Genomic DNA, 56,881 nt, shown 5'->3' with positions numbered 1-56,881 from the left:
GAGTTCATACGCCATGCGATCCGCGCCTTGATTTCTGTGATCTGTCCCTGTAAGAGCGCCGCTTCCCGTCACAGGTTCATTCCTTTGACGGTCCTGTCCGAGAACTTCGGGGCGTGGGGGTCACCCAGGCCATAACTGTCAGAGAGCCCTCTGACGCCGTGGGGAGATGGGGACGCGACCCTGCGCTGTCAGCCCGCATTCCGGGACGGACGCCGTCAGACGCATCCTTCGGACAATACGACCGGCTTGAACGCTTTGCAGCGATGCACGGCGCTTTGGCCAATCCGTCGTCGGGAATAAGCCCGGCGGCGAATACCAAGACTGGAGTCCGCAATGGACCGCGCTCAAAAAGCCGAGTCGATCGAAACGCTCAAGGGCGTATTCGCCGACGCCGGCTCCGTGGTCGTGACCCAAAACCTGGGTCTGACCGTTGCGGAAATGGAAGATCTGCGTGGTCGTCTTCGTAAAGAAGGCGGCGCGTTCAAGGTGGTCAAGAACCGCCTGGCGCTGAAGGCGCTCGAAGCCGAAGAAGGCAGCGAATTCCACGGCCTGTTCAAGGGTCCCGTGGGCATCGCCTATTCCGAGAACCCCGGTACGGCCGCCAAGGTCGCCACCGAGTTCGCCAAGGCCAATGATCGCTTCAAGATCATCGGCGGCTTCATGGGCGACACCGTCGTCGACCAAAAGGGCGTGGAAGTTCTTTCCAAGCTCCCGACGCTCGACGAAGTGCGCAGCCAACTCATCGGCCTGCTCAACGCGCCTGCGACCAAGATCGCCGGCGTGCTGCAAGCACCCGCCGGTCAGCTGGCTCGCGTGTTCAACGCCTACGCCACCAAGGAAGCCGCGTAAGCGGCCCAGCCTTTCATCTCTGCATCACTCTCTAAAACCAATCCTCCGAAGGAACACTGACAATGGCTGACCTCGCCAAGATCGTCGAAGACCTGTCCGCTCTGACCGTTCTCGAAGCCGCTGAACTGTCGAAGCTGCTTGAAGAAAAGTGGGGCGTCAGCGCCGCTGCTCCCGTCGCCATGGCTGCTCCGGCTGCCGGTGGCGGTGCTCCGGCTGAAGCTGCCGAAGAGCAAACCGAATTCACCGTCGTCCTGCTGGACGGTGGCGACAAGAAGATCAACGTGATCAAGGAAGTCCGTGGCGTGCGTTCGGACCTGGGTCTGAAGGAAGCCAAGGACCTGGTCGAAGGCGCTCCGCAGAACGTCGTCGAGAACGTCTCCAAGCAAAACGCCGACGAAGTCGCCAAGAAGCTGACGGAAGCCGGCGCCAAGGTCCAGATCAAGTAAGATCTGACTTTCGGCATTTGCTGAATATCGGAAAGGCCCGGCGGGAAACCGCCGGGTCTTTTTGTTTGCTGGGCCTACCGCGCGTGGCGCGACTTGAGGCCGATTGGGGCCTCGCGATTTGGCGGGCGTAAGGTCTGCGGCTGTGACTGTCTCAGCGCTGCGGTCGGGTGCGCGGGGCGAAGAAGGCCCAGAGGGCGTCGTTGTCGGCGACCCAGCTGTGGCCGCCGCCGGCGGTGATGCGCCCCACAACGTCCGCGCCGTCGCGGCAGGCCGCGTAACCTTCTTCATAGACCGTGTCGGAGACCCAGCGGGTGTCGCGGATTTGTGTGCAGCCGTTGATCTGGGCCCAGCGCTGTTCGGCGGCGTGCATGGTGTAATGCCAATAGCCCGCGCCCCCGCCCTGAATCGGATTGGTCGTGTCCGCGTCGCCGGCGAAGGCGATGACCGGCATGGGGCGCGAGGGACGGCAGGTGGCGGGGTCGGGCTCTTCCGGTCGGTCCTTGCGCGGATTTCCGGCGCGCAGGCCCACGACAGGCGCAATAGCGGCGAACCGGTCGGCGGCGACGCATGCCAGCCAGGACGTCATCCGTCCGCCGCCCGACAGACCCGTGGCATAGACGCGGCTGTCATCGACGCAGCCCTGATCCGCGAGCACCCGGATTGCGGTCGTCAGATAGGCGACATCGTCGGCGTCGTTGGGGCCGGGAACCGCGCCGGTGATGGTCGGGACGCCGGGAATGTTCCACACGAATCCCCGTTCGACCGGGATGCCGGCGTCGGGCGCGGCGACGATGAAGCCGTGCCGGTCCGCCGCTTCCGCCAGGCGAGACGAGGCCAGCATCTTCTCGCCCGTGCCGCCGCTGCCGTGCAGCAGGAAGACCAGAGGCGCGGGCGTGTTCGGATCGAAGCCGGTGGGCAGGTGGAGCAGCATCGTGCGGCCGGTTCTGCCGATGGCGACGGCCTGGGTCGCGCCCGCCTGGCCGATGCCGCAGGGCGCTGCCGCGTGGGCGGTCTGACTGAAGGTCATCAGGCCCAGCAGGGCGGCGAACAGACCGATCCAACGCTTCATGCGACTTCGCCTCTCGTGAGTGGAACCGGCAGGGTGGTGTGTTTCCCGCTCGGAGGCCAGTCTTGAGGGATGGCGCTCGCCTTCCCATCTGTGGACACCCCAAGAGACGGAGCCTTCCTTATGAACATCCTGCTGGTGCTGACGTCGCACGATCAACTCGGCGACACGGGCAAGAAGACCGGTTTCTGGCTGGAAGAGCTGGCGGCCCCCTATTACGCGCTGAAGGATGCAGGCGCGCAGGTCGTGCTGGCCTCGCCCAAGGGCGGACAGCCGCCGCTGGACCCCAAGAGCGACGACGCCGACGCCCAGACCGACGACACGCGCCGCTTCAAGGCCGATGCCGAAGCGCAAGCCGCCCTGGCCTCGACTGTCGTCCTGTCCTCGGTGAAGGCCGATGATTTCGACGCCGTCTTCTATCCCGGCGGTCACGGGCCGCTGTGGGACCTTGCCAATGACGCGGACTCCATCGCCTTGATCGAAGCCTTCGCCAAGGCGGACAAGCCGACTGGCTTCGTCTGTCATGCGCCGGGCGTGCTGAAATCCGTGACCGGCGCGGACGGCAAGCCGCTGGTCAACGGCCGCAAGGTGACGGGCTTCACCAACTCCGAAGAGGATGCGGTGGGCCTCACGGACGTGGTGCCGTTCCTGGTCGAGAACGTGCTGATCGCCAATGGCGCAGACTATTCCAAGGGGCCGGACTGGGGGTCGTATGTGCAGACCGACGGCAAACTGGTGACCGGCCAGAACCCGGGCTCGTCGCGTGAAGCGGCCGAGGCCCTGCTGGGGCTGTTGAAGGCGTAAAACTCACCTCTCCGCGCGCGAAGGCGCGTGGGGAGGACAGATCGCGCTAGCGATCAGGAGGGGCGACTCCGACGGTGGGGATGACCCCAAGAGCTTCAGCCACCGTGTCGCCCCCTCCTGGCGCTCGCTGACGCTCCCGCCTGTCCTCCCCGTCGGCCTTCGCCGACGGGGAGGTGGCCACTCTAGCGCCGCCTCGGCGCGAGGATGTCCGACAGGCGGTCCGGCGTTCCCTCGATCCGTTCCAGGCGCGGGTAACGCAGACCGTCGTGGTAGGCGAAGGCCACCGTGCGGAAGCGGTCGCCGGATTTCAGCAGCAGTTCGATAGGGGCGTCGGTCCCTTTCGCGGCGGTCACGGCGTCGCGCAAAGCCTCGGCCGAACCGGCCTTGCCGTTGACGGCGACCAGGCTCCAGCCCGCGCCGATGCCCTGTTCGAAGGCAGGGCCGCCCCAGCGGATGTTGGTCAGCTTGTCGCCGCTGAGGGTGAAGCCCAGCGAATACTGGAAATCGTTGGCCCAGCCGGTCTGGACCGACTTCTCCGCCGCCGACGGCGTGTCGGTGTAGGTCAGCCTCCAGCCGCCGCGTTCGATCCCGGCCAGGGGCGCCTTGGCGTCCGGACCGACGGCATCGAGGCGGCTGCGCAGGAACTCGGCCCAGTCGTGCGGGTAGACGGCGTTCAGGGCGGCGACAACGTCTTCGAACCTGTATCCCTGGGGCGCCCATTCGCCGTCGTCGTGGCCGAAGAAGCCCTTGGCGAAGTCGTCCAGGGACTTGCGCCCATTCGTGCCCTCGCGGATCAGGGTGTCGGCGTCCAGCCAGACCAGCAGGCTTTCACGGTAATAGTCGCCGGTGCCGCGCATCCACGAGGGGAACTGGCCCGGCACGCGATAGCCCAGCAGATTGTGGTTGTTGGTGTCCTGCAGCGCGCGCCACTGGCGGCCCGGCTGCTCGTCATAGAAGGCGGCGACATTGGCCAGGGTGGCCAGCGCCACTTCCCTGGAATGCAGGCCTGAACGGGCGGCCAGCACATCGCCCCAGTATTCGGTCTGGCCCTCATAGACCCACAGCAGGGTGTTCTGGGTCGGAACGTTGTGGTTGGCGGTCAGCTCGTCCGCCGGGCGCATGAACTTGCCGTTCCAGGAGTGGGCATACTCGTGGGGCAAGAGGCCCCGGTCGCCGGCGCTCTTGGTCCAGTCGGTGAAGAAGCCGGGGGCCCCGGTGTTCTCCGAACTGCGGTGATGCTCCAGGCCGATGCCGCCCATCTGGTCGGTCAGGGCGAACAGGAACTCGTAGTTGTCGAAGTGGCGGGCGCCGAACAGATGGTCGGCCTGCTGGACCATGTTTTCGTACAGCTTCAGCTGCTCGTCCGTGGCGGCCAGACCCTTGGCCTCGTCGGCCAGCAGGTTCAGGTGGACGCGGTCGCCCGTCGGGTCGATGTCCACGCGGCGATAGTGGGCGCCGGCGAAGATGGGGCTGTCGATCAGGGTATAGAGGTCGGTCGGGGCGAAGGTCGCCACGTCGCCGTCTTGCGAGGCCGTGCTCAGGGCGGTGCCGTATTTCCAGCCGGTGGGCAGGACCACGCTGGGGGCGACCTGAATCTGGCGGCTGAAATAGCCGGCCGGATAGAGGATGGCCTTCTCCCACTGAAGATTGACCATGGCCGGCGTCATCAGCACGCGCCAGTTGGAACTGTCGGGCTGGGTCAGCTGCTGGAAGGCGACGTCGATACTGGTGACGCCCGCCGGGATGTCGAGGTGGAAGGCGTAGGGGTCCAGCGTGTCGCGCAGCCACTCGATTCGCTGACCATCGGCGGTCACGGTCAGGCCGGAGATCAGCTGGATCGGGCCGGTGGCGGCGTGGTTGCCGGGCAGGAACTTCGGGTAGAGCAGGGTCAGTGGGCCGGGGCCGGCGACGGGAATGGTCTGGCTGACGCTGATGATGCGGCGGTCCAGATCGGTGATGTCGGCGCGGTACTGGATGACGCCGGGATAGGGCTTGTCCTGCGGCGCCGGGATGGCCGGCTGGGCGCGGGGCAGGGCCAACGGGGCCTGGCTAGCGTCCGTGACGACGGGCGTGGACTGGAAGGTCTGGGCCAGGGCCGGAGCGGCGGCGGCTGTCATCAGAACGGCGAGGCAGGCGGCGGTCAGGCGGGTACGCGGCATCAGGTCATCCGAACTGGAGGGCAGGCGCGCACCGTCGGGGGCGCGGCGCGATGCGTCAAGGGACACAACGTCACCTCTCCGCGCGCGAAGGCGCGTGGGGAGGACAGGTTGCGGAGCGACCAGGCGGGGGCGACTCAGGCCGTAGTGATGACCACAACAGCGTCTGACACCGACACGCCCCCTCCTGGCGCTCGCTGACGCGATCGCCTGTCCTCCCCATCAGCCTTCGCCGATGGGGAGGTGAAGTGGGTCAGCGCCGGCGCGGCGTCAGGATGTCGCCTAGGCGGTCAGGCGTGCCCGCGATCCGTTCCAGGCGCGGGTAGCGCAGGCCGTCGTGGTAGTCGAAGACGACCGTGCGATACTGGTCGTCGTCCTTGACGATCAGGGTGATGGAAGTTGCGGGGTCCTTGGCGGCGGTGACGGCTTCGTTCAGGCGGTCGGCGGTGGCGGCCTGACCGTTGACGGCGACGATCTCCATGCCCGCAGCCAGGCCCGACTTGAAGGCCAGGCTGTTCCACTGGACGCTGCGGATCTTGTTGGTCTCGCCGGTCTGGAAGCCCAGGGAATAGGTGAAGTCGTTGCGCTTCAGCTCGGCATACAGGGTCTTCATATAGTCGGTGGGCGTGTCCGTGTAGGCCAGTCGCCAGCCGCCGCGCGCCAGGCCGTCCAGCGGGGCGCGGGCGTCGGGACCGTCGGCGTCCAGGCGGGTGCGCAGGAAGGTCGCCCAGTCGTTGGCGACGACGCCGTTCAGGGCCGCGACCACATCCTCGAACGTATAGGGAGCCGGCGCATAGTCGCCGTCCCGGACGCCGTAGAAGGCGCGGGCGAAATCGTCGAGCGACTTGCGGCCGCCGGTCTTCTCCCGGATCGTGGTGTCCACGTCGAGCCAGATCAGCTGCCCTTCCGAATAGTAGTCCTCGTCGCGCTGCCACGACAGCCAGCCCTTAGGCTGGCGCTGGCTGATGATGGGGTCGTTGGTAGTGTCCTGCATTGCGCGCCATTCGCGACCGACGCGGGTGTCGAAGGTGGCGGCGGTCATGGCCAGGGAGTCCATCGCCTGCTGTTTGGTCAAAAGGCCCGAGCGGGCGGCGACGACCTGACCGTAATACTGTGTCTGGCCCTCATAGACCCACAGCAGGCTGTTCTGCAGCGGGCTGTTGAAGTTGGGCACATACTGGTCGGCGGGACGACGCCATTTGCCGTCCCAGGAGTGGTTCATCTCGTGGCTGAGCAGGTCGCGATCCGCCAGATGCGTGTCCCAGCCGGTGAAGAAGGCGGGATCGACGGAGTTCTCGGAGCTGCGGTGATGCTCCAGCCCGATGCCGCCCAACTTGTCGGTCATGGCGATCAGGAAGTCGTAGTGGTCGAAGTGGCGCGCGCCATACAGGCGGTCCATCTGATCGACCAGATTGCGCAGAATCTGGATCTGGTCGTCGGTGGCCTCAAGGCTCTTGGCGTCGTCGGCGACGAAGTTGGCGCGGACCGGCGAACGGCCGCCGGGGTCCAGGTCGATCTGGCGATAGTGGAGGCCGGCGAAGACGGGGCTGTCGATCAGGACTTCCAGATTGACGGGCTTGAAGGTCTGAAGGTCGCCGGCCCTGGTTTCGGGCTCCAGCGCCGTGCCGAACTGCCAGCCCGTCGGGAACTTGACCGTGGGCTGGACCGTGATGTTCCGCGACCAGTGGCCGGCGGGATAGAGCAGCATCTTCTCCCACTGAATGTTCAGCATCTCGGGCGTCATCGTGATGCGGCCCTGGGCGCCGGTCGTCGGCGACAGGTGCTGCATGGTGATGTTCAGCGCGGTCGCGCCGGCCGGGACGACGACGTGATAGGCGAAGGGGTGCAGGGGATCGCGCACCCACTCGACGCGCTGGCCGTTGGCGGTGATCTCGATGCCCGCCAGCTGGGCGATGGGACCGACGGGGCCGTGGTTGCCGGGCAGCCATTCGGGAAAGAACAGGGTCATCGGACCCGCCTGGGCGACGGGGATCGTCTCGGTCACCGCGAAGATGTGCTGGGCCAGGTTGGTGGCGTCTACGTCGAGGGTGATGACGCCGGGGTAGGCCACGTCCTGGGCGTCCGGGATCGCCGGCAGAGGCGCGGGCAGGGCGGGCGAATAGGTCGAGGCCTGTTGCGCCAGTGCGGCGGGGGCGGTCGAGACGAGCAGAAGGGCGAGAGAGGCGGCGCGCAGGCAGGGACGGATCATCGGGGACTCTTGCAGACTGGATCGGGGGCGCCGCGACAGTCCGCCGCGGGGAGTTGGGCGTCAAGGTTCGAGCCTCTGCTGAGCTGTAATATTATCCAGAGCGCCGGGCGGAACAGGCCGAAAGCTTGTCCGTTGATCGGAGCTCCACGCCTTGATCCGGCCCGAAACCGGGTGCGGTATGGCGTCGCTTGAAGCCTGACTTTCTGGATGCCCATGAAGACCCGATCGATCGTGCTCGTCGCCGCCTTTGCCCTGTCGGCGTGCGGCAATCCCAACAGTTCGAAAGCGCAGGAAGGCGAGTTCGCCCAGCCGACGCGCACGGCGCCGTCCGACGCGGCGGGGATGAAATCGAGCTTTGCGCCCGTGGTGCGATCCGCCGCGCCCGCCGTGGTCAATATCTCGGCCCGCAGCGTGCAGCGGGTCCAGGCCGATCCCTTCTTCCAGTTCTTCGGCGGCGGCATCCCCCAGGCGCGGGTGGCGGAATCGGTCGGGTCAGGCGTCATCGTCCGTTCGGACGGGATCGTGGTGACCAACAATCACGTCATCGACGGCGCCCAGCAGATCAAGGTCGTGCTGAACGACCGGCGCGAGTTTCCCGCCACCGTCATCCTGGCCGACGAGCGCAGCGACATCGCGGTGCTGAGGCTGGAGAACGTCAGCGACCGCCTGCCGGTCCTGGCCATCGACGATCAGGAGGAGCAGCAGGTCGGCGACCTGGTCCTGGCCATCGGCAATCCGTTCGGCGTGGGCCAGACGGTGACCAACGGCATCATCTCGGCCCTGAACCGGACCGAGACCGGCATTTCCGACAGCGGCTCCTTCATCCAGACCGACGCGGCCATCAACCCCGGCAATTCGGGCGGGGCCCTGGTGGATATGGACGGCGACCTGATCGGCATCAACACCGCCATCTTCTCGCGTTCGGGCTCCTCGGCCGGGGTCGGGTTCGCCGTGCCGGCCGCCATGGTCAAGCGCGTGGTGGATTCGGCGCTGGGCGGTGCGACCACGGTCGTTCGGCCGTGGCTGGGGGTCAAGGGCGACACGGTCACCGGCGACATCGCCGGCAGTCTGGGCCTGACGCGGCCGCAAGGCCTGGTCGTCACAGACGTCTACGCCAATGGCCCGGCCGCCCGGGCGGGCGTGCGTCAGGGCGACGTGATCACCGCCGTCGATGGCCAGGAGATCAACGACCAGGGCGGGCTGAACTACCGCGTCGGCTCACGCAATCCGAACGACCAGGTTCAGGTGGCCATCCTGCGCGACGGGCGGCCGGAGACCCTGACGGCCCGCGTTCAGCCCCTGCCCGGCGACGCCGACCCGAAACAGGGCGTAACCATCGAGGCCGGTCCCTTCGCCGGGGCCGAGGTCGTGGCTCTGAACCCGGCCCTGGCCGACCGCTTGGGGGGAGATCCGTTCGCCACGGGCGTCATCGTCACCGGCGTCTCGGGCCGAGGCTACGCCGCCCGCGCGGGCTTCCGCCAGAACGACCTGATCGTCAGCATCAACGGCCGCGCCATCGCCAGCGCTCGCGACGTCGAGACCGCCAGTTCCGGTCGCGGCCCGTGGGAGGTCGTCGTCAACCGCGGCGGCCGTCAGATTCGCGGCGTGCTGCGTTAAGTCAGGCTGGACACAGTCTTCGGTTGTGGCGATGTTAGGCCATGAGTGAGCCCACGATCTTCGGACTTTTCATTGGAACAGTAGGCCTTGCTGTCTTCGTGATCGCCGCCTGGAAGATGGCGTCATGGCTTGCTCGGAGAGGCCACGTCATCCGCCCCGCTACCTGGATGGATCACCAGATGACGAAGATTGAGAATGCGGCGGCGGAGAAGAAGCGCGCGGCGGAGATGCTCGACAGGGACTGACTATCCTCAGCCCTTCGTCGGTCCGCCTATGGACCAGGTGTGGCCGAAGGGGTCGCGCAGGACGCCGTAGCGGTCGCCCCAGAACTGGTCGGCCATGTCCATGACCGGCTCTGCGCCGCCGACGGTCATGGCGCGGGTCCACCAAGCGTCAGGATCGAGGACCTGAAGGTGAAGGGTGACGCCTGCAGGCCGCACGTCCTGGCCGCCTGCGTATTCCGGGAACTCGTCGTTCAGCATGACGCTGGCGCCGTTGATCTTCAGATGGGCGTGGATCAGGCGTTCGCCGTCGTCGGCCAGCTTGCGGTCCAGCACTTCGGCCCCGAAGGCGATGATGTAGAAATCCGCCGCCGCCGAGGCGCCGCGCGACGGGATCGTCAGATGGGGCGTCAGGCCCGCAGTCGGACCCTGGTTCGGATTGGCGGCGGTCATGAAGGCGGTCTCCTTGGCGGGCCGCCATACTAGCGCGTGAAAAGCGCCCCGCGAATGACTACATAGGTCGCACCCATGACCGATCTGTTCGAAGCCTCCGGCATTCTGCCCCCCGACGCGCCCCTGGCCGACCGCCTGCGCCCGCGAACGCTGGACGAGGTGGTCGGCCAAGATCACCTGCTGGGCGCCGGCGGTCCGATCCGGCGCATGATCGAGGCCGGACGGCTTGGCTCTATGATCCTGTGGGGGCCGCCCGGGACCGGCAAGACCACCATCGCCCGGCTTCTGGCCCAGGCGGCGGGCTATGAATATCATGCGATCAGCGCCGTCTTCTCGGGCGTGGCCGATCTGAAGAAGGCGTTCGAGGCGGCGCGGATGCGGCGCGCGGCGGGGCAATCGACACTTTTGTTCGTGGACGAAATCCACCGGTTCAACCGCGCCCAGCAGGACGGCTTCCTGCCCTTCGTCGAGGCCGGCGTCGTCACCCTGGTCGGGGCCACGACCGAGAACCCCAGTTTCGAGCTGAACGGGGCGCTGCTGTCGCGGTCGCAGGTCTATGTGCTGAAGCGGCTGGACGACGCGGCGCTGGATCAGCTGTTGACGCGGGCCGAGGCGCATATGGAGAAGGCCCTGCCGCTGGCGCCGGAAGCGCGCCAGGCCATGCTGGCTCTGGCCGACGGCGACGGTCGCTATCTTCTGACCATGTCGGAGGTGCTGTTCGACCTGCCTGAAGGCGAGATGCTGGACGTGCAGGGGCTGGCCGGGGTGCTGCAGCGGCGGGCGCCGGCTTATGACAAGTCGAGAGAAGAACACTACAACCTCATATCCGCCCTGCATAAATCGGTGCGAGGCTCGGACCCGGACGCCGCCCTGTACTGGCTGGCGCGGATGCTGAATGGAGGCGAGGATCCGCTGTATCTAGCGCGTCGGATCGTGCGAATGGCGGTCGAGGACATCGGCGAGGCGGACCCCCTGTCAATCCTGGTCGCCAATGCGGCCAAGGACACCTACGATTTTCTGGGCAGCCCCGAGGGCGAACTGGCCCTGGCCCAGGCCGTGGTCCACCTGGCCACCGCGCCCAAGTCGGTGGGGGTGTACGAAGCCTTCAAGGCGGCCAAGAAGGCGGCCTATGAGACCGGCTCGCTGATGCCGCCGGCCCATATCCGCAACGCCCCGACCAAGCTGATGAAGTCGCTGGGCTACGGCAAGGGCTATCAGTATGACCCCGATACGCCCGAAGGCTTTTCCGGCGCGAACTTCTTCCCCGACGAGATGGAGCGCCGCATCTTTTACAAGCCCAAGGGCGAGGGGCATGAGGAGAAGGTCAAGGCGCGGCTGGACCGCTGGGCCGAGATGCGGGCGCGGATGGCGGTGGACGGCGCTGTGGACGCGGCGGGCGACTGACCTCTAGAAGCCCCCGATGACAACCCGCCAACCCGTCGTCCTGTCCGAGGATGAGATCGCCGCCGTCCGTTCGTGGGTGATCCACGAGGATGCGCATGTCATCGCCTTTTCCAAGCCGCCGGGCCTGTCCAGCCAGGGCGGGCGGATCAAGGCGCATACACTGGACGATCTGCTTTGGGCGTTTGCGCGGTCGAACGGCAAGCGGCCGGAGTTGGTGCATCGGCTTGATCGCGACACCTCGGGCGTGATCCTGGCGGCCAAGACCAAACCGGCGGCGAGTTTCCTGGGCAAGGCGCTGCAGATGCGGCGGTTCAGAAAACAGTATCTGGCCCTGCTGTCGGCCGCACCCGAACCGGCGTCCGCGACCATCGACGCGCCGCTGCGCCGCGAGGAGATCGGGCGCGAAAGCTATATGCGCGTCGTCGCCTTCGATGCGCCGGGCGCGCAGGGCTCGCAGAGCAAATACCGGACCCTGGCCTCGGGACCGGAAGGGGCGGTGGTCGAGCTGGAGCCGCTGACCGGGCGGATGCACCAATTGCGGGTGCATATGGCCCATATCGGTCGGCCGTTGATCGGGGACGTGCGTTACGGCGGCGCCCTGACCACGGCGGTGGGGCCCGCGCCGCGCTTGATGTTGCACGCCGCCAGGCTGAGCTTTCCCCATCCCGAAGGCGGCACGACGACGGTGGAGGCGCCGCCGCCCGAGGACTTCGCCAGACTGCACACGGCTCTGGGCCTGTAGGTCGCCCGTCTCTTGAGGGAACGTCGTGTCGGTTTTGGCGCTATGTCGTCGAAAGGATACCTATGATGAAGCGTCTCGCCATCGCCTTGACCGGCCTGTCCGCCCTCGCGCTGAGCGCCTGCGCCAGCCTGGCCCCCTACGGCGCCCAGCAGGGACCGAACGGGCAGGGGTTCTCTGAACAGAGGATCGAGTCCAACCGCTATCGCGTCAGCTATAACGGCGTCGGGGCGACCGGGCGCGTCGCCGACTGGGCCTTGGTACGCGCCGCCGATCTGACGACCGAACAGGGCTATGACTGGTTCGAGGTAACACAGAGCTGGACCGATGGGCGGCCGGGTGGGGCGGGCGGGGTTCGCCCCAGCGTGTCCATCGGCGGCGGCAGCAGCCGCTACGGCGGCTATTCCGCCTCGGGCGTCGGGGTGGGCGTGGGTCTGAACTTCAGCGGACCGCAACCGACATCGACCACGCTGGAAGTCGTTCTGGGTCGAGGGCAGAAGCCGGAGCGGCCCAACGCCTATGATGCGCGCTCGGTCCAGGGTTCCATCCCGCGCTGACCATCGCTTTCGGCGCGTGCGGCGTATAGAAGGCCGCACGATGACACGTTTTCTTCTCGTTGCGGCGGGCGGAGCCATAGGCTCCATGGCCCGCTATGGGCTGGGGCTCGCCGTGGGCCGGCTGGCGCCCAACGTCGGCTGGCCGCTGGGCACGTTCGCGGCCAATGTCATCGGCGGCCTGTTGATGGGGCTGCTGGTCGGTTGGCTGGCGTTCCGGGGCGGGGCGCAGCAGGAGGCCGTCAGGCTGTTCGCCGCCGTCGGCGTGCTGGGCGGGTTCACGACCTTTTCGTCCTATTCGCTGGAGGCGGTGCAGATGATCGAGCGCCGCCAGATCGGCCTGGCCGCCGCCTATGTGGTCGGCTCGGTCGTCCTGGCCATCGTCGCCCTGTTCGTCGGCCTGATCATCGCCCGCCGCGCCCTTGGAGCTCCGCTTTGACCGATTATTCTCCAGCGGACGAGCCGCATGACGCTGAAAAAGACGCCATCAAGGACGCCCCGAAACGCGAAGTCCTGACGATCTACGTTGCGGAGGACGAGGACGGCATTCGACTGGACCGCTGGTTCCGCCGCCGCTGGCCGCACCTGTCGAACATCCAGGTGCAGAAGATGGCCCGCAGCGGCCAGATCCGCGTGGACGGCGCCCGCATCAAGCCCGAAGGCCGTCTGACCGCCGGGGCCGCCGTGCGGGTGCCGCCGATCCCGGACGACACCTCGCGCCAGGCCGGGGACATGCACACCCTGTCCGAACAGGACATTCGTTTCGTCAAGTCGCTGGTCCTCTATGAGGACGACATGGTCATTGCGATCAACAAGCCGCACGGCCTGGCTGTGCAGGGCGGCACCAAGACCAGCCGCCACGTCGACCGTCTGCTGTCGGCCTGGGGCGAGGGGGTCAACCGGCCCCGTCTGGTCCATCGTCTGGACCGCGACACCTCGGGCGTTCTGCTTTTGGGCAAGGGGCCGGAGGCGGCCAAGCGGCTGGCCGGCGCATTCGCACGGCGTCAGGCCAAGAAGACCTATTGGGCCATCGTCATCGGTAATCCGAAGCCCTATTCAGGCCAGATCGACATGCCGCTGAAGAAGACCGGCATCAACGACTTCGAGATGATGCGCCCGGCCGAGCGCAAGGACCCCAAGGCCGAGCCGGCCGAGACGGCGTTCAGCACCGTCAGTCGCGCCTCGCACCGTGCCTCCTGGATGGCGCTGCGGCCCTTCACCGGACGGACGCACCAACTGCGCGCCCATATGGCCGGGATTGGTCACCCGATCCTGGGCGATCCGAAATACGGCGACGAGAAATCCAAGGAACTGTCCGGACCGCTGAAGCTGCAACTGCATGCGCGCAGTATTGAACTGGACCACCCTCGCGGCGGGACACTGAAGGTCACGGCGCCGCTCAGCCCTGAGATGAAGGCCGGCTTCGCCCACTTCGGCTTCTCCGAGGACGAGGCGGAGGACGATCCCTTCCTGGGCGTGAAACGAATCCGGTGACGGCGGTCGGGCAGTCACAGGTCGAGCAGGCCCAAGCCTTAGCCGCCGTTGGGCGGCTGAATGAGGCGTTGGACGTGCTGACGCCGGTGGTCGCAAATGCGAACGCGCCGTGGCAGGCGCTGTCATTTCAGGCCGACTTGCTGAAACGTGCGGGGCGTCTGGCGGACAGCGCGGCTGCCTCACAGCGACTGGTCGCGGTTCGACCGCACAGCGTGCCGGCGCGGCACAATCTAGCTTCCACCCTGGGCGATCTGGGCCGGGCGGCCGAGGCGGAGGCCGCCTGTCGCGGCGCCATGGCCATCGGCGGGGATGCGCCGGAGACCTGGCTGGTGCTGGCGCGTGCACTCCAGGCGCAGAGCCGGTTCGATGAGGCTGAAGACGCCTGTCGTCAGGCGCTGGCGCGGCGGCCCGGCTATGGCGATGCGCTGAGGGATCTGTGCCAGTTGATCTGGATGCGCGATGCCGATCTTGAGGCCGCCTGCGCGCCGCTTGACGCCGCCATCGCCGCATCGCCCGCCGCGCCCATGCCGCGTCAGATCAAGGCGCGGCTGCTGGAATACGCCGGGGAGGCGGAGCGGGCGTATCGCACGCTGGTCGCCGGGCCATTGGATGGGCCGGGCGAGTTGGCGGCGGCGCAGGCGTGCCTGATGCTGGATGCGCGACGTGCCCTGGATCATGCGAACCGGGCGGCGGCCCTGGCCGGCGGTGGGGTCGCGGCGATCATGGTGACGCAGGCCGAATGTCTGCTGGCTCTAGGCCAAGCAGACGCCGCGCTGATTCCGATCGAGGCGCTGCGGGTGCGAGAGCCGTTGAACCAGCATGTGCTGGCCTTCCATGCGACGGCCTGGCGGATGCTGGGCGATGATCGCTATGGCCGGATGTACGACTACGACGCCTTCGTGCGTTCCTATCGGCTGGAGACGCCGCCGGGGTGGGCGTCGCTGGAGGCCTATCTGGTCGATCTGGCCCGGGCGCTGCATCGGTTGCACACGCTGAAAACCCATCCGGTGGGGCAGTCATTGCGCGGGGGATCGCAGACCGTCGCCGCGCTGGCGCAAAGCGATGATCCGGCGATCAAGGCGTTCTTCCAAGCCATCGACAGGCCGATCCGCGACTATATGGAGGGGGTGGGTAAGGGTGACGATCCGTTGAGAGCCCGCAATACCGGCGACTATCGCATCCAGGGCAGTTGGTCGGTGCGATTGCAGCCGAACGGGTTTCACGCCGACCATATCCATTCGAACGGCTGGCTGTCGTCGGCCTGCCATATCGAACTGCCTCCTGCAGTGGCGGGGGAGGGGCGCGAGGGCTGGTTGCGATTCGGCGCGCCGCCCGGCTTGCCGAGCCTTGCAGCCGAACACCATGTGCAGCCCCAGCCGGGAACGTTGGTGCTGTTTCCTTCCTATATGTGGCACGGCACCCAGCCGTTCGGCGGCGAGGCGTCGCGTCTGACGCTGGCGTTCGACGTCGTGCCGGCCTGATTTCAACGGACCTCTGATGACTGACAAGCCCGCCCCGCATCGCCCGCGTTTCGTCGAACAGTCGCCGGACCGAATCTCGCGCTTCTGGAAGGAGGCGGTCGTCGGTCCGCATGCAGACGGCGGCTGGGCCGTGCTGCTGGACGGGCGCACGCCCAAGACGCCGGACAAGGCGGCGCTGGTTCTGCCGACGCAGGCCGCAGCCCAGCTGGTCGCCGACGAATGGGCGGCGCAGGGCAAGTTTCTGGATCCCTCGACCATGCCGGCGACGCGGCTGGCCTCGACCGCCATCGACCGGATCGGTCAGGCGCGCGAGCCGGTGGCCGACGAGATCGCTGCTTATGCGGGATCGGACGTGGTCTGCTATTTGGCCGAACATCCGACGCCGTTGGTCGAGCGACAGGCGCGGGAATGGGGGCCGTGGCGCGACTGGGCCGCGCGCGAGATGGGCGTGGTGCTGGAGCCTGTGGCCGGCATCGTGCATCGGCCGCAGTCGCCGGACGCCATCGCGCGGGTAAAGGCGCACGCCCTGTCGCTGGATGACTTCCGTCTGACGGGGTTGGCGACGGCCGTGCCGTTGCTGGGGTCGGCGGTGCTGGCCCTGGCGGTGGAGCGGGGAGTGCTGGACGGCGGCGGGGCGTTCGACCTGTCGCGGATCGACGAGCTGTTTCAGGAAGACCAGTGGGGCGTGGACGCGGAGGCGGCCGAACGCACCGAAGCGCGACGCGTCGAGGCGCAACTGCTGGATCAGTGGTTCAGGGCCCTGGATTAGGGCGCTGAACTCAGGATGCTGAGTGGGCGATGAGCATCGCGCGCTCTTCGTTTGTCAGGTGACGCCAGCGGCCCTCGGGCAGGTCGCTCAACTCCAGCGGGCCGATGCGGGTGCGGTACAGGTCCACGACCTCCAGCCCCACCAGTTCGCACATGCGACGGATTTGGCGGTATTTGCCCTCGTCTAGGATGAACCGCAGGCGTTGCGGCCCGATCTGGGTGACGCGGGCGGGCTTGAGCGGCTTGTCGTTCAGTTCCATGCCGTGCCGCAGGCGGCTGAGCTTGCCTTCGGTGATCAAGCCTTCGACGACGACCAGATACTCCTTGTCCAGTTCGGAAGCCGGGCCGATCACCGCCTTGGCGACGACGCCGTCAGACGACAGCAGCAACAGACCGCGCGAATCCTCGTCCAGCCGGCCGATGGGGGGCAGGGAGGCGTCGCGAGCAGGAATCTCGCCCTCGCCGATACGGTTGGGTTTCGTCAGCAGGCGCACGGCGGGGATCTTGCCGGGATCGGGCTGGCCCGAGACGTAACCGACCGGCTTGTGAAGCACCAGGGTCATGCCCGACGCCAGGGCCGCTTGGGCGGTGTCGTTCAAGGTCAGGGTCTCGCCCGGCTGAATCTTGCGGCCCGCGTCGCTGATGGTCTCGCCGTCGATGGAGACCAGGCCGTTTGCGATCAGGGTGTCGGCCTCGCGCCGGGAACAGACGCCGGTCTGGCCCAGCCACTTGTTCACGCGAACGGGTTCGTCGCCATCATAGGTGCGGGTGAAGGCCATGCGATTCCGTCGTCCAGTCGATGTCGCTGTCTAGAGCCGGGCGAGGTCGCGAGCAAGCCGGACACGGTTTTCAGGATTAGGATGGCCAGCCTGTCCTAATTGGCAGGTTGATCCTGACGGGATCTCCACTATATGTGACAACATTCCACAAATGATCCTGAGTGCGGGACGACAGGCGTCGAACCCGTCGATTTCCCTTTTTCTGATCATTGGCGTGGGCGGTTCGACAGCCTCGCATGTCGGATCTGGATCAGTATTGAAACATTTCAAGGAGACGTCTTGTTCGCTCAAAACAAATCTTCCGCAGGCCCCCGTCGCACCGGTTACAACCGTCCTGTTCCTACCCGTTTGCGCATGGGGCTGGTGATGCGGCGTGACATGGAGTTCGGCGAGCTGGGCGACGTGGAGGGCGCGTTGCGAGCCGAAGGCGTGGGCCTGGCCCCGATCTCGACGGGCGACGCCAGCCTGATCACCGGCGGCGTGACCGTGCTGGCCACCGCGACGGCCAAGGACATCGTCGAAGGCCGGCTGAAGGGTTTGATCGTTCCGGGCGGTTCGACAGACGAGGCGTCGCTTGCCGCCGTCCGGTCCCTGCTGGATTTGGCGCGCGCCAACGCCCTGACGGTCATTGCCTTCGCTGATGGCGTGGCCTTGGCGGCCGAGAGCTTCGGCGTTTCGGCTGAGGCCGACGGCGCGGTGTTCAAGGACGGCGCCGTGACCATGCTGAGCGACAACGGCGCACTGTCCAAGATCGTCGGCGCGATCGCCTGATCAAACGGCGCGGAACAGCAGGATAAGGTTGTTCGCCGGCACCTGAACCCGCAGCGTGGCCGCAAGACCATGCGAGCGGGCCAGGGCCTCGACCGTTTCACGGTCGCGTAGACCCCATTCAGCGTTTCGCGCCTTCAGACTGTCGTCGAAGGCGGCGTTCGACGCCGCCAACTCGACTTTAGCCTCGCGATACGGTCCGTAGAGCGCCAATAGACCGCCGGGGCGTCGCAGGACGCGACCGGCTTGTTCCATCAGCCCCTCGGTCGCCGACCAGGGGCTGATGTGCGTCATGTTTGCACAATATATCGCATCGACTGGCCCCTGCGGCCACGTCGCCGGATCGGCCGCGTCGAGCGCCAGCGGCGAATTCAGGTTGGTCAGCGCCAACTGGCGCGTCCACGCGGCGATGCTGTCGCGCGCCTGTTCGCTGGTGTCGCTGGGCGTCCAGTCCAGGCCGGGCAGTGCGGCGGCGAAGGCGGTGGCGTGTTCACCCGATCCCGAGGCGATCTCAAGCACGCGTCCGCGCGCCGGCAGATGGGCGCGCAGGACCTGCAGAATCGCCTCCGCATTGCGACGAGCAGCGGGCGAGCTGAGGGCGCCGTCAGGCAGGGCGGAGAGGGAATCCAGCGTTTGCACACGCTCTTCTAGCGCCCGATCGCGCCGCTGACACCTGCGATCTTTTGCCAGAGACACCGGTGGACATCGGCGCTTTCTTGCACGGTTTGACGTGGCGGAAAGACCGGAGCATCTCGCCTGTAACAGTGCGTGATCGTCGCGTGCTGAAGGTCACGACGGCGTCAGATCGTCGGGCCTGTTCGCTCAGGAGACGCCCTTGCCCCTTTCCGCCACGCCCGGACTCCATCCGTCGCCGACCGCCCATTCCGGCCTCGTCGCTTGGGTCGAGCAGATCGCCGCCCTGACCAAGCCCGCCCGTGTCTACTGGTGCGACGGTTCGGAAGAGGAGAAGGCGGCCATAACCGCCGACCTGCTGGCCAAGGGCACGCTGAGGGCGCTGGATCAGGACAAGCGGCCGGGCTGCTATTACGCCGCGTCCGATCCCCGCGACGTGGCGCGGGTCGAGAGCCGGACCTTCATCTGTTCGGACGACGAGGCCGACGCCGGTCCCACAAACAACTGGGCCGATCCGATCGAAATGCGCGAGCGTCTGGACGGGCTGTTCGACGGCTGCATGGCGGGGCGGACGATGTATGTCGTGCCCTTCTGCATGGGGCCGCTGGGATCGGCCATCAGCGCCTTGGGCGTCGAGATCACCGACAGCGGCTATGTCGCCCTGTCGATGGGGGTGATGACCCGCATGGGCAAACCGGCCTTGGACCAGCTGGGCGACAGCGGCGTCTTCGTGCCCGCGGTCCATACGCTGGGCGCGCCGCTGGCCGCGGGTCAGGCCGACGTGCCCTGGCCCTGCAACGATGACAAGTGGATCGTGCATTTCCCCGAGACGCGGGAAATCTGGTCCTATGGCTCGGGCTATGGCGGCAACGCCCTGCTGGGCAAGAAATGCTACGCCCTGCGCATCGCCTCAATCATGGCCCGCGACGAGGGGTGGCTGGCCGAGCATATGCTGATCCTGAAGCTGACCGATCCGAAGGGGCGCGCGAAATATGTGGCCGCCGCCTTCCCAAGCGCCTGCGGCAAGACCAACCTGGCCATGCTGCAGCCCAGCCTGCCGGGCTGGAAGGCCGAGACCATCGGCGACGACATCGCCTGGATGCGGTTCGGCGGCGACGGGCGGCTGTATGCCGTGAACCCCGAGGCCGGCTTCTTCGGCGTCGCGCCCGGCACCAGCCGCAACACCAACCACAATGCGCTGGAGACCCTGGCGACCAACACCATCTTCACCAACACCGCCCTGACGCAGGACGGCGATGTGTGGTGGGAGGGGCTGACCAAGGAGGCTCCGCAGGGGCTGACGAACTGGAAGGGCCAGCCGCACGATCCCGCGTCCGGTGAACCGGCGGCGCATCCCAACGCCCGCTTCGCCGCCCCGGCAAGCCAGTGTCCCGCCATCGCGCCGGAATGGGAAGATCCCAAGGGCGTGCCGATCGACGCCATCCTGTTCGGCGGTCGGCGGGCCAGCGCCGTGCCTCTGGTGACCGAGGCGTTCTATTGGGAACACGGCGTCTTCATGGGCTCGACCGTGGCGTCCGAAGGCACGGCGGCGGCGGAAAACAAGGTCGGGGAACTGCGCCGCGATCCCTTCGCCATGCTGCCCTTCTGCGGCTACAACATGGGCGATTATTTCGCCCACTGGCTGAAGATGGGGCAGGGGCGCGACGCGTCGAAACTGCCGCGCATCTTCTTCGTCAACTGGTTCAGGAAAGATCAGGACGGGCGGTTCGTCTGGCCCGGATTCGGCGACAATGCGCGCGTGCTGAAATGGATCAGCGAACGGATCGACGGCGAGGCCGAGGCGGTGGACACGGCGGTCGGTCGGGTGCCGTCCGTGGCCGCGCTGGACCTGTCGGGCCTGGACCTGACGCCGGCTCAACTCTCGATCCTGCTGGATGTGGACGCGAGCGTCTGGGCCGAGGAGGCGGCGCTCATCCCGGACTTCTATCGCCAGTTCGGCGACCGTCTGCCGACCGCCCTGTGGGACCAGCATACGGCCCTGGTCGCGCGCCTGGACGATGCGGGCGCGGCCTCAATGGCGGCGGAATAGCCTGAAGGCATCTTGCAATGGGGGCGTTGCGGGTCAATCAGACGGCCCGTGATGTCTTTCCCTCCCATCGTGATCGTCGGCGCCGGCGTGCTGGGCCTGTGTACGGCGTTCGAACTGCATCGACGCGGCGGGGCGGTAGTGGTGGTCGATCCGGGCGAGGTGAACGCCTCCCTAGTCGCGGCGGGGATGATCGCCCCGGCGATGGAATCGGCCATTGACGACGTGTCGCCCGATCACGCCCGGCTGTTCCGGGCGGGCCGAGATCTGTGGCCTGCATTTTCGGCGGCGGCGGGGATCGCTCTGGCGCATCGACCGGCCGAGTGGCGGGGAGGCGATGTCGACGGGATGGAGGCGCGACTGCGCGCGCTGGGCTTCGACGTTCGCCGCGAGGGCGAGCGTGTCACGACCGACGAGGATTATCAGGTCGATCCTGCGCAAGCGCTGGCGGCGCTGAAACAGGCGCTGGGCGAGGCCGTCATCATGGGGCGGTTGACGGAGATCGTGCGCACCGACAACGGCTGGCGGGTCTCTGTCGGCAACCGGATGCTGGACGCCGAGGCGGTGGTGCTGGCGACGGGAGCGGGTGAGGCTGTCGCGGGTTTGCCTGAGGCCGCGCGGGGTCTGATCGACGCCATCCAGCCGATCCGGGGACAGATCGGCGTCGCCGCCCGGAATCTGGTGGATCATGTCGTGCGCGGGCCGGGGGCTTATATCGCGCCGATGGCCTCAGGTGCGGTGATCGGGGCGACGATGGAGCCGGGGCGGCGAGACACCGCGCCGGATGACGAGACATCCGACCGTCTGACACAGGCGGCTTGGGGCGTGCTGGATCGGACGCCCGAACCGCTGGACATCGACTGGCGCGCGGGCGTGCGCGGGGCGACGGCGGACGGTCTGCCGCTGGCGGGCGCTGCGCCGGGCGAGCAGGGTCTGTTCATGGCCTTGGCTCCGCGTCGGAACGGCTGGCTGCTGGGGCCGCTGGTGGGTGCAGTTGTCGCCGATGCGATCGAGGGGCGGGCGGCCTCGACGGAAGCCCGCGCCCTCGATCCTGGTCGGTTCTAGCCCGCCATCGCGAAGCGGACGGTGAAGTTGACCGTCGCCCCATCGACGGGGCGGCCGTCGACCGTGCGCGGGTTCATGCGGAAGTCGCGCGTCAGGCTCTGAGCCGCACGACCGAAGCCCTGGCCGCTCGGTGTCTCGCCCACCACGCGGCAGCCGGTCAGGCCGCCGTCCATGCGCACCATGCAGCTGAGGCTGGCGGAACCCGGCGTGCCGTTCTCGGCCGCGCGGGTGGGATAGGCGCGCGCCATCTGCGCCGACGACGGGCGGCTGGCCCAGGTCGGGTTGTTGATCACCGAAGGCGGACGCGGCGGCGTTTCCACTGTCGCCGTGCCGCCTTCGACGCCGGTGGGCGCCGTGCTGACGATCACCTGTCCGGGCGGCGCCGTATTGGTCGGGTTATCCGGCGGGGTCAGGGCGAGCGTCGGCACATCGGCGGGCACGGTCAGCGCCGGCTTGTGAATCGGCGTCGGCGGGGCCGCCGTGACCGTGGGCGGAAGCGGCTTGGGCTTGGGCGGAGTCTGGAAGAAGACATCGATGGGCTTGTCGGGCTCGGCGGGTTGCGTCATCCCGCTCAACTCGAACCGCTGATTATACAGCGCCACCCCCGCCCCGACGTGCAGGACGACAGAGACGCAAATGGCGCCCAGCATCCAGCGCGGGATGGGCTTCTTGCGTTCCCCGAAGTCGATGGGGCTGATCAAGCCGGGGCCACCGGCGGCACGGATCATCATAACTTCACTCCCTCGTTCACCGCCCCCGCAGCGCCCGTAACTGCAAGTTGAGCGCGCTGGTTGTGGCGGCTTTGCGGCAGAGGTTCGGGGTTCGACCAATGTCGATCCGTTAACGGCCGCGTTAAGAATTAAGGGTTGGTTAACTACGTTCGTCGACCATCCGCACATGGGCATCGGAGCGATTCCATCGACAGGCGGGGTAGAGGCGGCCATTCGGCGCGCGTCTAACGCTGTGGGCGTGGACTACGACTTTCTGATCAAGACGGCGCGTCGCGAGAGTGCGATGAACCCGTCCGCCAAGGCGCCGACCTCTTCGGCGGCCGGCCTGTTCCAATTCATCGAACAGACTTGGCTGGGCACCGTCAAACAGCACGGCGCCCAGCACGGCTATGGCCAGTACGCTGATCTGATCCATCGTGGATCGGACGGGCGCTGGCGGGTCGAGGGTTCGGCGCGCAATGTGGTGCTGGACCTTCGGTTCGATCCCCATGCCGCCTCGACCATGGCGGCCGAACTGACGGCCTCGAACGCGGCATACCTGCGCGGTCGGACGGGCAAGGAGCCGGGGGCCGGCGATCTTTATGCCGCCCACTTCCTGGGGCCGGCGGGAGCGGCGGGCCTGATGCAGGCGATGGATCGCAATCCGGGCGCCAGCGCCGTCGCCATGTTCCCCGAGGCCGCGCGGGCCAACCGAAGCATCTTCTATCGCAGCGGACGCGCCGCCACGGTCGCCGAGGTTCACGCCAATCTGCAGCGCACGGCAGGCGAGGGCGCCCCGGCGGCCGGGACGGGCGAAACCAAATACGCCGTGCCGAATCTGAGCGACAAGGATCAGATGCTGGCGGCGCGGATGGACCGGCTGAAGCAGGACCAGGGGCTGCTGGCCCTGCTGCTGGGCCAGGACGGATCGTCCAGCAACGGCTTCGGCGGCGCTTTCTCGCCGAATGGCAAACAATCGACCTGAGTCGTCACTTGGCAACCGATGGTAAACTGCCCGTTAAGCATGGCAGTCTCATTCTGGGATCCACGCCCGATTCCATGACGAGCCGTCCATGACCGCCTTCCGCGCACGCCTCACAGAAGTGGACATTCGACGCCTCATCAAGGCGACGGACGACGATGAACGGGCCGAGGCGGCGCACAAGCTGTGCCGCAACATGGAACGCGCCGAGCTGGACGAGGACGACCGGGCCGCGGCGCAGAAAATCCTGCGCCTGCTGGCCAACGACGCAGCCGAACTGGTGCGGCGCGCCATGGCCGTCACGCTGAAGGCGTCGGACCTGATCCCCAATGATGTGGCGCGCAAACTGGCTGGCGATCTGGACAGTATCGCCTTGCCGATCATCGCCGCCTCTCCAGCCTTCAGCGACGAGGACCTGATCGAAATCGTGCGCGCCGGCTCTGTCGTGCGTCAGGTCGCGGTGGCGGGACGGTCGCGCGTGTCGCGCGATGTGGCAACGGTGCTGGCCGAGGAAGGGTGCGAACAGGCGGTTCGCACCGTGGCGGCCAATGACAACGCGGACCTGTCGGAAGCCGCGCTGGCGGCCGTGGTCGATCGCTTCGCCGAGGCGCCCGAGGTGCTGACGGCCCTGGCCTATCGGCAGGTCTTGCCGATGAGCGTGACTGAGCGCCTGATCCAGCTGGCCAGCGATGCGGTGCGCGAGCACCTGATCAGCCGCCACGCCGTCGCGCCGGAGACGGCCATTCGTCTGGCCCAATATGCGCGTGAGCGGACGACTGTGGATCTGGTCGATCAGGCCGCCGTCAGTTCGGATCTTGCGGCCTTCATGACCCATTTGAATGCGCGTCGCGTCCTGAACGCCTCGCTGCTGTTGCGCGGCCTGGCGCGCGGTCAGATGGCGATGTTCGAATATGGCCTTGCCGAACTGGCCAACACGCCCCATCACCGGGCCTGGCTGATGGTGCATGACGCGGGGCCGCTGGGGCTGAAGGCCATCTATGATCGGGCGGGCCTGCCGCCGCGCCTGTTCCAGGCCTTCCGCGCCGGGGTCGATACCTGGAGGACGCTGGCGTCCGAGGGGATCGACACGTCCAGCGCCTATTTCCGCGAGCAGATGCTGGAACGGTTCCTGACTCAGCGACCGAACGTGCTGCGCGACGATCTGGCCTATCTGATGGAACGGCTGGATCAATCGCCGTCTCCGGCGCTTTCCGCCGCCAACGCCGCATAAAAAGAGGCCCGCCATTCGGCGGGCCTTTCGCATCATGGCTGAGGGGGACGTTTCAGCCTGCGAGATGGTCTGCGACGCGCGCTTCCAGGGTTTCGGCCAGGGCGCGGCCGGTGGGGTGTTCGTCGGTCTTGATCTGGTCGCGGACCACGGCGCGGATGGCGTCAATGTGGGCGTCCAGTACGACGACCGGCGCGGTCATGCGACGGTCGGCGTCGTCCAGCATCTTGCACAGCGAACCGGCGATGCGCGTCACCAGCGGGTATTCGTAGGTCGTGCCGAGGCCCTTGAGGTCATGGGCGCGGAAATATAGGGCTTCGGCAGTGGTCGGATTGTAGCCCTGTTCGCGAATGTCGGCCTGGGCCTTGTCCAGCTTGACGATCTCGTCGTTGAGCCACTGGCCGAACTGAGCCGCCATAGCCTTCAGCGCCTCCTCGGCCCTGGCGATGGCGTCGGCGTTGATGCCGAAACCGCCGCCGACCTTCATGCGCAGGGCGTTCGTCGGGGGGGTGATCTGCGCCGGATTGCTCATGGCGGGCTCCATAGGACTTTGAAGGCAAGGTACGGGATCGGGCTTAAGAACCCGTGACCGGATCAGTTGGCGAACTGTTCGGCCATCACGCGTTCGTCGAACGATCGTCCGGCGTCGAACAGCATGGTCAGGCTGAGGTCACGCCGTTCGCGCACCTCGACGCGGGCGACACGCCTGACTTCGAAGTTGTCAGCGGTGGCCGAGACGGGCCGTTTGTCGGCCTCCAGCACCTCGAACCGCACCTTGGCGCCGTGCGACAACAGGGCGCCGCGCCAGCGCCGGGGCCGAAACGCGCTGATCGGCGTCAGGGCCAGGATGCGGGCGTCCAGAGGAATGATCGGGCCGTGCGCCGAGAGATTATAGGCGGTCGATCCCGCCGGCGTCGCCACCAGGCAGCCGTCACAGGACAGTTCTTCCAGGCGCACGCGGTCGTCGACCGTGATCCGCAGCTTTGCGCTCTGTCGCGTCTGACGCAGCAACGAGACCTCGTTGATGGCCAGGCCGGTATGGACCTCGCCGCTCTCGGTCCAGGCGTCCATCTGCAGCGGATGGATGACGGTGCGTTCGGCGGCGGCGATTCGCTCCAGCAGGCCCTCTTCCTCGTAGTCGTTCATCAGGAATCCGACCGAGCCGCGGTTCATGCCATAGACCGGCGTGCGCTGGCGCAGGTTGGCGTGCAGCGTCTCCAGCATCTGACCATCGCCGCCCAGGGCCACGATCACGTCGGCCTCCTGCTCGGATACCGCGCCATAGCGCGCGATCAGGGCCTTTCGCGCCGCCTGGGCTTCAGGGCGATCGCTGGCGACGAAGGCCAGCGCCGGCGAGCCTGGAATGGGGGAGGAGGGAGTGGGCTGGGTCACGGCGGGACGTGAGCCGAGCTTGACGGCGAAGTCAAACGATCGCGGGCTTTTCCATCATCTGGCGGAAAGCACGCGAGGCGGAATGGGCGTTCATCGGCGTCGCCGTCCAGCCGCCGTCGGCGGGCAGGCCGCCTGACAGTTTGCGCACCTCGACCAGCAGGGAGGCGAAGACGGCCTTGTCCACGCCCACGGCGATACAGGCCAGATAGAGGGGTTCGGCGGTCGGGGCGCGCACGGCGTGATGCACCTGGGCGTCGCTGAAACCGCCCAAGGCGGCGAGCGCCTGTTCGAACAGTTCGAACCGCTGTTCCCGCAGGGCGCGGATGAGCAGGCCGGGACGCAGTTGGCCGGCGGCCTCCAGCTTGTCCACCAGGCGACGTTCCATGTCAGAGCGTTCGCGATCTTCGGCCAGCCGGCTGGTCGGCGCCGTGCGCCATTCGGGGCTGCCGACGGCCTTGGCGGCGGCCTGCTGGACGGCGGCGTTCAGCTGGGCGTCGTCGATGCGGAACCGTTCGCCGATCGACTGGCGCAAGGCCTGGCCGACCCATTGATACAGCTGCTGGGCCAGTTGTTCGTTCAGTCGGGGATGCCGCGTCAGCGGCGCGCGCAGGCCTGCGAGGCGCCGCGAATGATCGACCAGCTTGCGCATGGCGTCTTCGCTGATGTCCGCCGAACGGTTCGACGCCAGGGCGGTCATGGTCACGGCCTCGCCCCGGTCGATGATCGTGTCCGCCACGGGCCGGGACAGCTGGGGCCGGCGCGCCACGGCGATCTGATGCTCCAGCGTCGCCTCGATCAGCAGCCGGATCAGGTCGGTGTCCTGCAGCAGCGGGCTGGAGGTGATGACCGGCCGGGCGATCTCGATCTCGTCCAGCGCCAGCATGTTGATCAGGGCGGGCGGGGCCCAGTCGACGCCGGCGATGCGCTCGGACAGGGCCAGGCGGATGTCCCGCTCGGCCTGGGCGGCCAGGGTCAGGAAGATGTCGCTGAGCAGCGGGCCGACCTCGGCCGGCGGACGCGTCGCTTCGCAAAGGCATGTGACCTTCAGCAGCAGCCGTTGACGGTCTTCCGCCGAGCGGCTTTGCGCCAGGGTCAGAAGTTGGGAAACGGTCCGGTCGTCCCAGGCGTCGCGGGGCGGCTCCAATTGAACGACAGACACAGCGGCTCCCCGAACCGACGACGATGCTTAACCATAAGGCGCGGTCGTGAAGACGGCGTTAAGCAAAGCTAACGGCCGCCTGATGACGCAGCGTCAACATCGTTCAAGGCGGGTTGACGGCGCATGCGGGCAGGGCGACGGTTTCTCAAAGCCCGTTCAGAGGCAGGAGGAAACCATGGCTGACGGAACGAGTCCTTCGATCAAATCCCGCGTGTCCGAGGCCGAATGGCAGGTCCGCGTCGAGCTGGCGGCCCTGTATCGGCTGGTCGCCTTGCACGGTTGGGACGACATGATCTTCACCCATATCTCGGCGCGGGTGCCGGGGCCGGAGCATCATTTCCTGATCAATCCGTACGGCTTCTATTTCGACGAGATCACGGCCTCGTCGCTGGTGAAGGTCGATCTGGAGGGGAACATCGTTCAGGACACGACCCACTTCATCAATCCGGCGGGCTTCACCATCCACTCCGCCGTCCACGCCGCGCGCGACGACGCCAAGTTCGTCATCCACCTGCACACAGTGAACGGCGTCGGCGTGGCGGCTCAGGCCGAAGGTTTGCTGCCGATCAGCCAGAACGCGTGTTTACTACAGTATCAGGTTGCGTATCATGGGTACGAGGGGTTGGCCCTGAACCATGACGAACGCGAACGTCTGGTAGCCGACCTGGGGGACAAACCGCTGATGCTGCTGCGAAACCACGGCACGCTGGCGGTCGGGGAAACGGCGGCTCAGGCATGGATCGGCATCTTCTTTCTGGAGAGGGCCTGCGCGCAGCAGGTCGCGGCCCTGTCGGGCGGGCGTCAGCACATCCTGCTGGCCCCCGACGAGGCGCAGGCGGAAACCAGGGAACAGGGACGGGGCATCGGCTTCATCTCGTCCCTGACCTGGCCGGGCGCCCTGCGTCAGCTGGACCGCAAGTCGCCGGGCTACGACGCCTAGGTCTCGTCGGGGCTGCGGCGGTGCTTGCGCTAGGTGCGCTGGCGCCCGTCCAGGCCCTCGCCGGCGCCTGGGTCCAGCCCAAAGGCAAAGGGCAGGCGATCGTCAAATATGAGCGGCTGAGCGCCGATGGCGGTTTCGACGCCTCTGGCCAGGAGCGCGACCTGCCGGCCGAACGGCGCGACGCGGCGCTGGGCCTGTTCGCCGAATATGGCGCATCGGACCGGCTGACCCTGCAGTTGAAGGCCGACTGGCAGGACGGCGAGGACGCCTTCGTCGATTACAACGGGCGCGGCCCCATCGAGATCGGCGCGACCTGGCAGGTCTGGCGTGACGACCGCAACGCCGTCAGCCTCTACGGCGGCTACACCTGGGCCGGGGAGGGGCGCAACGCCGGCTATGCCCAGCCGGGCGTTGGCGAGCACGACTGGGAGGCGCGGGTGTCGGTCGGCCGATCCTTGGGCGAAATGGGCGCGCGCTGGGGCATGGACGGATCGTTCGTCGAGCTTCAGGCCGCGCGGCGTCTGCGTGACGGCCTGCCGGACGAGACGCGCATCGACGCCACGGCGGGCGCCCGGATCGGTCGCGACTGGATGGTGCTGGGCCAGGCGTTCGGCGGGGCGGCGGACGGCGGGTCACGCTGGCTGTCGCTGGAAACCTCGGTGGTGCGCGATTTCGGGGGCTGGAGCGTGCAGGCCGGATGGAGACAAACCGTCGCAGGCAGAGAAGCCGCAATCGCCCGTGGGCCTGTTCTGGCGGTGTGGCGTCGTTTTTAGAGGGAGATTTCTGCGACGGAAAATGTGATCCGCCACGTTACTGATACGTAACATTGCGCGCACTTCATTACCCGGTAATGCATGCGGCGTCCCCCTGACCGAGAGACCCCCGCGTGATCAAACGTCACTTCTTCCTCATCGCCGCAGCCGTTCTGCTTGGGCTGATGGTCATCGCAGCCATCGTCAAGATCGCCACCGGGGACGAAAAGTCGGCCCAAGGGCCGGGCGCCGCAGGCGGCCGACGTGGCGGCCAGGAGGTGTCGCAGGCCGTCGTGGGCCAGCGTCAGTTCTCGGACCAGATCCGGGTGCTGGGCGTGGCGCGCGGGCAGCGGTCGGTGAACATCACCTCCTCGACCACTGAACTGATCACGCGCGTCCTGTTCGCCGACGGCCAGCTGGTGTCGGCCGGCGCGCCGCTGGTTGAGCTTCAGGCGCGCGAGGAAGACGCCGCCATCATTGAGGCCCGCGCCAACGTCAATCAGGCCCAGCGCGAATATGATCGCTACAAGGCCCTGGCCGACCGGGGCATCGCGCCCCAGGTGATGCTGGAACAGGCCGAGACGGGGCTGGAGACCGCCCGCGCTTCGCTGCAAGCGGCCCAGGCGCGACGCGGCGACCGCGTCATCCGCGCGCCGTTCGCTGGCCGCATGGGTCTGACGACGGTGACGGCGGGCACGCTGATCAATCCCGGCGCGGTGATCGCGACCCTGGACGACACTTCGACCATTCGCGTCGATTTCCCCCTGCCGGAACGCTACCTGAACGTGCTTCAGCCGGGCGCCCAGCTGACGGCGACGGCGGACGCCTATGGCGACGAACCCTTCCAGGGTCGGATCGCCCTGATCGACACCCGCGTCAACGAAACCACCCGCGCCGCCACGGCCCGCGCCGAGTTCGCCAATCCCGGCGGTCGCATCCGCCCAGGCATGCTGCTGCGCGTCGTGGTCCAGCAGGGCCAGCGCCAGGCGGCGGCGGCCCCGGAATCAGCCGTGCAATATGAGGGCGCCGGCGCCTTCGTCTATCGCATTGCGCCCGGCCAGAACGGATCGACCGCACAGCGGGTCGAGGTCGAGGCCGGCGCCGTCGAGAACGGCTTCGTCGAAATCCTGTCGGGCATCGAACCCGGCGACCGTATCGTCGGCTCGGGCCTGAACCGCATCCAGCCGGGGGCGCCGGTCAGCGTCGCGGGCGCAGATCGCAAGTCGGCTGCCGACCGCAAGTCGGGCGCCGCCCAATGATGCTGTCCGACGTTTCGGTCCGGCGGCCGGTCTTCGCGGCCGTCGCCGCCATCGTTCTGTGCGTGATCGGCGCGGCGGCCTTCTTCTTCCTGCCAGTGCGCGAACTGCCGGACGTCGACCCGCCCATCGTCTCGGTCAACACCACCTATGCCGGCGCCTCGGCCGAGGTGATCGAGAGCCGGATTACTGAGCCGGTCGAACAGCAGATCGCCGGCATCCAGGGCGTCGAGCGCATCAACTCGACCAGCCGCGACGGCCGTTCGAATGTGAACATCGAGTTCTCGCTGGACCGTAACATTGACGACGCCGCCAACGACGTGCGTGACCGCGTCAGTCGCGTGGTCGGCCGCCTGCCGGACCAGGCCGACCCGCCGGAAGTGGCCAAGGCCGATTCCGACAGCCAGCCGATCATCATCGTCTTCCTGCGCTCGACCAGCATGAACCGGCTTCAGCTGACCGACTATGCGGACCGGTATCTGGTCGACCGGATGGCGACCGTGCCCGGCGTGGCCCAGGTCAACATCTATGGCGAGCAGCGCTATTCGATGCGGATCTGGCTGGATTCCGCCGCCATGGCTGCGCGGGGCCTGACGGTCAACGACGTCGAGACGGCCCTGACCAACCAGAACGTCGAACTGCCCGCCGGTTCGCTGGAATCCACGGATAAGGACTACACCGTCCGCGTGGCGCGCACCTATGCCTTGCCGGAAGACTTCCGGCAGTTACCCATCGGTACTCGCGGTTCCGCCTCGGCCTCGGCGTCCGTCGCCACCGGGACGGGCAGCGGCTCCTCGGCCATCATCCAAGGCCAGCCGACCTACGTCACCCGTCTGGGCGACGTCGCCCGTGTCGAGGAGGCGCCGGAGGAGGATCGCCGCCTGTTCCGCGGCAACGGCATGGACCAGATCGGCCTGGCCGTGACCCGTCAGGCCCAGTCCAACGACCTCGCCATCTCGGATGGCGTCCATGAGATGATCGACGAAATCCGGCCGACCCTGCCGCCGGGCGTGACCATCGAGATCGGGTCGGACAACTCAGTCTTCACCTCCCACGCCATCGACGAGGTCTGGATCACCATCGGCATCTCCATGGCCCTGGTGGCCCTGGTCAACTTCATCTTCCTGGGCAGTCTGCGAGCGGCGCTGATTCCATCCATCGTGGCGCCCATCTGCCTGCTGGCGACCTTCATCGTGCTGGCGCCTCTGGGCTTCTCGCTGAACCTTCTGACCCTGCTGGCTCTGGTGCTGGCCATTGGCCTAGTGGTGGATGACGCCATCGTCGTGGTCGAGAACATCCAGCGTCGTCTGGACCTGGGCGAGCCGCCCCTGGTCGCCGCGGAACGCGGCGCGCGTCAGGTCTTCTTCGCCGTCGTGGCGACGACCATCGTGCTGCTGTCGGTGTTCGCGCCGCTGCTGTTCCTGCCTGGCTATGTCGGGCGTCTGTTCGTCGAACTGGCGGCGGCCATCGCGGCCGCCGTGGCCTTCTCTGCTTTCCTGGCGCTCAGCCTGTCGCCGATGCTGGCGTCCAAAATCCTGAAACCGGCGCATGGCGGCGGCTGGGTCGCGCGTCGGGTGGACTGGGGTATGGATCGGCTGAAGTCGTCCTATGCCCGATCTCTGGACATGATGCTGGGTCGGCGTATCGCGGTGATCGGCGTCGGCGCCCTGATCCTGCTGGTAGCGGCGGGGGCGGGCGGCATCTTCCTGACCCTGCCCAACGAACTGGTGCCGGACGAAGATCGCGGCCGGGTGACCGTGCGCGTCGCCGGCCCCGAGGGCGCCGGTTTCGACTATACCCGCAAGATCATGTTGGGGCTGGAACCTCTGCTGGCCGAATACAAGGCGAACGGCGAGGCCGACAGCTATCTGGTCTCCGCGCCGGGCTTCGGCGGCGGCAGCTTCAACTCCGGCAACGCCGTCCTGACCCTGGCCGACTGGTCCATGCGTGATCGCACGGCGGCCGAGATCGCGCAGGAGCTGAACGGCAAGTTGCGCGGCCAGACGGACGCCCAGGTCAACGCCTCGACCCCCGGCGCCTTCCAACGCGGGGGCGGCAACTCCAACTCCATCGAGCTGATCGCCACGGGCACCGACTACCAGCAGATCTACAACTGGCTTCAACCCATGTTGGCGGCGGCCCAGGCCAATCCCGGCTTTTCGCGTCCGCGCCTGAACTATGAGCCGAACTCGCCGCGCCTGCTGGTCGATGTCGATCCGCAGAAGGCGGCGGCGCTGGGCGTGTCGTCCCAGTCCATCGGCCGCACGCTGGAAACGATGTTCGGGTCGCGGACCGCCACCACCTACATCAAGGGCGGACAGGAATACGACGTCATCCTGCAGACCGAGCGCGACAACCGGCGCGAGGTCGCTGACCTGGAGGCTCTCTATGTCGCGACCGGTGGCGGGCAACTGGTGCCGCTGTCGGCCGTGGTCACGACCAAGACCAGCGGCGACACGCCGGATCGTCGCCGTCTTGATCGTCAGCGGTCGATCTCGCTTCAGGCCGACCTGAACCCCGGCACCACCATCGACGACGCCATCCAGTTCCTCGGCGCCGAGGCGGCCAAACAGCCCCAGGGCGGTGTCGTCACCCAGTGGGGCGGCGCTGCGCGCGACCAGCAGGAGGCGGGCGGAGCGGTGTTTGCGGCCTTCGGCTTGGCGCTGCTGCTGGTCTTCCTGGTGCTGGCGGCCCAGTTCGAAAGCTGGATCACGCCGGCGGTCATCATGCTGACCGTGCCGCTGGCGGCGGCGGGCGGGCTGTTCGGCCTGTTGATGGCCGGGTCCAGCCTGAACATCTACAGCCAGATCGGACTGATCATCCTGATCGGGGTCGCGGCCAAGAACGGCATTCTGATCGTCGAGTTCGCCAACCAGCTGCGTGACCAGGGCCGGTCGATCCGCGAGGCGATCATCGAGTCGTCGTCCTTGCGTCTGCGGCCGATCATCATGACCTCGATCGCCACCGCCTTCGGCGCCTTGCCGCTGGTGCTGTGGCAGGGTGCGGGCGCGGGCAGCCGTCAGACGATCGGCGTGGTGATCTTCACCGGCGCCATCTTCGCCACCGTCCTGACCCTGTTCGTGGTGCCCGTGATCTATGGCGTCCTGGCGCGCTTCACCAAGTCGCCGGAATGGACCTCGCGCAAGATCGAGGAGTGGGAAGCTCAGGAAATGCGCGAAGGCGGACCCAAGGAACTGCCGGAAGGCTGATTGATCAGGAGGCGGGCGCCGGCTCCGGCTTGTAGCCCGTCTCCACCTTCAGGAAGGCGATGACGTCACGGCGATCCGTCGCGTCGGGCAGGCCGGGGAATGTCATCTTGTTGCCGGGCAGGAAGGTGCGCGGGTTCTCCAGCCAGTGATCCAGCTTCTCCGCATCCCAGGTGAAGTCTGCAGTGCGCATGGCGTTGGAATAGTTGTAGCGCGGCCGATCCCCCGCCTTTCGCCCGAACACGCCGTACAGGTTCGGGCCCGCCATGTCTGGGCCGCCTTCGCCGATGGTGTGGCAGGCGCGGCAGCGCGCGAAGGCGCGGCGGCCGTTCTCCAGATAGCCCGCATTGTAAGGAGCGGGCAGGGAGGCCAGCAGTGTCGCCTTCTCCGTCTCCGTCAGGACATGAACGGGCTTGGTCGGGGCCGTTGATGACGGCTCGCCCTGACCACAGGCGGCCAAGGCGAGGATGGAGGCAAGAAGAAGCGGGGCGACGAGGGCGAAACGGATCATGGCGGCTCCTGTTCAGCCTGTGATAGCGAAATACGCTGGCGCGGCAATTGGTCAAGCTGTCCTGCTGGACGCGGGGGCCTCGCACCTGATAATCAGTGTCAAAGAAACGCGGAGCCGCTGGGGAGCGGCCTCGCCCGTGCGAGCGTAAAATTGACTGACACCATCAAGCTGAGCCAGGCCCGACGCGGCGATCGCGGCGTCATCGTTCAGGTGGGCGCCCATTGTCACCATCAAGGAGAAGCGGTCGAGCTGGAACGCCGCCTGCTCGAACTGGGCTTCGTCGAGGGCGCGCAGATCGAACTGCTGCACGAAGGCCTGTTCGGTCAGGACCCCATCGCCATGAAGGTGGACGACATGCGCGTGGCCCTGCGCCGCCATGAAGCCGAGAGCCTGACGATAAAGCTGGACGCCGCCCAGTCTGAGGCCAACTGATGGACATCGCCCTGAAGACAGCTCGCGTCGCCCTGGTCGGCAATCCCAACAGCGGCAAGACGGCGCTGTTCAACGCCCTGACCGGCGCCCACCAGAAGGTCGCCAACTACGCGGGCGTCACGGTGGAGCGTAAGGAGGGGCTGATCCGCGCCGCCTCGGGCCGGACCATGTCCGTGCTGGACCTCCCTGGCACCTATTCCCTGCGCGCCCGCAGCCCAGACGAGGAGGTCACGCGCGACGCCGTGTTGGGTCGTCTGGCCGGAGAGACGCCGCCGGACGTGGTGGTCTGCGTCGCCGACGCCACCAACCTGCGTCTGGTCCTGCGTCTGATCCTGGAGCTGAAGGCTGTCGGCCGGCCCATGGTTCTGGCGCTGAACATGTACGATATCGCCCAGCGTCAGGGGCTGCGGATCGATCTGGAGAAGCTGGGCGCCGAGCTGGGCGTGCCGATTATCACCACGGTCGCCACGCGCAAGCGCGGCATCGACGATCTGATCGTCGCCATCGAGGACCGGGCCGCCGCCGCTGCCGTTTCGGAAAGCCAGTGGCACAGTCCCGACGCCGCCGAGCTGCGCACCGCCGCACGCGAAGCCGAACGGATCATGAAGGCCTGCGTGCGCCCGCCGGAGCGCCCCGACACCCTGACCGGCAAGATCGATTCGATCCTGCTGCATCCGGTCGCCGGCCTGGTCATCCTGTTCACCCTTCTGTTCTTCATGTTCCAGGCCGTGTTCAGCTGGGCCGCGCCCCTGATGGACGGCATCGAGGCCGGCATCGGCTGGCTGGGTGGTCTGGTCGCGACGGTCCTTCCCGACGGTCTGTTGCAAAGCCTGATCGTGGACGGAATCATTTCCGGCGTCGGCAGCGTGCTGGTCTTCCTGCCGCAGATCCTGATCCTGTTCCTGTTCATCATCGCCCTGGAAGACTTCGGCTACATGGCCCGCGCGGCCTTCCTGATGGACAAGATCATGGGCGGGGCGGGGCTGCACGGCCGGGCCTTCATTCCTCTGTTGTCCAGCTTCGCCTGCGCCATTCCCGGCGTGATGGCGGCGCGGGTGATCGATTCCAAGCGCGACCGCCTGACCACCATCCTGGTCGCGCCGCTGATGACCTGCTCGGCGCGGATCCCGGTCTATACGCTGATCATCGCCGCCTTCATTCCCAATGAGACGGTCTGGGGCTTCGCCAATCTGCAGGGACTGGTGATGTTCGGCCTCTACGCCGCCGGCATCGTCAGCGCGCTTCTGGTGTCGCTGGTGATCCGCAAGGTGTTCTGGCGCGGCGCGGTCGAGCCCTTCATGATGGAGCTGCCGACCTACAAGACGCCCGACCTTAAGAGCGTGGGCTTCAACCTGTGGCTTCGGGCCAAGATATTCCTGAACCGTGCGGGGCGTATCATCCTGCCGGCCGTGATCATCCTGTGGGTGCTGGCGACCTTCCCCTATCCGCCCGAGAACGCGACCCTGCCGGCCATCGACTATTCGTTCGCCGGCATGCTGGGCCGGGCGCTGGAGCCGATCTTCGCCCCCATCGGCTTCAACTGGCAGATGGTGATCGCCCTTATCCCCGGCATGGCGGCGCGCGAGGTGGCGGTGGCGGCTTTGGCTACCACCTACGCGATCGCCGACACCGAGAACGCCACCGGCCTCCTGGCCTCGACCCTGTCGGCGCAATGGTCGTTGGCGACGGCTCTGTCCTTCCTGGCCTGGTACATCTTCGCGCCCCAGTGCGTGGCGACCCTGGGCGTGGTCAAGCGCGAGACCAACTCGTGGAAATGGACCTGGATCATGATCGGCTACATGTTCGGTCTGGCCTATCTGGCGTCGCTGGTGACCTATCATGTGGCGGTGGCGCTCGGGGGCGGCTAAGCCAGAGCGGTTCGCCGCCGTCTGGACGTCTCGATGCATCCTGTGATCGCCGCCGCCGTCATGGGCGGGCTGGGCCTGATTTACGGCAGTTTTATCGCCGCCGTCAGCGTGCGCCTGCCGCGTGACGAGGACATCGTCGTCGCCCGCTCGCGATGCCGGGGTTGTGACCAGCCTTTGCGCGCCTGGGAATTGGTTCCGCTGTTCAGCTGGCTGGCGCTGCAGGGCCGTTGCGTGCGGTGCCAGACCCGGATTTCCCGGCGCTATCCGCTGATCGAGTTGGCCGCAGCCGCCATCGGCGTCTGGGCGGGGCTCAGCGGAGCCTCGTGGCTGATGGCGGGGGCGACGGCCGTCCTGGGCTGGCAACTGCTGCTGATCGCCATCATCGACGGCGAGAACTTCTGGCTGCCCGACATCCTGACCTGGCCTCTGGTCGCGACGGGATTGGCGGCGGCGGCGATGATCGGCTGGGATCTAGCCTTGTCGCATCTGATCGGGGTCGTGATCGGGTTCGGCGGCCTGTGGCTGGTTGGCTGGCTCTATAGGGCGATTCGCAAGCGCGACGGCCTGGGCGGGGGCGACCCATTCCTGTTCGCCGGGGCAGGGGCCTGGGTCGGCTGGATCGGTCTGCCCAGCGTGCTGCTGTGGGCCTGCGCGGTCGGGCTCAGCCTGGTGTTCGGAATGCTGGTGGTGCGTCGCACGGTCAGCGGAAGCGAGAAGCTGCCGTTCGGCGTCTTTCTCGCCGTGGGGATCTGGCTGACCTGGCTCTATGGCCCGCTGGGGCTTTAACGCCCTGTCGTCAGCTTGACGATGATGATGGCCGCCGTGTCCAGAATGGCTTCCGGCGTGTCGGCCCGCCGCAGCAAGTCGAAACTGGCCGCAGTCGATTCCGCGATCGAGGCGATCTGGTACGAGGCCAGGCGCGGATTATAGTCCTTGGGGTGCAGGCCGCTGGCGTGGGCCTGGGCTACGCGGCGTTCAATGGCCAGGTGCAGACGGCGAAGGCGGCGCACCCGGCTTTCGACGAAGGCCACGTCGCCGTTGTCCGCCAGCATGTGTTCGACCCGCAGCACCTGGCCATGGCTTCGCCAGATCGCCATCACGTCCAGAATGAAAGCGCGAGCGATGATGAAGGCTCGGTCGCCCGGCCAGTCGGCCTGAAAATGCGTCGCCAGACCCTGGAAATCGTTCGCCGCGACCTCGCACAGCGCCAGAACGGGCTCTTCGACCGTCTTGAAATAGGTGTAGAAATTCGACGGCGATACGCCCGCCGCCAAGGCCAGATCGGCGACGCGGATTTCGCCGTAGTGCCGCTCGTTCAACAGGCGTTGGGTCGCGTCGAGGATCGCCTGGCGGGTTCTCCCGCCGCGCGCACCGATCTTGTGGCCCAGCTTGTTGGTTGTGTCGGCCATGTCCCCGATGGTCGCATAGAGATGGTGCCGGCTGCAGGAATCGAACCCGCGACATCCAGTTTACAAAACTGGCGCTCTACCAACTGAGCTAAGCCGGCCCGCGTGTGCGGTGCTTGGCCCTTATGTCCAGCCTCGCGCCGGGACGCAAGACGACCTTGTGTCCGTTGGCTGACAAACTGCAATATCCGGTCTTGTCCTAAGGAGAGCGGTTTCTCAAAGGCCGCGCGGTAACCGGTGTCTTTTTGTTCGTGACACGGTATCTGCGGGATCAAACTCGCGAGGCGATCCAGCGCCTCCGTATTGAGGACAAGTGAAGGACGTCATGGCTCATCCGCTCAAGCTCAATCCCGACCGGCTGTTTCCGGCCGACGCCGATACCCGCACGGTCGCGCGTCGCCTGTATGCCGAGATCAAGGGCCTGCCGATCATCAGCCCGCACGGCCATACGGACGCGAGCTGGTTCGCCTTGAACGAGCCCTTCGCCAATCCGGCCGAACTGCTGATCACGCCCGACCACTATGTCTTCCGCATGCTGCACTCGCAGGGGATGGCTATGGAGGACCTGGGGGTGCCGCGCGCCGACGGCGGTCCGGTCGAGACTGATCCGCGCAAGATCTGGCGCCGGTTCGCCGAGAACTATCACCTGTTTCGGGGCACGCCGTCGCGGATGTGGCATGACTGGGTCTATGCCGAAGCCTTCGGCATAGACGTGCGCCTGTCGGCCGAGACGGCGGACCACTACTACGACGTCATCGACGCCGCGCTGAAGACCGACGCCTTCAGGCCCCGCGCCCTGTTCGAGCGGTTCAATATCGAGGTTCTCACCACGACGGAGAGCCCGCTCGATACGCTGGAACATCACAAGGCCATCAACGCCTCGGGCTGGAAGGGGCGGGTCTTGACCGCCTATCGCCCCGATCCGGTGCTGGACCCCGACTATGAGGGCTTCCGCGACAATCTGAAGATCCTGGCCGAACAGACCGGCCGCGATACGCTGTCGTGGGACGGCTATCTTCAGGCCCTGCGCGATCGCCGGGCGGTCTTCATCGCGATGGGCGCGACCTCGACCGATCACGGCCACCCGACCGCCTTCACCGCCGACCTGCCCAAACATGAGGCCGAGGCTCTGTTCCGCCGCATCTCGACGGCTCACGCGACGCCGGCCGACGCCGAACTGTTCCGGGGGCAGATGCTGACCGAAATGGCGGCGATGTCGGTCGAGGACGGGTTGGTGATGCAACTGCATCCCGGCAGTTTCCGCAACCACTCCGCCACCGTCTTCAACCGCTTCGGCCGAGACAAGGGCTGCGACATCCCCACACAGACGGATTACGTGCGGGCGCTGAAGCCGCTACTGGACCGGTTCGGATCGGATACGCGCCTGTCGCTGATCCTCTTCACCCTGGACGAGACCAGCTACAGCCGCGAACTGGCGCCCCTGGCCGGCCACTATCCGGCGCTGAAGCTTGGCCCCAGCTGGTGGTTCCACGACAGCCCCGAAGGCATGCGTCGCTTCCGCGAACAGGTCACCGAGACGGCCGGCTTCTACAACACCGTCGGCTTCAACGACGACACCCGCGCCTTCCTGTCGATCCCCGCCCGTCACGACGTCGCCCGACGCATGGATTGCGGCTTCCTGGCCAAGCTGGTGGTCGAACACCGGATGGAGGAGGACGAAGCCCACGAACTGGCCCACGCCCTGACCTATGGCCTGGTGAAGGCGGCGTATAAGCTGTGAGCAGGCTGAATGACGCGGCTCTGAAGAGCCTGCCCGCCGATGTCGCCATTCCCGGTTATGACCGCGCCCAGGTGAAGACCGGCGTGGTCCATCTGGGCATCGGCGCCTTTCACCGCGCCCACCAGGCGGTGGTGTTCGATGATGCGATCAGCGGAGGCGACCTGCGCTGGGGCGTGTTGGGCGCCTCGCTTCGGTCGCCCGGCGTGCGTGACCAGTTGAACCCGCAGGACGGGCTCTACACCCTGGTCGTACGTGACGGATCGGACGAGCATCTGCGCGTCATCGGCGCCGGTCGGGGCGTTCTGGTCGGGCCGGAAGACCCCGCCGCCCTTGTCGCGGCCATGGCCGACGCGGATGTCCACATCGTCACCCTGACGGTAACGGAGAAGGGCTATCGCCTCGACCCGGCGACGGGCGACCTGCTGCTGGATGAGGCGGATGTCGCCGCTGACCTGGCCGACATCGACGCGCCTCGCACAGCGCCCGGCTTCATCGTCGCGGCGCTGCGGGCGAGGAAGGCTGCGGGGCTCGAGCCTTTCACCGTCATCAGTTGCGACAACCTTCCCCACAACGGCAAGCGCATCCGCGCCGGGGTGCTGGCGATGGCGCGCCGCCTCGATCCGTCGCTGGCCGACTGGATCGAGGCGAAGGGCGCCTTTCCCCAGACCATGATCGACCGCATCGTCCCGGCGACCATCCCCGACGACATCGCGCGCCTGACAGCCCGTCTCGGCGTCGAGGACCAGGGCATGGTCAAGGCCGAGCCCTTCACCCAGTGGGTGATCGAGGATCGGTTCGCCGGCGAGCGACCGGATTTCGCCGCGCTGGGCGTGCAACTGACCGACGCGGTCGAGCCGTGGGAGGATGCCAAGCTGCGCCTGCTGAACGGCGCCCACTCGGCAATCGCCTATCTGGGCGCCCTGTCGGGTCATGAGCATGTCCACGAGGCCGTCGCGGTTCCCGCCTTCCGCGCCTATGTCGAGGCCCTTTGGGACGAGGCGCAGACGACGCTGAACCCGCCGCCCGGCTTGGACATCCCCGCCTATCGCGGCGCCTTGATGGGCCGGTTCTCGAACGCGTCCCTGATGCACCGGACGCGCCAGATCGCCATGGACGGGTCGCAGAAACTGCCTCAGCGCCTGCTGGCCGGGGCCGCCGAGCGTTTGGCGGCCGGGCAGGATATCGAGGCCATGGCCCTTGGCGTCGCCGCCTGGATGAAATGGCAGTCGGGCGTGACCGAGAGCGGCGAGACCTTCGTCGTCGACGATCCGCTGGCGGGCAAGACCGCCGAACTGCTGGCCGGCGCCAACAACGACCAGGCGCGGGTTTCGGCCTTGCTGAGCCTGTTCGCCGTCTTCCCGCCCGGGCTCGCCGCCGACGACCGGTTCGCGGTTGCGGTCACGGGCGCCTATCTGTCGCTCAGCCAGAACGGCGCGGTCGAGGCCGCGCGTCTGGCAGCGGAGTAGACCATGTCTCGCGTTCTGATTCTGAACCCCGCCGACGACGTCGCCATCGCCCTGGATGACATCGCCGTCGGCGATACGCCCGACGGTCTGGACGCGCCGGCGCGCGCCGACATCGTCACCGGGCACAAGATCGCCCGCCATGCGGTGGAGGAGGGCGGCCTGGTTCGCCGCTACGGCCAGGTCATCGGACGTGCCAAGGTGGCCATCGCCGCCGGGGATCACGTCCACATCCACAACCTGGCCATGGCCGAGGATGGGCGCGAGGCCGAGGTCGGCGCCGACATTCATCCGCCTAGCCCGCTGTCGGGTGCGACCTTCAACGGCATCGTTCGCCCGGACGGTCGGATCGGCACCCGCAACTATATCGGCGTCCTGACCAGCGTGAACTGTTCGGCGACTGTGGCGCGCCGGATCGCCGACGCCTTCCCAGATTCCAGCCTGCCCAAGGGTGTGGACGGCGTCGTCGCCTTTACACACCAGGGCGGCTGCGGCGGCTCGTCGCTCAGCAGCGACGTGACCCTGCTGCAGCGGACATTGGCGGGTTACGCCCGTCATCCGAACTTCCATTCCATCCTGATCGTCGGCCTGGGCTGTGAAGCCAACCAAATCCCGGCCTGGCTCGCCAACGAAGGCCTTCAATCCGGCCCGCATCTGCGCGCCCTGACCATCCAGGAGGCCGGCGGAACCGCTCGCGCCATCGAGGCCGGGGTCGAGGTCGTTCGCGACCTTGTCGCCGAGGCCGCCAACGTCCAGCGCGAGCCGGTGTCCGCAGCCCACCTGACCGTCGGTCTGCAGTGCGGCGGTTCGGACGGCTGGTCCGGCGTCACCGCCAATCCCGCTCTGGGTGCGGCGGTAGATCTGCTGGTCGCACACGGCGGTTCGGCCATGCTGTCGGAAACGCCCGAGATCTGGGGCGCCGAACACCTGCTGCTGCGGCGCGCGGCGTCTCAGGACGTGGCGAACAAGTTGAACGCGCGTCTGGAGTGGTGGCGCGACTATGCCGAGCGGCACCAGATGGAGCTGAACAACAATCCCTCGCCCGGCAATCTGAAGGGCGGCCTGACCACCATCCTGGAAAAGTCGCTGGGCGCGGTGGCCAAGTCGGGTTCGACCCCGCTGAACGACGTGATCGGCTATGCCGAACCGCTTCAGGCCAAGGGCCTAAGCTTCATGGACAGTCCCGGCTACGACCCGTGCTCGGCCACGGGCCAGATCGCCTCGGGCGCCAATCTGATCGTCTTCACCACGGGCCGGGGCTCGGTCTTTGGCGCCAAGCCCGCCCCATCGATCAAGGTCGCCTCCAACGCCAAACTGGCGAACTGGATGGACGAAGACATGGACATCGACGCCTCGCCCGTCCTGACCGGGACCAGCCTGGCCGAGGTCGGCGCCGTCATCTTCCAGAAGATACTCGACGTCGCCTCGGGGGAACCGTCCAAGTCCGAGGCCTTGGGCATCGGCGACAACGAGTTCGTGCCCTGGCAGGTGGGGGCCTATCTCTGAGGAGAGGGTTGAGGGCTAAGCCCCCAACGCCTCGATCAGGTCGCCCATGTTGCGGATGAAGACCGAGGTCGAGACGCCCTCGACCGGGAAATCGGTCTGATAGGGCGAGGTGTCCCACAGGTCGCCGACGCGGGTCATCTGATACTCGCCACCGGTCACCGCCGTGGGGGAGGGGCCCTTGTAGGGGTTCGAGGTCGTGGTCAGAGGCGTGGACCAGTAGCCGCGCGCGTTCAGCCCGGCCATCACCTCGGCCGCGCGGTTGGCGTGGGGACGGCTCAGACGTCGCGCATCGCTGGACATGTCCCAGACATCCACGTCCTGAAGCGTGAAATACTTCGGCAGGTTCAGCGAGCCGGGGCGGGCCTTCAGCGGCGAGCCTTGGGTCGCCTCCTCGACGGACAGGGCCGACAGACGAGCGTATTCGGCCCGCAGGGCCGGGGTGTCGACGTTGCGGAACGAGCCATAGTGGACGATCAGATTGGTCGGATTATCGTCGGCGTAATACTGGCCGTTGGCGATGTTGGACCCGCGGCGGTGGATGTAGATCGGCGTGTTGGCGCCCTCCAGGATGAAGGTCGGGTGGGTGCGGCCCGGCGTGTTCAGCGGCGGCTTGGTCGCCACCTGATCCAGCCAGTCCATCGCCTCCGGCAGGCGCGCCAGATATTTCCGGTCGCCGGTCAGGCGATAGAAGCCCAGCATCGACTTGATGTTCGTGCCCGTCGCATGGGTGACGAAGGCCTGGGGTTCGATGGTCCGGGCGCCGGCCGGCTTCAGCGTGTCGGGGAAGTGCTGCAGGCCCCAGGCGGGTTGCGGCTGGGGCTGCTGGGTCTTCACGAAGATGTCCATGCCGCGGCTGATCGCGTCCAGGATCTTCGCATCGCCCCGGCCGTTCCGCGCCAGGCCGTGATAGGCATAGATCAGGAACTCCAGGTTCTCGCCCGCCACATCGTCGTTGAAGGTGATGTAGGGCGTATAGTCCGCGCGGCCATGCAGGCCGCCGTTTTGAACGAACGGATAGCGTTGGGGCCAGCCGCCGTTTTCATATTGGCTTTCCAGCACGAAGCTGATCGCCTTGTTCAGGGGCGCCAGATATTTGCGGTCCTTCTTCTCCAGATAGACCCGCAGCAGCAGTTGCGACGCCTCAGCCGTGCCCGCATCGTCGAAGGTGGCGTTGCCGTAGTAGTGCTGGAATTCTTCCAGCCGCCAGGCATTGGCGCCGACCGTGGCGTACCACTGCTTCAGCGACTCTTCACCGGCCGTGTCGATGACGTAGTTCCAGCCGCCGGCCGGGTGTTGGCCCTTGATCAGGGCGTCGGCGGCCTTCTTGGCGGCCTCGTAATAGAAGACGTCGCCGGTGGCGTGATAGGCGTCCAGGAACAGGTGGCCGACGGTGGCCGTGCCGGGCGGCTGGACCCAGATCATGGTTGGGCTGGCTTCCAGTTCCCCCCAGCGGCGCGAGAAATCGGGCAGATATTGCCAGACATAGCCGCCATCCACGGCGGCCTCCTCGCTCATGAACCGGGCGGCCCGCTTCATGGCGTCCAGAACGGCGGCGCGGTCGGGCGAGGCCTGGGCGTGTGCGGCCAGGGCGGGGGCCGAGGCGGCGACGAAGGTAGCGGCGGCGCCTGCGGCCAGCAGGGCGCGGCGGTTCATGGACGGTGCGGGCATGGGAACTCCTGGGTGACCTCTCGAACGGCTCTTGGCGACCGTTTCGAGCGACGACTGAAGCACGATTGACACCGGTTTCCTAGCCCCGACGGGAATGGCCTGGTCACAGGCCCGTCAACGACCTTGCCCCGCTTTGAAGGCATGGAGCAGACGCGCCTGAACTGGACAATAGCTGGAGAAACCCTGGAGATAATTTCCAACTTCTATCGTCGGATATCGAAGCCTTGGTGCTGCATCGCCGATTTGACGTCTTCAGCGGAGAACAGATTGAAGTCGCCGGGAACCGAGTGTTTGAGCCCGGCGGCGGCGAGGCCGAAGTCGAGCGCCTCCTGGTCGGTCCATCCGCTCCACAGTCCGAACAGGACGCCGGAAGCGAAGGCGTCGCCGCCGCCGACGCGGTCGATCACGCCGGTCAGTTGCAGGGGCGCGGCCTGGGTCTCGATTACGCTGTCGTCGCCCCGCGTCAGCATGACGGCGGACAGGGTCTGGTCGGCGACGCTGTCCTGGACGCGAAGGGTGCAGGCGATGCGTTGCAGGCGGGGGAAGGCGGCGAAGGCGGCCTTGGCGGCATCGCGACGACGCACGGCCGGATCGGCGCTGTCGAACTTCGTCTTCAGCACCAGGGCGAAGTCGCGATCATCGGCGAAGGCGACCGTGGCGCCGGCCAGCATCTTGCCCAGGGTCGCGGGGGGATCGCCGTCCCACTGTTCCCACAGCTTGCCGCGGAAGTTGCCGTCATAACTGACCTTCACGCCCTTACGGACGGCGGCCTCGGTGAGGGCGACGGCGGCGGCCGAGCCGTTGGGTCCCGTCGCCGGGGTCACGCCCGAGGCGTGCAACCATTCGACCCCGTCCAGCAATTGGTCCCAGTCGAAGGCGGTGTTCACATGTTCGACGAAGGCCGAACCGGCGCGGTCGTACAGCACCTCGGACGGCCGCCGCACCGCGCCGGGCGTCAGGAAATAGAGCCCCATCCGCCCCGACTTGAAGACCACGGACGAGGTGTCGACGCCGTGCTGGCGCACCTCGTCTCGCGCCGCGCGGCCCAGGGCGTTGTCGGCCAGGACGGTAGCCATGCTGGTCGGTACGCCGAAATTGGCCAGCGACACGGCGACATTCGCCTCGGCCCCCGCCGGACGGACCGTCAGGGCGGGGGACTGCATCAGCAGTTCGTTCTGATTCGGCGAGAGCCGCAGCAGCATCTCGCCAAAGCAGAGGATGCGGCGGGGAGATGCGCTTTGGGTCATGCGTACAAGTTTAGCCGTGTCTCAGCGCGCCTGCCAGCCGCCATCGACCGGCAGGATGGCGCCCTGGACATAGTCCGAGGCCCGGCTGGCCAGGAAGACGGCCGCGCCGCCCAGGTCCGACGGCTCGCCCCAGCGCCCGGCCGGGATACGGCCCAGGATTTCGGCCGAACGGACCGGATCCTCGCGCAGGGCCTGGGTGTTGGCCGTGGCGAAATAGCCGGGGGCGATGGCGTTGGCGGTGATGCCATGCGGCGCCCACTCGTTGGCCATCAGCTTGGTCAGGCCGGCGACGCCCGACTTGGACGCCGTGTAGGACGGTACGCGGATGCCGCCCTGGAAGGACAGCATCGAGGCGATGTTGATGATCTTGCCGCCGTCGCCCTGTTTGATGAACAGGCGGGCGACCACCTGGCTCATGAAGAAGACGGTCTTCAGGTTGATGTTCATCACCAGATCCCAGTCGGCCTCGGTGAAGTCCACCGCGTCGGCGCGACGAATCAGGCCAGCGTTGTTCACTAGGATGTCGATCCGGCCCATGGCGGCCAGGGCTTCCTCGACCACCCGTCCGACCGGCTCGATCGAGGTCAGGTCGGCGCTGATGGCGTGAGCGCGGCGGCCCATTGCCATGACCTTGGCGACCGTGTCGTCGGAATCCGACAGGGCGACCGAGACGATGTCGGCGCCGGCCTCTGCCAGGGCCAGGGCGATGCCTTGGCCCAGACCCGTGTTGCCGCCGGTGACCAGGGCGACCTTGCCGGTCAGGTCGAACGGATTGCTCATGTTTTTCTTCCTCTTGTCCTGATTACTTCAACTGACAGATGTCGAGCTTGTACATGTCGGTATAGTCGAGATTTTCGCCGCCCATGCCCCAGATGAAGGTGTAGTTCGAAGTGCCTGCGCCCGTGTGGATCGACCACGGCGGGCAGATCACGGCCTCGCCGTCGGCGATGACGATGTGGCGCGACTTGTCCGGCTCTCCCATGAAGTGGAAGACGCGGTGGTCCTCGTCCAGACCGAAGTAGAGGTAGGCTTCCGAGCGGCGGTCATGAATGTGGGGCGGCATGGTGTTCCACACCGAGCCGGGCTTGAGCACCGTCACGCCCAGCAGCAGCTGGCAGGACTTCACCTTGGCCGGCACGACATACTGGTAGATGGTCCGTTCGTTCGACGTCTCCAGCGCGCCCATTTCCAGTGGCACGGCCTCGTCGATCGAGATCTTGGTCAGGTCGTAGCGGGCGTGGGCCGGGGTGGCGACCAGATAGAATTTCGCAGGCTCGGCGGCGTTGTTCGAGGCGAAGCTGACGTCCCTCGATCCCATCGGCACATACAGGCCGTCGCGGAAGCCCAGTTCGATCGTTTCACCATCGACGGTGATCGAACCGGCGCCGCCGATATTGACCACGCCCAGTTCGCGGGCCTGCAGGAAGGGGGCGCCGGCCAGCGACGGCGGCTCCGAATGGGTAGGCAAGGCCAGGGCGGTCTCGGCCGGGGTCGCGCCACCGATGATCATCCGCTCGTGGTGGGAATAGTTCAGGCTGATCTTGCCCGGAACGAACAGGCCCTCAATCAGATAGCGATCCCGCAGCTGCTGGTTCGTGGCGGCGTCCATCATGTCGGGATGGGTGGCCTGATAGACCTTGTCGTACATGGGGTCGTACATGCGGCTCTCCCTGGAAGCTCGCAGCGCGAGCCACTGACGGATCTTGCGTCCGTCCTTCTGTAGACTAGGTAACCGGTGTCATATTATGATGCAATGGATTACACCATAATCGCCGACATCTGTTCCGGCATCGCTTCGCCACCGTCTTGAGGATTCCCCCATGAAGATCGCTCTCATCATCGAAAACAGCCAAGCCGCCAAAAGCGAGACGGTGCATGCCGCGCTGACCGCCGTCGCGGAGCCCCTCGGCCATGAAGTCTTCCACTATGGAATGTATGCGGCCGAGGACAAGGCGTCGCTGACCTATGTGATGAACGGCGTGCTGACCGGCATCCTGCTGAACTCGGGCGCGGCCGATTTCGTCGTCACCGGCTGCGGCACGGGCACGGGCTCTATGCTGGCCGCGAACGCCATGCCTGGCGTCTTCTGCGGTCTGATCATCGACCCGACCGACGCCTTCCTGTTTGGCCAGATCAATGACGGCAACGCCATCGCCATGCCTTACGCCAAGGGCTTCGGCTGGGCGGCGGAACTGAACCTGCAGGACGTCTATCGCAAGCTGTTCGAAGGCGAGCGCGGCCTGGGTTATCCCAAGGAGCGGGCCGAGATCATGCGCAAGAACCGCGGCGTGCTCAGCGACCTGAAGGCCGTCACCTGCCACGACATGCTGACGGTGCTGAAGACGATGGACCAAGACCTGCTGAAGGCCGCCATCGCCGGCGAGCGCTTCCAGGAATACTTCTTCGCCAACGCCACCGACGAAGGCATCCGCGACTATCTGAAGGGCGTTCTCTCCGCCAATCCCGTCCTCGAAACGGCTTAAGGCATAGAGGTCGGCGCGCGATCGCGCGCGCCGACCGACCCTTTTTCAAGCCGCAGGGATCGCGGACTTGCGCACCACCAGGGCGGGGCGGACTTCCGGCTGCTGCATCTTGGCCGGATCGACGCCGCGCATCGGCGCTAGCAGCTTCTCGGCCGCCATCCGCCCCATGTCGCGGATCGGCAGGCGCACCGACGTCAGGTTGGGCCAAACTCGCGCCGCCATGGGCAGGTCGTCGAAGCCCACGACCGACAAGTCGCGCGGCAGTTCCAGCCCGCGATCCCGCGCCGCCTGCATCACGCCGATGGCCATGTCGTCGTTCAGGGTGAAGATGGCGGTCGGAGGCGTGTCCAGCGCCAACAGGGCGTGCCCGGCCTCGACGCCTGATTCGAACGTATAGGCGCCCTTGAAGTCATAGATGGGGTCCAGCGGTATGCCCCGCTCGGCCAGGGCGTCCAGGAAGCCCTTGCCGCGCACGGCCGACGACCGGAACAGGTCAGGGCCGCGCACCAGGCCGATTCGCCGGTGTCCCAGGTCCGCCAGATGCGCCGCCGCCTCGGCCGCGCCGATCCAGTCGTTGGTGACCACCATGGCCTGCGGCTCGTCCAGCGACACCGAGGCGATGCGGACATAGGGGCAGTCCAGGTCTCGCAACAGGTCGATGACCTGTTCGTCTTCCGACACCGACGGCGGCATGATGACGCCATACAGACGCTGGCGCTCGACGAAGCCTCGAATGTCTTCTAGCAGGGTAGGGGAGTTGCGATTGCAGGGGTGGACGACCAGTTCCAGCCCCGAACCCTTCAGCGCATCCAGAACGCCCTGCTGCATGTTCACGACATAGGTCGGGCTGGGGTTGTCGTAGATCAGACCGACTAGGAACGAGCGCCGGAACGCCAGGCCGCGCGCCTGGGGATCGGGGGTGAAGCCTAGGGTCTTGATGACCGCATTGACCCGTTCGCGCGTGTCTTCCTTGACGAACGGCGATTGGTTGATGACCCGTGAGACGGTCTTCTTGGAGACCTGCGCTTCTCTGGCGACATCGTTGATCGTGGCCCGCTTGCCCGGTTTGCCGGATCGCGGATCGTCCTGAGCCAAGGTTCGGCTCCTTCTCTATGTGCAATGCAAAGGCATAGCCGCGAGTCGCCGTCAGCGCCATGGGGCGTTGCTAAAGCGCATTGACACCGGTTTCCTTCGCCGCTCTTATCGAAGCTTATTCACGAGGCGACTGCTTTGACTTCGACCCCTTCATTCGCGAGCCACGGCCGATGAGCGCGACGTCCGTCCCTGATTCCGGTTCAGCCGCCGCTCTGACGGCCGGCCACGCCGACATCGCACGACAGTTCGTCGAGGCGCGCCTGGCGGCGCGCTGCACGCCCGACTATCCGGGCGCGATTCCCCAAAGCATGGCCGAATCCTACGCCATTCAGGACATCGCCATCGGCCTGTTCCCCGGCGAGGTCGTGGGCTGGAAAGTGGGCGGGGTGCCGCCGGCGCAGCAGCCGAAGCTGGGCATCCACCGCCTGGCCGGCGCCATTTTCGCGCGCAACGTCTGGCCCGCGCCCGGCGACACCGTCGTGCCTCTGCCCGAGATCGAGGGCGGGTTCGCCGCCGTCGAATCGGAATTCATCGCCCGCATCGGCGCCGACGCCGATCCCGCCAAGACGGACTGGACCATCGAGGAAGCCACGGCCGCCGTGGACAAGATCTTCATCGGCGTCGAACTGGCCGGCAGCCCCCTGTCGGCGATCAACGACCTGGGCTCGGCCGTCGTGGCCTCCGACTTCGGCAACAACGGCGGGCTGATGATCGGCCCCGAGGTCGAGAACTGGCGCGAGCGTCTGGACGGCATCGAGGTCGAGACTGTCATCAACGGCGCCAGCGTCGGCACGGGCGGCTCGCTGTCGTTAGCCGGCGGCGCGATGGAATCGGTGCGCTTCCTGCTGGAGCATTGCGCGCGCTGGGGTCGTCCGCTGAAGGCGGGCACGCTGGTGTCGACCGGCGCCGTCACCGGCGTCCACCGTGTTCACGCGGGCGACGAGGCCGTGTGCATCTTCAAGGGTATCGCAGAACTTCATTGTTCGGTCGTCAGGGCCGAGGCCAAGTAAACATCATCGGACGCCCACCCCGCCGCCGTTCAGGGACGGAAAAGAGCAGGGACGCGTCGAGGACTACAGGAACGGGTGCTAAACCATGACTGACGCTGCAAGCGCAGGTCCAATCAAGATCAAGGCGCCATCACCGGGACGATACCGGTGGGTGGTCGTGTGGCTGCTGTTTGCCGCCATGGTGATCAACTACGTCGACCGTCAGGCGATCGGGGTTCTGAAACCCACCCTGATGGAAGAGTTCGGCTGGACCGAGACCAACTACGCCGACATCATCTTCTGGTTCCAGGCGTCCTATGCCGTGTCCTACCTGCTGTGGGGACGGATTGTGGACCGGATCGGCGCCCGCTGGGGCTTCGGTCTGGCCTTCATCATCTGGCAGATCGCCTTTATCGCTCATGCTGGCATCCGCGGCATGGGCGGCGCCATCGCGGCCCGTGTGGCCCTGGGCATCGGCGAGGGCGGCGGCTTCCCTGCCGGCATCAAGGCCGTAACCGAGTGGTTCCCCAAGAAAGAGCGGGCGTTCGCCGTCGGCATCTTCAACGCAGGCACCAATATCGGCGCCATCCTGACGCCGCTGCTGATCCCGCTGATCGCCACCGTCTGGTTCGGTTCGCGCGAGAACCCGGCCTGGGAAATGGCCATCATCATCCTGGGCGTCGCGGGCCTGATCTGGGCGCCAATCTGGTTCCTGATCTATCGTGAACCCCGGCAGCACAAGAAGGTCACGCCGGCCGAACTGGCCTTCATCGAGCAGGATCCCGCCGATCCCGCCGAGAAGGTGGGCTGGCTGAAGCTGCTGACCGTCAAGGAAACCTGGGCCTATGCCCTGGGCAAGTTCCTGATCGACCCGATCTGGTGGTTCTTCCTGTTCTGGCTGCCGGGCTTCCTGGGGTCGCAGTACGATCTGGACCTGTTGACCTTCGGCCCTCCGCTGATCGCCATCTATCTGCTGTCCGACGTCGGTTCGGTGGGCGGCGGCTGGCTGTCAGGCCAGTTCCTGAAGCGCGGCATGAGCCTGAATGCGGCGCGCAAGCTGACCATGTTGATCTGCGCCCTGGCCGTCGTGCCGGTCGCCTTCGCAGGCATGGCCGACAGCGTCTGGGTGGCCGTGCTGATCATCGGCGTCGCCACAGCCGCTCACCAGGGTTTCTCGGCCAACCTGTACGCCATGCCGGGGGACGTCTTCCCGCGCTCGGCCGTGGGGTCGGTCGTCGGCATCGGGGGCATGATCGGCGGCATTGGCGGCATGGCCATGGCCAAATACGCCGGCTACGTCCTGGATCAGATCGGCAGCTACACGCCCATCTTCATCGTGGCGGCCTCGGCCTATCTGGTGGCGCTGCTGGTGATCCACCTGATCACGCCGAAGTACGAGCCGGCCAAGCTCTGAGGCTAAGTCGGGTTCGCCCGGCTTGACCAATGCGATGAGAGCGGCCGGGCGAGCGATCGTCCGGCCGTTTTCCGTTCAAATATGCGAGGCACGACGATGGATATGGAACGCAGAACGCTCCTGGGGCTGGCCGCAGGGGCCGGGATGGCCATGAGCGTCAAGGGCGCACAGGCGCAGACGATCGCCGACGGCGGACGCGCCGGCCCGGCCGATCCGACCGAGATCATCCGCTTGTGGCCCGACGGCGCGCCGGGCGGGGAGGGGGTGACGGTCACGCCGATCGTGCCCGAGCGCTCGACCGATCCCGCCTTCCATGACCGCTACGCCCAATACACGACCGATCCGATCCTGACCGTGTTCCGGCCGGAGCGCTCGAACGGTTCGGCCATGCTTCTAATCCCCGGCGGGGGCTATCGCTGGGCGGTGCTGGACAAGGAGGGTTACGATGTGGCGCGCGTCTTCGCGGCCAGCGGGGCGACCTGTTTCGTGCTGCGCTATCGTCTGCCGGCAGACGGATGGGCCGCCGGCGCCGATGCGCCGCTTCAGGACGCGCAGCGCGCCATCCGGCTGATCCGCAGTCAGGCCGCCGACTATGGGGTCGATCCGAAGAAGATCGCCGTCTTGGGCGCTTCGGCCGGCGGGCATCTGGCGGGTCTGGCCAGTGCACGCACGGATGCGACCTATGCGGCGACGGACACCGCCGACGCCCTGTCGCTTCGCCCGGACCTCACCGTCCTGATGTATCCGGTAGCGACCATGGCGGATCCCTATGTCCACGCCGGATCGCGCACCCACCTGCTGGGCGAGACGCCGTCGTCGGAGCGTATCGCGACCTATTCTCTGGAGCGGATGGACTGGCGGGGCGCCGCCCCCGTCTTCCTGCTGCACGCCATCGACGACGCCTCGGTGCCGGTCGAGAACAGTCTGCAACTGCTGACCACGCTCAAGGCCGCCGCAGTCCCGACCGAGGCGCATCTGTTCCAGGAAGGCGGCCACGGCTTCGGCGTCCGCCTGATCCAGGGCAAGCCCGCCCAGGTCTGGCCCGATCTGGTCCGGGCCTGGGCGGGCCGTCTGGATTTCGCGCTCTAGGTTCCCGGCTGGATGTAGGGGATGGTCGAGAAGAGGGTCCGTTCGTCGCCGCGCGGGTCGTCGGCCATTCGCGGCTGCACGTCCATCAGCATTGTCTGGCGGCGCGGCAGCTCATAGCGGTCCCAGCGCGGCAGTCCGGCATGGTTCGGATCGCCGTCGCGGGCCAGGGCGATGAAGGCGTCGCTCATCCGGTCCGACAAGCCTTGCGCACCCGGTCCCCGCGTCCGCGAGCCGGCCGCCTCGATATTGTCGAACACCAGGGGGATGTCGGCGGTGTGGAAGGCGCCCTTGCGACCCGAGGCCATTTCGCCAGGGAAGTCGAGCTGATAGACCCAGGCCGGCGCCCCGGCCTTGGCCCGCTCCTCGGCCTCGATCACCGCCCCGCGCCAAGACCGGCCCGCCGTCGTGGCGGCGATCAGCACCTGATCGGGCGTCCAGTCGGGATGCATGGCGCGATAGCCGGCGATCACCGCTTCGGGCGTGATGTCGATCCGCATGACGCCGGGCGATAGCCGCGCGGCCAGGGTCTCCCACGTCAGGCCGACATTGTTGGGATCATTGCCCATGAAGCCCAGCGTCTCTTCGCGGGTATTGCCGATGATCATCGGAATCGACCGACCCAGAGGCGCCGCGTCGGGATAGAAGGGATGGCGGGGCAGGGTGCGAAAATCGAGCACCGGCCCGAAATACAGGCCGCCGAAACCCAGGATCGGATCCTCGGCGCTCTGCGCTTCCAGCAGCCGTTCGACCGGCATCGTCGCCGCCTCGGCCGCCCGGTCCGGTGTCAGGCCCAGGGCCTTCAGCCAGGCCGTCGCCCGCGTCGTGGCGTTGATCGGGCCGGACGCCGTGACCTGCTGGCCGCTCATGGTCGCGGCGCGGTGGAACAGGCCCTGGGCAGCGGGCGTGGCCATCAGGGTGGCGATCTTGGCGCCTCCGCCCGACTGACCGAACAGCATGACCCGCGACGGGTCGCCGCCGAAGGCCGCGATATTGTCCCGCACCCATTGCAGGGCCAGGATCAGGTCCAGTTGACCGACGTTGCCCGAGTCCTCGAACCCTGGCGCGAGCCGCGCCAGATAGGCATAGCCGAAGACGTTCAGCCGGTGGTTCAGCGTGACCACCACCACGTCGCCCCGCGCCGCCAGTCGCGTCCCGTCATACAGCGGGTCCGATCCTGACCCGCTCGAATAGGCGCCGCCGTGGACATAGACCATCACCGGCCGTCGGGCGGCGTCGGTGCCCGGCGTCCAGACGTTTAGGAATAGGCAGTCCTCGCTCTGATTCGCCTCCTCGCCGCGTTGGGGACTGGCCGCGCCGTATTCGGTGGCGCGGATTGGCGCGCGCCAAGTGGCGGGCCGCTCCGGCGGCTGGAAACGTCGTGTCGGCGCGCCGTAACGCACGCCCTTGAAGACGTTGACTCCCTCGCGTCGCATTCCGACCACCGGCCCAGCCGTGGTGCGCACCTGGGGATCGCGAGAATCAGCTCTTGCCCCGAAGGGTAAGGCGGCGCCTGCGAGGCCGATGGCGATAGCCGAGCGTCTGGTGATCATGTCGCAACACCGACAACGGGCTGGAACACCGTTCTTACCGTCGTCGGCGTGTAAAACACTGAAGTGTATGTCTTGAAGATCATTCTTCCCTCCTCTCGCCAGCGTCTTGCGCGCTTGGCGTTGGTTCAGAAGCCTCTGATCACTGCTGTATTCGCTAGATTACAAATTCTAGATCATGGCGGTCACGTTCTTGCCACACGCCAACATCTGTGGCTAAACATTTATGACACCGGTGGCAGCAGCTTGGCGAACAAGCGTTGACACCGGTGTCGCCCGCCAGCAGCGGGCGGCTGGAACGGGGACATTTCGATCCCCGAGATCGCCACACTTGGGAGGAGACAAGAGAATGACCCAACGCCACAAATTTGCGCGCCACGCGCTGGTCGCCACTGCTTCGCTGGGCGCGCTCGCCCTGGCCATGATGGCGCACGACGCGGCCGCCCAAACGGCCGAGCAAACCCCCGAGGCCGTCGCGCCTCAAGACGCCGACGCCGCCGAAGTGGACGATATTGTCGTCACCGGCTTCCGCGCCAGCCTGCAGAACTCGCTGAACATCAAGCGCCGTGAAGCCGGCGTCGTAGACGCCATTTCGGCCGAGGATATCGCAGATTTTCCCGACACCAACCTAGCCGAATCCATTCAGCGCATCCCCGGTGTGTCCATCGACCGCGATGCGGGCGAGGGACGCACCATCACCGTGCGAGGCCTGGGGCCGGACTTCACTCGCACCCGTATCAACGGCATCGAGACGCAAGCCAGCACCGGCGCGACCGATTCCTCGGGCGGCGTGAACCGTGGGCGCGGCTTCGACTTCAACGTCTTTGCGTCTGAGCTGTTCAATAACATCACGGTTCGCAAGACCGCTGCCGCCGAGGTGGAGGAGGGGTCATTAGGCGCCACGGTCGATCTTCGTACCAGTCGCCCCTTTGACAAACCGGGCTTCAACGCCGTCATGTCTGGCCAGTATGGCTATAATGATCTGTCCGAAAATTGGGATCCGCGTTTCGCCGGCTTGATTTCGAATACCTGGGCGGACGGCCAACTCGGTGCGCTCTTCTCTCTGGCCTACAGCGAAAAGAACAGCCTCGAAGAGGGCTTCAGTTCCGTGCGATGGGGGCCGGCGAACGCCGATGGCGGATTCGCCAATCCTGCGGCTCTGCCGGGCGGGGCTCCCGCCTCGGGCGCCATCTTCCATCCTCGCATTCCGCGCTTTGGTCGTCTCGAACATAACCAGGAGCGGCTGGGCGCGACGCTTTCGGTTCAGGCGCGGCCCGGCAATGGCCCGACTTTGTTCACCTTCGACGCCCTTTATTCGAAGCTGGATTCGACCCGCACGGAGAACTTTCTTCAAGCTTGGTCGCTTAGCCGCAACGCATCGCAGGGCGGCAAGCCGCAGGTCATCATTCGTGACACGGTGGTCGATCCGCAGACCGGCGAAATGGTCTATGCGCTGCTCGACGACATGGATATTCGCTCGGAAAGCCGTTTTGACGTGCTGGAGACCGAGTTCAAACAGATGACCTTTGCGGTCGAGCATAAGTTCTCTGAGCGGGCACGGTTCGACGGCTTGATCGGTCGTTCGGAATCCGACTTCGGAAACCCTGTCCAAGTCAGCGCGATCATCGATCGCCAGAATACCGACGGCTACAGCTGGGACTTCCGCGACAACCGCAACCTGCCGCTGATCAACTACGGCTTCGACGTCAACAACCCGGCGTCCTGGACCATCACGGGTCCCACCGGCGCTCAGCCCAGGTCGGAACTGCGGTCCAGTTCGGCCTTCGTCAGCAATGCCTATACGACGGCGGAAGGCAGTTTCGCCTTCGACGTAAACGACGCGTTGACTCTCAAGGTAGGTCTGAGCCGCAAGGAATATGAAAGCAGCGGTCGCGCGTTTGCGCGTCTGGACAATACCGCGCCCGCATTGCCAGCCGGTACGACTATCGGTCAGGTGACCAATCTTCTCGAAGGATTTGGCCGTAACCTGGGCCTGCCCGCCGGTTCGGCGCTGAGCTGGGTCCGGCCGGATTTGGCCGCTCTGGACCGCGCATTCAACTACAGCTGCAACTGCAATACGGGCGTTGCGGGCGGCGACTTCCGATTGTTGGGCCTCGAAAACCCATCGACGCTCGCCAACTGGAGCGATGTGACCGAGACCGATACGGGCGGCTACGTTCAGGCGGACTGGAACACGACGATCGCCGACATGCCTTTCCGCGGCAACATCGGCGTGCGTCAGGTCAAGACGGAGATCGAGGCTACGGGCTATTCCGCCGTTGCGGGTGTCGCGACCGCGGTTACGGGAACGAACGAATACATCGACACCTTGCCCTCGATTAACGTCTCGGTGGAGCCGTTCGAGAACCTGATTGTCCGCGCCGGTGCAGCAAAGGTCATGTCGCGGCCGCCCGTGACGAGCCTCATTCCGGTGTTTGCTGTCAGCGCTGTAAACGCGGCTAACAATACGGCCTCCCTTGGCAACGTCGAGTTGGAGCCGTATCGCGCCAAAACTTACGACCTGTCCGTGGAATGGTACTTCCAACCGGAAGCACTTCTGTCTTTCGCCTACTTCTACAAAGACATCTCGACCTATGTTCAGAGGACCCAGCAGCGCCTGAGCTATGCCCAGTTGACGGCGCTAAACCCCGTCGCCTTCCCGGCGGGCGGCGGTCGAGATCCGGCTCTGGAGTATGTTTTCAGCACGCCGGCCAATACGCCGGGCGGCCCGCTGAAGGGCTTCGAAGTCAGCTATCAGCAGACGTTCACCTTCTTGCCCGGGCCACTTGCGAACCTGGGAACACAGTTGAATTACACCCACGTCGAATCCGAGATCGACTATTGCACGACACCCAGCTGTGGGGCTTTCGTTACGGCCGATCTCATCAACCTCTCACCGGAAGCCTGGAACGCCACGCTCTATTACGACGACGGCAAGCTCAATGCCCGCATTTCGGCCGCATATCGGGACACCTACCTACAGAACGTTCCGGGGTCGAACGGCGGTACGAACGGTATTCCCTTCCAAGGCAAAACGGAGACGACCACGATTGATGCGTCGGCCTCGTACAACCTCACCGACAATCTCAGCATTTCGATCGAGGGCCTGAACCTTACTGACGAGTTCAATCGCCAGAATCATGGCGAACTGGGCGGCTCGCGCGACAGCACCTATGTCTATCACCACACCGGTCGCCAAGTATTCCTGGGCGCGCGGTATCGCTTCTGATGGAAGCCGAGCCGC

The 56,881-nt window shown here is 66.6% G+C and carries 51 protein-coding genes and 1 tRNA gene (1 of these 52 cut by a window edge); 32 read left to right on the top strand and 20 right to left on the bottom strand.

The genetic code is table 11. The annotated features are described in order from the left end of the window. Window positions 1-15: the 5' portion of a glutathione S-transferase gene (locus ACK4MH_RS11615; protein ID WP_409718448.1), read on the bottom strand. It extends 693 nt beyond the left edge of the window; the window shows 15 of its 708 coding nt (coding positions 1-15); it begins with the start codon at window positions 13-15; its stop codon lies beyond the left edge, outside the window. A 318-nt stretch (window positions 16-333) separates the two neighbouring features. On the opposite strand from ACK4MH_RS11615, the gene rplJ reads away from it, so the two are divergent. Together rplJ and rplL are read left to right on the top strand one after the other, a co-directional pair. Next, window positions 334-849, top strand: a complete 516-nt coding sequence (gene rplJ / locus ACK4MH_RS11610) for a 50S ribosomal protein L10 (RefSeq protein WP_409718444.1) — start codon at window positions 334-336, stop codon at window positions 847-849. Between the two features lie 62 nt (window positions 850-911). After that, the gene (gene rplL / locus ACK4MH_RS11605; RefSeq protein WP_135193045.1) at window positions 912-1,295 is read left to right on the top strand and encodes a 50S ribosomal protein L7/L12; all 384 of its coding nucleotides are present in this window, start codon (window positions 912-914) and stop codon (window positions 1,293-1,295) included. A 151-nt stretch (window positions 1,296-1,446) separates the two neighbouring features. Here the strand turns inward: rplL and ACK4MH_RS11600 are convergent, their stop codons facing one another. Beyond that, the gene (locus ACK4MH_RS11600) at window positions 1,447-2,364 is read right to left on the bottom strand and encodes an alpha/beta hydrolase family esterase (RefSeq protein ID WP_409718440.1); all 918 of its coding nucleotides are present in this window, start codon (window positions 2,362-2,364) and stop codon (window positions 1,447-1,449) included. Between the two features lie 120 nt (window positions 2,365-2,484). On the opposite strand from ACK4MH_RS11600, the gene ACK4MH_RS11595 reads away from it, so the two are divergent. Then, a complete protein-coding gene (locus tag ACK4MH_RS11595) occupies window positions 2,485-3,165 on the top strand; it encodes a type 1 glutamine amidotransferase domain-containing protein (RefSeq protein ID WP_409718437.1) in 681 nt (226 codons plus the stop codon). Between the two features lie 182 nt (window positions 3,166-3,347). Here ACK4MH_RS11595 and ACK4MH_RS11590 read toward each other — a convergent pair whose 3' ends face one another. After that, the gene (locus ACK4MH_RS11590) at window positions 3,348-5,324 is read right to left on the bottom strand and encodes a M61 family metallopeptidase (RefSeq protein ID WP_409718433.1); all 1,977 of its coding nucleotides are present in this window, start codon (window positions 5,322-5,324) and stop codon (window positions 3,348-3,350) included. A 250-nt stretch (window positions 5,325-5,574) separates the two neighbouring features. Then, complete coding sequence (locus ACK4MH_RS11585) at window positions 5,575-7,530, bottom strand: M61 family metallopeptidase (protein ID WP_409718430.1); 1,956 nt, start codon at window positions 7,528-7,530, stop codon at window positions 5,575-5,577. A gap of 213 nt (window positions 7,531-7,743) precedes the next feature. On the opposite strand from ACK4MH_RS11585, the gene ACK4MH_RS11580 reads away from it, so the two are divergent. After that, a complete protein-coding gene (locus tag ACK4MH_RS11580) occupies window positions 7,744-9,147 on the top strand; it encodes a Do family serine endopeptidase (protein ID WP_409718427.1) in 1,404 nt (467 codons plus the stop codon). A gap of 41 nt (window positions 9,148-9,188) precedes the next feature. Next, window positions 9,189-9,392, top strand: a complete 204-nt coding sequence (locus ACK4MH_RS11575; RefSeq protein WP_409718424.1) for a hypothetical protein — start codon at window positions 9,189-9,191, stop codon at window positions 9,390-9,392. A 6-nt stretch (window positions 9,393-9,398) separates the two neighbouring features. On the opposite strand, the gene ACK4MH_RS11570 is transcribed toward ACK4MH_RS11575, so the two are convergent. Beyond that, a complete protein-coding gene (locus ACK4MH_RS11570; RefSeq protein WP_409718421.1) occupies window positions 9,399-9,821 on the bottom strand; it encodes a VOC family protein in 423 nt (140 codons plus the stop codon). 75 nt (window positions 9,822-9,896) lie between these two features. On the opposite strand from ACK4MH_RS11570, the gene ACK4MH_RS11565 reads away from it, so the two are divergent. The 7 genes from ACK4MH_RS11565 (at window position 9,897) to ACK4MH_RS11535 (ending at window position 16,262) form a co-directional block, all read left to right on the top strand. Then, entirely contained in the window at window positions 9,897-11,225 is a 1,329-nt protein-coding gene (locus ACK4MH_RS11565) for a replication-associated recombination protein A (RefSeq protein ID WP_409718418.1), read from the top strand. A gap of 16 nt (window positions 11,226-11,241) precedes the next feature. Next, window positions 11,242-11,967, top strand: coding sequence for an RluA family pseudouridine synthase (locus ACK4MH_RS11560; RefSeq protein WP_409718415.1), 726 nt, complete (start codon window positions 11,242-11,244; stop codon window positions 11,965-11,967). Between the two features lie 65 nt (window positions 11,968-12,032). Then, entirely contained in the window at window positions 12,033-12,521 is a 489-nt protein-coding gene (locus tag ACK4MH_RS11555; RefSeq protein ID WP_409718412.1) for a CC0125/CC1285 family lipoprotein, read from the top strand. Window positions 12,522-12,561: 40 nt separating this feature from the next. Next, the gene (gene crcB, locus ACK4MH_RS11550) at window positions 12,562-12,957 is read left to right on the top strand and encodes a fluoride efflux transporter CrcB (RefSeq protein WP_409718409.1); all 396 of its coding nucleotides are present in this window, start codon (window positions 12,562-12,564) and stop codon (window positions 12,955-12,957) included. A 47-nt stretch (window positions 12,958-13,004) separates the two neighbouring features. Next, window positions 13,005-14,012, top strand: a complete 1,008-nt coding sequence (locus ACK4MH_RS11545; RefSeq protein ID WP_409718556.1) for an RluA family pseudouridine synthase — start codon at window positions 13,005-13,007, stop codon at window positions 14,010-14,012. Beyond that, a complete protein-coding gene (locus ACK4MH_RS11540) occupies window positions 14,009-15,493 on the top strand; it encodes a putative 2OG-Fe(II) oxygenase (RefSeq protein WP_409718406.1) in 1,485 nt (494 codons plus the stop codon). The genes ACK4MH_RS11545 and ACK4MH_RS11540 overlap by 4 nt, the downstream gene beginning before the upstream one ends. A gap of 16 nt (window positions 15,494-15,509) precedes the next feature. Further along, on the top strand, window positions 15,510-16,262 hold the full coding sequence (locus ACK4MH_RS11535) for an ATP12 family chaperone protein (RefSeq protein WP_409718403.1): 753 nt from the start codon (window positions 15,510-15,512) through the stop codon (window positions 16,260-16,262). 10 nt (window positions 16,263-16,272) lie between these two features. Here ACK4MH_RS11535 and ACK4MH_RS11530 read toward each other — a convergent pair whose 3' ends face one another. Beyond that, window positions 16,273-17,040 carry a pseudouridine synthase gene (locus tag ACK4MH_RS11530; RefSeq protein ID WP_409718400.1) on the bottom strand — a complete coding sequence of 256 codons (768 nt, stop codon included), beginning with the start codon at window positions 17,038-17,040 and terminating at the stop codon, window positions 16,273-16,275. Window positions 17,041-17,406: 366 nt separating this feature from the next. Between ACK4MH_RS11530 and ACK4MH_RS11525 the strand changes: the two genes are divergently transcribed. Beyond that, window positions 17,407-17,811: a hypothetical protein gene (locus tag ACK4MH_RS11525; protein WP_409718397.1), complete on the top strand. Its 405-nt coding sequence runs from the start codon at window positions 17,407-17,409 to the stop codon at window positions 17,809-17,811. On the opposite strand, the gene ACK4MH_RS11520 is transcribed toward ACK4MH_RS11525, so the two are convergent. Then, window positions 17,812-18,447 (bottom strand): DUF938 domain-containing protein, encoded by a 636-nt coding sequence (locus tag ACK4MH_RS11520; protein ID WP_409718394.1) that lies wholly within the window; start codon window positions 18,445-18,447, stop codon window positions 17,812-17,814. 196 nt (window positions 18,448-18,643) lie between these two features. On the opposite strand from ACK4MH_RS11520, the gene ACK4MH_RS11515 reads away from it, so the two are divergent. Beyond that, a complete protein-coding gene (locus ACK4MH_RS11515) occupies window positions 18,644-20,491 on the top strand; it encodes a phosphoenolpyruvate carboxykinase (GTP) (RefSeq protein ID WP_409718391.1) in 1,848 nt (615 codons plus the stop codon). 51 nt (window positions 20,492-20,542) lie between these two features. Next, window positions 20,543-21,553, top strand: coding sequence for an NAD(P)/FAD-dependent oxidoreductase (locus tag ACK4MH_RS11510; RefSeq protein WP_409718388.1), 1,011 nt, complete (start codon window positions 20,543-20,545; stop codon window positions 21,551-21,553). On the opposite strand, the gene ACK4MH_RS11505 is transcribed toward ACK4MH_RS11510, so the two are convergent. Further along, complete coding sequence (locus tag ACK4MH_RS11505) at window positions 21,550-22,284, bottom strand: TonB family protein (protein ID WP_409718385.1); 735 nt, start codon at window positions 22,282-22,284, stop codon at window positions 21,550-21,552. The genes ACK4MH_RS11510 and ACK4MH_RS11505 overlap by 4 nt on opposite strands. 166 nt (window positions 22,285-22,450) lie before the next feature. On the opposite strand from ACK4MH_RS11505, the gene ACK4MH_RS11500 reads away from it, so the two are divergent. Next, window positions 22,451-23,248 (top strand): transglycosylase SLT domain-containing protein, encoded by a 798-nt coding sequence (locus tag ACK4MH_RS11500; protein ID WP_409718382.1) that lies wholly within the window; start codon window positions 22,451-22,453, stop codon window positions 23,246-23,248. A gap of 88 nt (window positions 23,249-23,336) precedes the next feature. Then, entirely contained in the window at window positions 23,337-24,476 is a 1,140-nt protein-coding gene (locus ACK4MH_RS11495) for a DUF2336 domain-containing protein (protein WP_409718379.1), read from the top strand. A 52-nt stretch (window positions 24,477-24,528) separates the two neighbouring features. Here ACK4MH_RS11495 and ACK4MH_RS11490 read toward each other — a convergent pair whose 3' ends face one another. From ACK4MH_RS11490 to ACK4MH_RS11480, 3 genes are all read right to left on the bottom strand, one after another. Then, window positions 24,529-25,005: an Hpt domain-containing protein gene (locus tag ACK4MH_RS11490; protein ID WP_409718377.1), complete on the bottom strand. Its 477-nt coding sequence runs from the start codon at window positions 25,003-25,005 to the stop codon at window positions 24,529-24,531. Between the two features lie 62 nt (window positions 25,006-25,067). After that, window positions 25,068-25,865: an NAD kinase gene (locus ACK4MH_RS11485; RefSeq protein WP_409718374.1), complete on the bottom strand. Its 798-nt coding sequence runs from the start codon at window positions 25,863-25,865 to the stop codon at window positions 25,068-25,070. Between the two features lie 31 nt (window positions 25,866-25,896). Then, window positions 25,897-27,024, bottom strand: a complete 1,128-nt coding sequence (locus ACK4MH_RS11480) for a DUF2336 domain-containing protein (RefSeq protein ID WP_409718371.1) — start codon at window positions 27,022-27,024, stop codon at window positions 25,897-25,899. 175 nt (window positions 27,025-27,199) lie between these two features. Between ACK4MH_RS11480 and ACK4MH_RS11475 the strand changes: the two genes are divergently transcribed. The 4 genes from ACK4MH_RS11475 (at window position 27,200) to ACK4MH_RS11460 (ending at window position 33,181) form a co-directional block, all read left to right on the top strand. Beyond that, on the top strand, window positions 27,200-27,964 hold the full coding sequence (locus tag ACK4MH_RS11475; protein ID WP_409718368.1) for a class II aldolase/adducin family protein: 765 nt from the start codon (window positions 27,200-27,202) through the stop codon (window positions 27,962-27,964). Window positions 27,965-27,984: 20 nt separating this feature from the next. After that, on the top strand, window positions 27,985-28,737 hold the full coding sequence (locus ACK4MH_RS11470; protein ID WP_409718365.1) for a hypothetical protein: 753 nt from the start codon (window positions 27,985-27,987) through the stop codon (window positions 28,735-28,737). A 113-nt stretch (window positions 28,738-28,850) separates the two neighbouring features. After that, window positions 28,851-29,975, top strand: coding sequence for an efflux RND transporter periplasmic adaptor subunit (locus ACK4MH_RS11465; protein WP_409718362.1), 1,125 nt, complete (start codon window positions 28,851-28,853; stop codon window positions 29,973-29,975). Continuing rightward, a complete protein-coding gene (locus ACK4MH_RS11460; RefSeq protein ID WP_409718553.1) occupies window positions 29,975-33,181 on the top strand; it encodes an efflux RND transporter permease subunit in 3,207 nt (1,068 codons plus the stop codon). The genes ACK4MH_RS11465 and ACK4MH_RS11460 overlap by 1 nt, the downstream gene beginning before the upstream one ends. 4 nt (window positions 33,182-33,185) lie before the next feature. Here ACK4MH_RS11460 and ACK4MH_RS11455 read toward each other — a convergent pair whose 3' ends face one another. Next, the gene (locus ACK4MH_RS11455) at window positions 33,186-33,689 is read right to left on the bottom strand and encodes a c-type cytochrome (protein WP_409718359.1); all 504 of its coding nucleotides are present in this window, start codon (window positions 33,687-33,689) and stop codon (window positions 33,186-33,188) included. 150 nt (window positions 33,690-33,839) lie between these two features. On the opposite strand from ACK4MH_RS11455, the gene ACK4MH_RS11450 reads away from it, so the two are divergent. From ACK4MH_RS11450 to ACK4MH_RS11440, 3 genes are read left to right on the top strand one after another with little or no spacing between them, the layout of a single operon-like run. Continuing rightward, on the top strand, window positions 33,840-34,121 hold the full coding sequence (locus ACK4MH_RS11450) for a ferrous iron transport protein A (RefSeq protein WP_409718356.1): 282 nt from the start codon (window positions 33,840-33,842) through the stop codon (window positions 34,119-34,121). Continuing rightward, complete coding sequence (locus ACK4MH_RS11445; protein ID WP_409718353.1) at window positions 34,121-35,989, top strand: ferrous iron transporter B; 1,869 nt, start codon at window positions 34,121-34,123, stop codon at window positions 35,987-35,989. The genes ACK4MH_RS11450 and ACK4MH_RS11445 overlap by 1 nt, the downstream gene beginning before the upstream one ends. 33 nt (window positions 35,990-36,022) lie before the next feature. Continuing rightward, on the top strand, window positions 36,023-36,775 hold the full coding sequence (locus ACK4MH_RS11440; protein WP_409718350.1) for a prepilin peptidase: 753 nt from the start codon (window positions 36,023-36,025) through the stop codon (window positions 36,773-36,775). Here ACK4MH_RS11440 and ACK4MH_RS11435 read toward each other — a convergent pair. Next, entirely contained in the window at window positions 36,772-37,398 is a 627-nt protein-coding gene (locus ACK4MH_RS11435) for a TetR/AcrR family transcriptional regulator (protein WP_409718347.1), read from the bottom strand. The genes ACK4MH_RS11440 and ACK4MH_RS11435 overlap by 4 nt on opposite strands. Before the next feature lie 22 nt (window positions 37,399-37,420). Then, window positions 37,421-37,496, bottom strand: a tRNA-Thr gene (locus ACK4MH_RS11430). Window positions 37,497-37,720: 224 nt separating this feature from the next. Here ACK4MH_RS11430 and uxaC point away from each other — a divergent pair. Genes uxaC through ACK4MH_RS11415 form a run of 3 tightly spaced genes read left to right on the top strand, consistent with a single transcriptional unit; the run spans window position 37,721 to window position 42,105 of the window. After that, entirely contained in the window at window positions 37,721-39,136 is a 1,416-nt protein-coding gene (gene uxaC / locus ACK4MH_RS11425; protein WP_409718344.1) for a glucuronate isomerase, read from the top strand. Continuing rightward, entirely contained in the window at window positions 39,133-40,602 is a 1,470-nt protein-coding gene (locus tag ACK4MH_RS11420; RefSeq protein WP_409718341.1) for a mannitol dehydrogenase family protein, read from the top strand. Before uxaC ends, ACK4MH_RS11420 begins: the two co-directional genes overlap by 4 nt. A gap of 3 nt (window positions 40,603-40,605) precedes the next feature. Then, complete coding sequence (locus ACK4MH_RS11415) at window positions 40,606-42,105, top strand: UxaA family hydrolase (protein WP_409718338.1); 1,500 nt, start codon at window positions 40,606-40,608, stop codon at window positions 42,103-42,105. A 15-nt stretch (window positions 42,106-42,120) separates the two neighbouring features. Here the strand turns inward: ACK4MH_RS11415 and ACK4MH_RS11410 are convergent, their stop codons facing one another. The 4 genes from ACK4MH_RS11410 to kduI form a co-directional block, all read right to left on the bottom strand. Continuing rightward, complete coding sequence (locus tag ACK4MH_RS11410; protein ID WP_409718335.1) at window positions 42,121-43,773, bottom strand: pectate lyase; 1,653 nt, start codon at window positions 43,771-43,773, stop codon at window positions 42,121-42,123. Window positions 43,774-43,976: 203 nt separating this feature from the next. Then, window positions 43,977-45,020, bottom strand: coding sequence for a PfkB family carbohydrate kinase (locus ACK4MH_RS11405; RefSeq protein ID WP_409718332.1), 1,044 nt, complete (start codon window positions 45,018-45,020; stop codon window positions 43,977-43,979). 21 nt (window positions 45,021-45,041) lie between these two features. Beyond that, on the bottom strand, window positions 45,042-45,800 hold the full coding sequence (gene kduD, locus ACK4MH_RS11400) for a 2-dehydro-3-deoxy-D-gluconate 5-dehydrogenase KduD (RefSeq protein WP_409718329.1): 759 nt from the start codon (window positions 45,798-45,800) through the stop codon (window positions 45,042-45,044). Between the two features lie 22 nt (window positions 45,801-45,822). Then, complete coding sequence (kduI, locus tag ACK4MH_RS11395; protein WP_409718550.1) at window positions 45,823-46,668, bottom strand: 5-dehydro-4-deoxy-D-glucuronate isomerase; 846 nt, start codon at window positions 46,666-46,668, stop codon at window positions 45,823-45,825. A 172-nt stretch (window positions 46,669-46,840) separates the two neighbouring features. Between kduI and ACK4MH_RS11390 the strand changes: the two genes are divergently transcribed. Next, the gene (locus ACK4MH_RS11390; RefSeq protein ID WP_409718326.1) at window positions 46,841-47,503 is read left to right on the top strand and encodes an RpiB/LacA/LacB family sugar-phosphate isomerase; all 663 of its coding nucleotides are present in this window, start codon (window positions 46,841-46,843) and stop codon (window positions 47,501-47,503) included. A 45-nt stretch (window positions 47,504-47,548) separates the two neighbouring features. On the opposite strand, the gene ACK4MH_RS11385 is transcribed toward ACK4MH_RS11390, so the two are convergent. Beyond that, the gene (locus ACK4MH_RS11385) at window positions 47,549-48,598 is read right to left on the bottom strand and encodes a LacI family DNA-binding transcriptional regulator (RefSeq protein WP_409718323.1); all 1,050 of its coding nucleotides are present in this window, start codon (window positions 48,596-48,598) and stop codon (window positions 47,549-47,551) included. Between the two features lie 170 nt (window positions 48,599-48,768). On the opposite strand from ACK4MH_RS11385, the gene ACK4MH_RS11380 reads away from it, so the two are divergent. The 3 genes from ACK4MH_RS11380 to ACK4MH_RS11370 all read left to right on the top strand — a co-directional run bounded on the left by ACK4MH_RS11380 (window position 48,769) and on the right by ACK4MH_RS11370 (window position 52,090). Then, window positions 48,769-49,608, top strand: coding sequence for a 2-keto-4-pentenoate hydratase (locus tag ACK4MH_RS11380; RefSeq protein WP_409718320.1), 840 nt, complete (start codon window positions 48,769-48,771; stop codon window positions 49,606-49,608). 85 nt (window positions 49,609-49,693) lie between these two features. After that, on the top strand, window positions 49,694-51,001 hold the full coding sequence (locus ACK4MH_RS11375; protein WP_409718317.1) for an MFS transporter: 1,308 nt from the start codon (window positions 49,694-49,696) through the stop codon (window positions 50,999-51,001). A gap of 102 nt (window positions 51,002-51,103) precedes the next feature. After that, entirely contained in the window at window positions 51,104-52,090 is a 987-nt protein-coding gene (locus ACK4MH_RS11370) for an alpha/beta hydrolase (protein ID WP_409718314.1), read from the top strand. Here ACK4MH_RS11370 and ACK4MH_RS11365 read toward each other — a convergent pair. Then, window positions 52,087-53,640, bottom strand: coding sequence for a carboxylesterase/lipase family protein (locus ACK4MH_RS11365; protein ID WP_409718311.1), 1,554 nt, complete (start codon window positions 53,638-53,640; stop codon window positions 52,087-52,089). The genes ACK4MH_RS11370 and ACK4MH_RS11365 overlap by 4 nt on opposite strands. A 346-nt stretch (window positions 53,641-53,986) precedes the next feature. Between ACK4MH_RS11365 and ACK4MH_RS11360 the strand changes: the two genes are divergently transcribed. Then, entirely contained in the window at window positions 53,987-56,866 is a 2,880-nt protein-coding gene (locus tag ACK4MH_RS11360; RefSeq protein ID WP_409718308.1) for a TonB-dependent receptor, read from the top strand. Window positions 56,867-56,881: the final 15 nt, after the last annotated feature.

Origin of the sequence: Brevundimonas sp. (genome assembly GCF_046295075.1) — a bacterium.
GTDB lineage: Bacteria > Pseudomonadota > Alphaproteobacteria > Caulobacterales > Caulobacteraceae > Brevundimonas.
Note: the sequence above shows the minus strand (reverse complement) of the source record. Positions and strands in the feature narration are given on the sequence as shown.

Coding starts and splice junctions, on each gene's coding strand:
- ACK4MH_RS11405 (WP_409718332.1), bottom strand. CDS start 45,020: ATGACCCAAAGCGCATCTCCCCGCCGCATCCTCTGCTTTGGCGAGATG.
- ACK4MH_RS11370 (WP_409718314.1), top strand. CDS start 51,104: ATGGAACGCAGAACGCTCCTGGGGCTGGCCGCAGGGGCCGGGATGGCC.
- ACK4MH_RS11580 (WP_409718427.1), top strand. CDS start 7,744: ATGAAGACCCGATCGATCGTGCTCGTCGCCGCCTTTGCCCTGTCGGCG.
- ACK4MH_RS11415 (WP_409718338.1), top strand. CDS start 40,606: ATGTCTCGCGTTCTGATTCTGAACCCCGCCGACGACGTCGCCATCGCC.
- ACK4MH_RS11460 (WP_409718553.1), top strand. CDS start 29,975: ATGCTGTCCGACGTTTCGGTCCGGCGGCCGGTCTTCGCGGCCGTCGCC.
- ACK4MH_RS11375 (WP_409718317.1), top strand. CDS start 49,694: ATGACTGACGCTGCAAGCGCAGGTCCAATCAAGATCAAGGCGCCATCA.
- ACK4MH_RS11365 (WP_409718311.1), bottom strand. CDS start 53,640: ATGATCACCAGACGCTCGGCTATCGCCATCGGCCTCGCAGGCGCCGCC.
- ACK4MH_RS11565 (WP_409718418.1), top strand. CDS start 9,897: ATGACCGATCTGTTCGAAGCCTCCGGCATTCTGCCCCCCGACGCGCCC.
- ACK4MH_RS11575 (WP_409718424.1), top strand. CDS start 9,189: ATGAGTGAGCCCACGATCTTCGGACTTTTCATTGGAACAGTAGGCCTT.
- ACK4MH_RS11595 (WP_409718437.1), top strand. CDS start 2,485: ATGAACATCCTGCTGGTGCTGACGTCGCACGATCAACTCGGCGACACG.
- ACK4MH_RS11445 (WP_409718353.1), top strand. CDS start 34,121: ATGGACATCGCCCTGAAGACAGCTCGCGTCGCCCTGGTCGGCAATCCC.
- ACK4MH_RS11505 (WP_409718385.1), bottom strand. CDS start 22,284: ATGATGATCCGTGCCGCCGGTGGCCCCGGCTTGATCAGCCCCATCGAC.
- ACK4MH_RS11535 (WP_409718403.1), top strand. CDS start 15,510: ATGACTGACAAGCCCGCCCCGCATCGCCCGCGTTTCGTCGAACAGTCG.
- kduD (WP_409718329.1), bottom strand. CDS start 45,800: ATGAGCAATCCGTTCGACCTGACCGGCAAGGTCGCCCTGGTCACCGGC.
- ACK4MH_RS11600 (WP_409718440.1), bottom strand. CDS start 2,364: ATGAAGCGTTGGATCGGTCTGTTCGCCGCCCTGCTGGGCCTGATGACC.
- ACK4MH_RS11495 (WP_409718379.1), top strand. CDS start 23,337: ATGACCGCCTTCCGCGCACGCCTCACAGAAGTGGACATTCGACGCCTC.
- ACK4MH_RS11435 (WP_409718347.1), bottom strand. CDS start 37,398: ATGGCCGACACAACCAACAAGCTGGGCCACAAGATCGGTGCGCGCGGC.
- ACK4MH_RS11510 (WP_409718388.1), top strand. CDS start 20,543: ATGTCTTTCCCTCCCATCGTGATCGTCGGCGCCGGCGTGCTGGGCCTG.
- ACK4MH_RS11555 (WP_409718412.1), top strand. CDS start 12,033: ATGAAGCGTCTCGCCATCGCCTTGACCGGCCTGTCCGCCCTCGCGCTG.
- ACK4MH_RS11360 (WP_409718308.1), top strand. CDS start 53,987: ATGACCCAACGCCACAAATTTGCGCGCCACGCGCTGGTCGCCACTGCT.
- ACK4MH_RS11390 (WP_409718326.1), top strand. CDS start 46,841: ATGAAGATCGCTCTCATCATCGAAAACAGCCAAGCCGCCAAAAGCGAG.
- ACK4MH_RS11560 (WP_409718415.1), top strand. CDS start 11,242: ATGACAACCCGCCAACCCGTCGTCCTGTCCGAGGATGAGATCGCCGCC.
- ACK4MH_RS11585 (WP_409718430.1), bottom strand. CDS start 7,530: ATGATCCGTCCCTGCCTGCGCGCCGCCTCTCTCGCCCTTCTGCTCGTC.
- ACK4MH_RS11455 (WP_409718359.1), bottom strand. CDS start 33,689: ATGATCCGTTTCGCCCTCGTCGCCCCGCTTCTTCTTGCCTCCATCCTC.
- ACK4MH_RS11590 (WP_409718433.1), bottom strand. CDS start 5,324: ATGCCGCGTACCCGCCTGACCGCCGCCTGCCTCGCCGTTCTGATGACA.
- ACK4MH_RS11525 (WP_409718397.1), top strand. CDS start 17,407: ATGCGGCGTGACATGGAGTTCGGCGAGCTGGGCGACGTGGAGGGCGCG.
- ACK4MH_RS11530 (WP_409718400.1), bottom strand. CDS start 17,040: ATGGCCTTCACCCGCACCTATGATGGCGACGAACCCGTTCGCGTGAAC.
- ACK4MH_RS11410 (WP_409718335.1), bottom strand. CDS start 43,773: ATGCCCGCACCGTCCATGAACCGCCGCGCCCTGCTGGCCGCAGGCGCC.
- rplJ (WP_409718444.1), top strand. CDS start 334: ATGGACCGCGCTCAAAAAGCCGAGTCGATCGAAACGCTCAAGGGCGTA.
- rplL (WP_135193045.1), top strand. CDS start 912: ATGGCTGACCTCGCCAAGATCGTCGAAGACCTGTCCGCTCTGACCGTT.
- crcB (WP_409718409.1), top strand. CDS start 12,562: ATGACACGTTTTCTTCTCGTTGCGGCGGGCGGAGCCATAGGCTCCATG.
- ACK4MH_RS11490 (WP_409718377.1), bottom strand. CDS start 25,005: ATGAGCAATCCGGCGCAGATCACCCCCCCGACGAACGCCCTGCGCATG.
- ACK4MH_RS11440 (WP_409718350.1), top strand. CDS start 36,023: ATGCATCCTGTGATCGCCGCCGCCGTCATGGGCGGGCTGGGCCTGATT.
- ACK4MH_RS11380 (WP_409718320.1), top strand. CDS start 48,769: ATGAGCGCGACGTCCGTCCCTGATTCCGGTTCAGCCGCCGCTCTGACG.
- ACK4MH_RS11500 (WP_409718382.1), top strand. CDS start 22,451: ATGGGCATCGGAGCGATTCCATCGACAGGCGGGGTAGAGGCGGCCATT.
- kduI (WP_409718550.1), bottom strand. CDS start 46,668: ATGTACGACAAGGTCTATCAGGCCACCCATCCCGACATGATGGACGCC.
- uxaC (WP_409718344.1), top strand. CDS start 37,721: ATGGCTCATCCGCTCAAGCTCAATCCCGACCGGCTGTTTCCGGCCGAC.
- ACK4MH_RS11570 (WP_409718421.1), bottom strand. CDS start 9,821: ATGACCGCCGCCAATCCGAACCAGGGTCCGACTGCGGGCCTGACGCCC.
- ACK4MH_RS11475 (WP_409718368.1), top strand. CDS start 27,200: ATGGCTGACGGAACGAGTCCTTCGATCAAATCCCGCGTGTCCGAGGCC.